The organism is Pseudomonas sp. FP1762 (assembly GCF_030687105.1).
Taxonomy (GTDB): domain Bacteria; phylum Pseudomonadota; class Gammaproteobacteria; order Pseudomonadales; family Pseudomonadaceae; genus Aquipseudomonas; species Aquipseudomonas siliginis.
This window is the reverse complement of record NZ_CP117458.1, coordinates 3,257,794-3,315,464: the sequence shown is the minus strand read 5'-3', so window position 1 is coordinate 3,315,464 and position 57,671 is coordinate 3,257,794. Positions and strand designations below refer to the sequence as shown.

The following is a 57,671-nucleotide window of genomic DNA, read 5'->3' as shown; positions in this document are numbered from 1 at the left end:
CCGAGCAAACCGTGGGCGCGGGGCAGGGCATCGCGCAACTGCATGAGGCCATCGGCGTCGAGGCTTTCGATCAGCGTCACGTCAAACTGCTCTTGCAGGCGCGCCATCAGCGCGGGCGAAAGTTTCTTGTACAGCACGACCTGTTTTTTCATGGCAAAAGTCCTTTCAGGAATGCGCCGGCACACGCGGTGTGGCGGCGGCTTTGGCGACGACGCGATCACTGGCGCCGGGCTTGAGGAAAATCGTCAGTACCACCGACAGCAGCAGCGCGCCGCTCATCAGCAGATAGGAAGCGCCGGGCGAACCGGTGGAGCTGTTCAGATAGCCGACCAGATACGAGCCGCCAAAAGAACCGAGCGCGCCCATGCTGTTGATCAGCGCCATGGCGCCACCGGCAACGTTGGCCGGCAGGATCTCCGGGACGATGGCGAAGAACGGCCCGTATGGCGCGTACATGCAGGCGCCGGCAATGACCAGCAGCGTGTACGACCACCAGAAGTGTTCGGCGCCCAAGGCATAAGAGCCGTAGAACGCGATGGAGGCGATCAGCAGCGGCGGCCAGACGAAGCGTTTGCGCTTCTGCAATTTGTCCGAACCCCACGACACCGCGAGCATGCCGATCACGGCCGCCAGATACGGCAGCGCCGACAGCCAGCCAGCCTCGATCATGTCCATCTGCGCGCCGGCCTTGAGGATCGATGGCAGCCACAAAACGAAACCGTAGACGCCGATGCTCCAGCAGAAAAACTGCAGCGCCAGGATTATCACCTTCGGCGAGCGGAACGCCTCGGCGTAGTTCTTCACCGCTTTGATCCCGACCTGCTCAGCGGCCAGCGCGCTTTCCAGATCGTGTTTTTCCTGCTCATTGAGCCACTTGGCCTGGGCCGGGCGGTCGTCGGCCAGACGCCACCAGATAAACGCCCACAGCACCGCCGGCAGACCTTCAATGATGAACATCCAGCGCCAGCTGAAATGCTGCACCAGATAGCCCGACACCACCGACATCCACAGCATCGTCACCGGGTTACCGAGGATCAGAAAGGTGTTGGCCCGCGAACGTTCGGCACGGGTGAACCAATGGCACAGATACACCAGCATCGCCGGCATCACCGCCGCTTCGACCACGCCGAGCATGAAGCGAATGACGATCAGCCAATAGGCGTTGGACACCACGCCGGTCAACGTGGCCAGACCACCCCAGAGGATCAGGCTGACGAAAATCAGCTTCTTGACGCTGTGCTTTTGCGCGTAGATCGCGCCGGGAACCTGGAAGAAAAAGTAACCGAGAAAGAACAGCGCACCGAGCAGCGAGGACAGACCCGGTGTAATCATCAGGTCTTCGGCCATGCCCGACGCGGCGGCAAAACCGTAGTTGGCGCGATCAAGATAGGCCAAGCTGTATGTGATGAACACAATCGGCATGATGTACCACCAGCGGCGGGTGGCGAGGGTTGCAGTTTTCATCGGTGTGACTCCTGAGCTTGTTGTTTTTGTCGCAGCAGGTTCATTGATTTGCGGTGATCAGGCGGGCCTCTTCGCGAGCAGGCTCGCTCCCACAGAGGATTGCATTCCAAATGTGGGAGCGAGCCTGCTCGCGAAGGCGGATTCAAATTCAACCGATAACTCTTGGCGAGTCGGCAACCCCTCCATGTCGCCACGACTCTGCACCGCGCGACTGCCAATCCAGTTCGCCCGCTGCACGGCCTCGGCAAAACTCTGGTGCTCGAGCAGGGCGCTGATCATGCCGACCGCAAAGCCATCTCCGGCACCCACGGTATCGACCACGTTGCTCACCGGCACGCCGGCAACGAAGCCCTGATCCAGCTGCGTGCGGTAGTAAGCACCCGCAGGCCCGAGCTTGATCGCCACGGCCTCGGCGCCCTGATCCAGATAGAACGCAGCAATGTCGGCCGGGTCGTCGAAACCGGTGAGCAAGCGACCTTCACTCAACCCCGGCAGGACCCAGTGGGCAAGGGCGGCGAGGCGGTTGATCTGGCGGATCATCTCGCCCTCGCTGGCCCACAGGCTCGGGCGCAGATTCGGGTCGAATGACACGCTGCGCCCGGCGTTGCGCATCCGGGTCATCAGCTCGAAGGACATTTCCCGGCTGGAGCCTGACAGCGCCGGCGGAATACCGGTGGCGTGCAAATGGCGGGCGCTCAGCAGGTTGTCGCTGATGGAGTTCGGCGACAAATGACTGGCCGCCGAACCGCGCCGGAAATATTCGACCTGCGGGTCGCTGCCATCGTCGTTGCGCGATTTGAACTGGAAACCCGTTGGCTGGTTTTTATCGACTTCGACGTGGCTGCAATCCAGACCTTCCTTGATCAGCGTCTCGACCACAAAGCGTCCGAGTGAATCGTTACCCACCCGGCTCAGCCACGCGACGTTGAAACCCAGGCGCGACAAGCCGATCGCGACGTTGCTGTCGGCCCCGGCAATCCGTTTGTGAAACTGCTCGACCTTGGCCAGATCGCCGGTCTGCTCGGCGACGAGCATTGCCATGGTTTCACCGAAAGAAAGAATATCGATCTCAGACATGAGCTGGCTCCAGGCGCGATTGACCGAGGCGGGCGAGGGCGGCGACGTGTTCGCGGGTCAGTTGCACCAGGTCATCGCCTTGCAGCGGGTATTCGGCGGCGCGCATAACGCCTTGGTCCATGTGCCGCAGCAGTTGTTCCCACAGATGCAGATCGCTGATGGCCGGCGGTACGGCGATCAGTTTGCCGTCGGCGCGGCGCGCAACGGCTTTGCAATGCACATAACCGACGTGACGGCCGAGCGCGCGTGCGGCGCTGGCGGCGGACTGGTCCTGCCAGTGCCAGTTGCCAATGTCGAAGGTCATCTTGATCGGCAGGTTGTACTGCTCGACGGCGGCAAAGAAACGCTGGAACGGCTCGATACGTCCGCCGTGCAAGGTCTGGTCGTTCTCCACCAGCAGTTGCACCGGGCTTTGCTTGAGTCGCTCGGCCAGTGCCTGCAAGTCAGAGTTGTCGGTGAAATAACCGAGGGACACTTTCAGCCATTTCGAGCCAAATGCCTGGGCCTGCTGCAGCGCGGTAATCAGTTCGGGATTTGGCTGCGCTTGCCCTGCGAGCCAGAGTTCGGTGGGTGAGGAATAAATGCTTTGCAGGCCCTGCGCCTGGGTAGCCTGAGCCAGTTGCGCCGGGTCTTCACGGGTCAGCAGCTCTTCACGCCACTCGATGCGATTCGCCCCGGCTGCCGCGAGGATGTCGATAAAACAATCCTGCCCACGCTGGCGCACGAGCTCGGCGCCGTAGCTGGACAGACTGATGGAAACGGCTGGTTTATTCATTGTTATTGACCTCTGAAACCGGTTTCATTTTTGTTCAAAAAAAATCAGGTGATTCTGTAGTGTTTTTGCAGGCCCTTTGGCGAGCAGGCTCGTCCCCACATTTGCAACACGGTCACCTGTGGGAGCGAGCCCGCTCGCGAAAGCGCCAGATCAGACGCCGGCAATCCCTCGGGTCGAACCCCGCTCAATCAGCACCGGCGCAAAATCCACAATTCGCGCCACCTCATCATCCCCGCGCAAGCGCTTGAGCAGACACTCAAACGCCCGCGCGCCTATCTCTTGCGTCGGCTGTGCCAGCGCGGTAATCCCGCTGCCCACCAGCGGATACCAATCCAGATCATCCAGGGCAAGCAGCCCGACATCCTCGAACAAGCGCACACCGAGTGCGCGCAACGCGTGAGTCGCCGCCAACGCCGCCACGCCATTGGCGCAAAACAGTGCTTTCGGGCCATCACCGGGTGTGTTTAAAAAGGTTTGAAGTTGCGCGTTCAGATCATCACCGGTTTCCAGCACCGCCCCAGTCAGGGTCGAGCGCTGAGCAATCTGCGCCTGAAAACTGCTGACCCGTTCGATCCGCGAACTGGTGCCGTCAAATGGTTCGGTGACCAGCAATAAATCCCGATATCCGCGCTGCTCAAGGTGCGCGAGCGCCATCTCTACTGCTTGCGAGTTGTTCAACCCGACCATGTCGCTGTCGAGCCCGTCGACCTTGCGATCCACCAACACCATAGGCATCTCGCGGCGCAGCTCGTGCAATTCGTCACGGTGATGGCCCAGCGTGTTCACGATCAGCCCTTCGATGTTGTACGAGCGCAACAGCGCCAGATGCTGGCGTTCCTGCTCATCATCGCGATCGGTGTTGCACACCACCAGGCTGTAGCCGTGCGCACGGCAGGCGGTTTCCACCCCGTGCATCACGGCAATCGAATAGGGGTTACGGATATCGGCGACGAGCATGCCGATCAGCCGAGTGCGCCCGCGTTTCAGGCCGCGGGCCATTTGGTTGGGGCGGTAACCGAGTTCATCAATCGCCTGCTCGATGCGCCGGGCAATGGCATCGGAGAGCAGCGCGCGGTCGTCGCCAATGAAGCGCGAGACGCTGGCCTTGGATACACCAGCGCGTTCGGCAACATCAAGCATGGTCACGCGGCTGCGCTGGGCGGCGGAGAAGTCGTTCAATGGGTCAGACCTTATTTTTGAAATGTAGCGTTTTAACGGCATGGATACCGCTGAAACCGGTTTCAGAAGACACTATCTGACCGTGAGCCGTCAACCTTCAAATGCAGCGGAAGCAGTCACGGCAAAATGGATTTCCGACAAACGGTTGCTTTACCTGTCAGATCTGACAGTAGGCATCTTTCCAATACCAGCGCTTAATTTCTTTCAGGCCTAGATGACCAGCCAGTGAGAAATTCCATGCCGATCGAAACGCCGATTACCTCCAGCGATCCATTGAATCCCGGCGTGCTTCTGAGCCTGCCACGAGTGGAAGGCGTCGATCCGCTTGACCCGGCCGGAACATTGCCGCCGGACGCAAAACAGGTGGGCATCGTTTGTATTATTGACCGCTGGCCGAACTTTCCTGTTTCAGGCGTGAATAAAGATCGTGTTGAAATTTTCATTGTTGGTAACCCTGATTTCGTCGCCTTTGGCGAGTATGGGGCCGCGGACGATGCGCCGGAGTTTCGTATTCCAGTAGCTCCCGAGAAACTTCCGGATGTGGCTACGTTTGAGCTTTTCTACACAGTACGTTCGATCAACCCTACTACGTCACCTTCACGACGCCTGACTTTTGCGATAGTTAAGCCGCCGCAACTTTTGAAGGAGGTTACTTTTCCCGATGCGGATGCCTGGGGATATATCGGATGTTACAAGAACCATCCCGACGATCCGGAAGCCTTGTTTATCTGGGAAGGGGTACGTATCGAAATTCCTTTCGATGACTTGTTTCAGCTTGCGGATGTCCTCAGCCTGGATTGGCAGGCATGGGATTCTTTAAACGGGTCGGGAAACCCTTTGACACAGGTGTTTAACTTTACTGAGGTTGTGACAGATGTTGTGACCAAGGAGCCAGTGAAGATTGTAATCAAGCCCTTTGCTTCACATATAGAACCCATGGAGGAAAACGATTCGGCCTTAGTTAATTACCAACTATTGCGCGACGGTGTACCTATCTTTCGCTCGTTTACCGGGCTGGTGAAGGTAGACAGGAAAATTCCGGGAGAAAGCAAGTATTGCTCGGATGCAAGTTGGATGAAGTGATCAGGCCGCAACAGTAGCAGCGATATTACGACTGCAGTTGGCGACATTCGCCATTGTCGAAGATGCATGGATCAAAAAACATTTTCTACGCAATGGAGAAGGCACATGACAAGTATTCAAACTGCGGAGTCAGGCACACCCTTGGGCGTTCTGGTCGCACCTACCCCCGAATTGCCAGACGGGCGCGGCACGAACAAGGACATCATTCCGATAGCTGCGATACCTGTGGGCGCCGCGCTGACACTTATGGTCAAGACCAATGTGTGGTCGAATCCTAACAGCAGAGATCAGATCGCCCTTGACGTTACGCGAACCCAGCCTCCTGCCAATCCGCTGCCGACAGACTTCACGCGGTTAAACAGGGTAAACCTCGGCGACGTGGCCAGCCGTCCTGTAGATTTTCCGATCACAGTGCCTACCGAATTTCTGGGTGAGGATGCAACCCCGGTGGGGCCGACGCCGATCTGGGTGCGTAGCGTGCTGTATGAGCGGGGGCTCAACCCGCTGACCGGTCCGGTGATGAAGTTTTTTATCGACCGTACTGGTGCCTGGCAAGCGAAACCTGCACAAACAGGTACAAATCCAGGACAGGTTCCAGGCGCCAGAACAATTCCGCCAGCCACCTTTCCAAATGCCCCCGGGGATCTGGATGACACATGGGCGGGTCAGCCAGGTAACGAAGGGGGATTGCAGGTACAAATTGATACCGGCTACGCCAACGTTCAGCCGGATGACACGTTGACCCTGTACGTGGCAGGTACACGTACCAACCCTCCGCAGGTGCCCCCTTTTTTCAACGGACCGATGCCCACCGATGGCAAGCTGTCCATCCCGACCGCAGAGCTACGCAAGGTAACGAGCGGCCGGGCCTTCATCTGGTTCATCATTACTGACGCTGCTGGCAACCAGAGCGCATGGGGCGTGTATTTCAAAAACGTGCGTTTTCTGCCACTGCCCAAACTGGGCGTCATTACCGTCCCGGCAAACGAAGATGGTCTGATCGATTTAAAAGATGCGCGTGCAGGTGTGAAGGTAAAAGTCAGCCGGTTGGTAGATACAATCGGCACCGACGTAGTGAGCCTGACATACGGCGCTCAACCAGCCCAGGATCTGCCATTCAACGCACTCACGGAGCTGGAGTTCACCATTCCTTGGTCGAGTCTGAGCAAACAATACTTTGATAACCAGACGGGTACGAATTTTGAATTGGACGTGGTCGTCAAAGCTGACTTGATGCGTGGCGGCTTATCCATCGACGACGGATCAACAACTGTCAAAACAGATTTCTCGACGCATCCGCCTTATACCGTCGACCCGACGACCCCGCCCCCTGAAGTTAATCCCGAATTCCGGAAACTGATCGTCCGCGGACAGCCACCTGTCACGGATAACTTACTGGGCCCTCAGGATGTCGATCAGACAGCCAAGGCTCACATCGATGTCTCGCCTGTCACCGCCGGGACGTCGTTTCCCGATCCCGAACCGGGCGATCTGGTTACCCTGAAGTATCTTGGGGATCAAGGCGAAATTATCGTTAATTCCATTCAAATGACTCAGTCGAATATCAATAATGTCGTTCAGATAGATTTGCCATATACCGTTGTCGGTCCGGGTGGTATCGGGCTTAAAGAGGCTTGGTGGACATATGAAAACCCCGCCCGGAATAATACTCAAGACTCGGCAAAGGAGACGGTAACTGTCAATACTGTAGTCATCGTTCTCGATAAGCCAGAATTCCAACGCCCACCTACAGATGGCACCGAAGACCCATACATTATTTGCGAGAGCTTGACGGGGGATGATCACGTTGCGACGTTCAAGATCAAACCTAATGATCATTTCACCGATGGGATGAATATCACATTCAATTGGCAAGGCTGGCATGACGATAAATACACCATAGACGCACCGCCGGATACGGTTTTTTCCGATACTCGTGCGATCACTTCGCTCGAGTTAACGGAGGGGATGCTTTGGGAAGTGCCATACGCACCTTTTATTCGTAATCTTCCTCGTCCACCTGCTACCACGCCTGATCCGACCGACTTTTACGCAGGTTATGTCAAAATCTGGTATTCGACGCCAATTGTAACCACGTCAGAAGTTCAGGAAATGATTGTCTACCTGCTCAATGCTGACTTCTTGTACTGCGAATCGGAACCGGGCTGGGATCCTGCGCCTGCTCCATAAACGGCATTCGCGATCATTGCATTGCCGGAGAGCCAACCTCTTCAGGCAATGCAATTTAATTGGGGAAGCAAGAAATAGCTCGAAATGTCGCGAGTGGGCGATTAAGCCCACCTACTAAGAGGATTAGTCCTACAGAGAAAGTCCAGACTAGCAGGTATTCTCCGGCGTCGCCTACAAAGGTCGTCTGATGGAATATGTACGTCTGAACCGTCCTTCTTCCGTCCCGATAAACCTCAACGAGAAGTGTATATGACGTTTGAAAATAGCTTGGGACCGACAGTTTTGAAACTCACTGGCACGCTCTCTTGTGCAGCATTACTGATCGCAATATCCGAGACGGCCTTTTCCCGAAATCTCAATCCTGGTGAAGTCGAAACCGTATCCGTCGGTGCTACGCCAGAAGCCTGGTTCATCCCTGCCACTGCCACGCTTAACGTCAATGGCGGTGATACGCTGAACATCGTTGTCGGCGGTGGGACGTTAAACGCGATTTCCGCCAGCACTTCACAGATTGAAGCCTCAGCAGACGCCCGAGTGTCTCTGGACGCGGCAACGGTGACGGCTAGCAATTTCGACACTGCGCTGAGCTTGACCGACAGCTCGGCAGTGGTATCCGGCAGTACGCTGTCCAGCGATGGCAGAGCAATGTCGCTTGCGCGCGACCTGAATATACCCGTTGGCTCAACAGCGACCGTCACTGGCAGTACGTTGACAGGCGGTTTTTCGGGTGCAGCGGTGACATCCCTCAGTACGTTGAATCTGGTGGACAGCCGGGTTGAAGGGACCGACGCAGACGGTGTTGGCCTCGAACTTTACGGCGGCAACGCCAACATCAGTGCAGCCAGCGAGGTCATCGGAGAACTGGATGGGATCATCTTTGGCGAGGATACTGTCCTGAACCCGAGCGATGTCACCGCACAGAGTGTACTGAAGATTGATGGGTCAACCGTGCAGGGCCGCACCGGCGCAGCGATCAAAGTCGATTTTGCGACGCCGGACGATCAACCGGTATTGATCGAGATAGCTAACCGTTCGAATCTGATCGGCGGCAACGGTAATATCCTCGAGGTCATGGATGGCGCAGCAGCGCGCTTTCAAATCGACGACAGCCAGTTGACCGGCAATGTAGCGGTTGCTGACGGCGGGACCGCCGCGGTTTTCTTGCAAAACAATGCCAGCCTTGACGGCGATTTGACCAACGTCGATTCTGTTTCGCTCGATACCCGAAGCATACTCACCGGTAACATTCAGGGCTCCGGGACTGGCGTCGTGATGCTGGATAACGACTCGATCCTGCACGGTTCGGTTACCGGCGTCAGTGCTATGTCCATCGGGCGTGGCGCTGAATGGAACCTGGTTGGCAGCAATTCGTTATCGAATCTCGAAATGCAGGGCGGGAATGTGAGATTCGGCACGCCCGCCGAGTTCGTCCGCCTGGATGTTGCCAACCTGTCAGGCAACGGCCGGTTTTTTTTGGATGCTGACGTGTCCACCGGTGAAACGGACTTTCTCAATGTCACGGAATCAGCCAGTGGCCGTCACGAGCTGGTAGTTGGTGCAAGCGCCAGCGAACCTGTCACCGGTGCACCGCTTCAAGTGGCTAACATCGCTGGCGGGGATGCTGAGTTCGATCTGAGAAACGGTCAGGTTGATCGTGGTGCTTTGGCGTACAAACTGGTGCGAGAGGGCGAAGGTATTTTCCTGCGGCCTGATGGGACAACGCCGAGCACTGGTTCACAAACAGCATTGGCAATTGCCGGTACCGCTCCTACTGTTATCTATTCGGAAATGACCACTCTCAATACCCGCCTCGGCGACCGTCGCATGGCCGGCACTCAGCCCCGATCGCGATCGATTGCGTCACTGGACTCAGATAATCAGAACGCGACCAGCGGCCTGTGGATACGCACTCATGCCAATCAGTACAACGTCAAGAATGCCTACGGTGATGGTTATAAACAAAATCAGACTGGCGTCTCATTGGGGGTGGACACGCCACTACCGATAGGTGATGGCCAATGGTTGATCGGGGTTTTTGGTGGCTACAGCACCACTCGCCTTAACCTGGCCCGCGGCAGCGCCGGCACGATCAACAGCACCTATGGCGGGATGTATCTGTCCTGGTATGACGAAACGACCGGGTATTACGTGGATACCGTTGGCAAAATCAACCGTTTCAGTAATGACGTCAAAGTCACCTTGAGCGATGACACTCGAACAAAGGGTGACTTCGATAATCTCGGCATCAGTGGAACCGTCGAAGTAGGTAAGCATATAGTCTTTAACCGAGGTTACTTCATCGAGCCCTCTGCTCAGGTTGGTGTTGCGACGGTAAAAGGCAAGGACTACAAGTTGGACAACGGACTGCAGGTAGACAGCAACGAGACCCGCTCATTGCTCGGCAAGGTCGGAATGACCGTTGGTCGCGAGGTGGTGCTGAACAATGGCGGAAAATTGCAACCCAGGCTGCACGCGGCGTTAAGTCATGAATTCGTCAACAATAATCGTGTCAGCGTGAATGACACTGGATTCAACAACGATTTGTCCAGCACCAGCCTCGAACTGACCGGGGGCCTCAATTGGGTTCCGGCCAATAACAAATGGCAACTGTATGGCGAGATAGGGACCAGCAGGGGCAGCAAAGCTGACCAGGAGCTAGGAGGGAGTGTCGGGCTGAGCTTCAGTTTCTGATTGCATCAGCATTAAAAAAAGGAAGCCTCGCAGCTTCCTTTTTGTCGTAGTCAGTAAGCGTTTTTTCTCTTGCTCAGGTCTGCGTTAGCGACAAACTCCCCAGTGATCGGAAACTCTTCGTTGCCGCTCTCTCCACCATGGTCATATGTGCCGGACCAAGTGCCACTCAGGGTTTTTTCAATGTCGTCATATTTCAATGTCAGGCTCCCGCTCACAGAGACGTGCAGATCACCCGTCGCAGGATTGGAATAGTAGGTACTTCTGACATCATCGCTATCTTTGGAGAGTTCATAGGTCAACGATTGGGGTTTAAAAGGGAACACAAACTCAAGCGTACGCGTCACACCATCCTTAGTGTGTCCAGCTGTCAGAACGTAACGCAGGCCTTCCGGGTAGGGCTTCGGCCCGAAGGAAGGTACAGAGGTAGATCGAAACTCCATGAATTGAGGGATTTTGACAAACCTGTAGTTTGGGTTGGCATCGCCGTTGATAGTGGCTGACAAATAGGTCGGCGCTAAAACCGGAGAGATCGTCGTGTAGGCTCGGGCTGCATAGCTCATGAGTTTTATCTCCATACAATATGGTTGGGGACATCCAAAGACTGACCCGTCCTACTTCTGGATGTTGTATGGAAGCGTGAATACAGTACGCCTGTAAACTGTCAGTGTTGACAGTTTACAGGCGTACGTTTTTGTGAGCTTTGAACTGCCAGAACAAGCCGTGTTTTTCAGCCGAACAATCCTGCTGCAATGTTGATCGAGAACCCGAGGATCGCCGTATTGAACACAAAACCGATCAACGACTGCGCCAGCACAATCTTTCGAATATTCCGCGTTGCAACACCCACATCCGAAGTCTGCACAGCCACGCCGATGGTGAACGAGAAGTACAGAAAATCCCAGTAATTGGGGGTGGTCAGTCCTTCAGCAAAACGCAGCGCCGGCTCTTTGCCGTCCCAGGTGTAAAACAATCTGGCGTAGTGCACACAGAAGATCACACCTATCAGCAGCCATGAGCCGGTCACTGTCAGCGCTGTGAACCCGTAGTGCATGAGTTTGCGTGAGGTTTCCAGGTCTTTGCTGCCGGCCAGTTCAAGGGTGATGGTGGCGAGACTGGCCAACGCGGCAATGCACACCACAAACAGCACCAGCCCGGCGTTCTCGTCTTCGACTTCGGCGATGCGTCGCACGTCCGGGGCCTTGGCGCGTATGGTCAGCCAGAACATCAGGATCAGGTAAGTCCAGACACCGAGGTTCCAGCCAATGAGGATTTTGCTGACGATGGAATCGGCCGGGACCAACAGGCCGGTGGCGAGGCCGAGCAGAGCGGCGGCGGAGAGGCGAGGGTGGGTGCGGGCGAGGAAGGGCATGAAAGCTCGGTAGGCGAGGGAGGTTTCACCACCTTAGCCCAGCGATGACAGATGTGGCCACTGCGCATGATGTTGGCCAATCCTTGTGGGAGCGAGCCTGCTCGCGAAGACGTCAGCATATTCAACATTAGTGTTGGCAGACCGGACGCATTCGCGAGCAGGCTCGCTCCCACAGTTTGATCAGCGTTGTTTGGTGAATCGCTGTACGAGCTTCATGACCACGACGAAAAACACTGGCACGAAGATTACTGCCAGTGTCGCGGTGATCATCCCGCCAATCACACCTGTGCCGATCGCTTGCTGACTTGCCGAGCTCGCGCCAGTTGCAATCGCGAGCGGCACCACACCGAGAATGAACGCCAGCGATGTCATCACGATCGGCCGCAGACGCAAACGCGCGGCCTGCAACGTCGCATCGATCAGATCGTGACCTTCGTCATACAAGCTCTTGGCGAACTCGATGATCAGGATCGCGTTTTTCGCCGACAGACCAATGATGGTGATCAGTCCGACCTTGAAGAACACGTCGTTGGGCATGCCGCGCAGTGTCACGGCGAGTACCGCGCCGAGCACACCAAGCGGGACAACGAGCAATACAGAGGTCGGAATCGACCAGCTCTCGTACAGCGCCGCCAGACACAGGAATACCACCAGTAGCGACAGGCCCAGCAGAATCGGCGCCTGATTGCCGGACAGGCGTTCCTGCAACGACAAACCGGTCCACTCTTGACCCAGACCTTTCGGCCCCAGCGCAACCAGTCGTTCGATTTCCGCCATGGCCTCGCCGGTACTGTGCCCAGGTGACGGTTCACCAGATATCGCGATCGCTGGATAGCCGTTGTAACGAGTCAACTGCGCCGGGCCTTGAATCCAGTTGGCCTGAACGAAGGCCGACAGCGGCACCATGTTCCCGGCGTTGTTGCGCACATGCATTTTCAGCAAATCATCCACCTGACTGCGCTGATCACCTTCGGCTTGCACGACCACCCGCTGCATGCGGCCCTGATTGGGGAAGTCATTGATGTAGCTCGAACCCACGGCAGTGGACAGCACGTTGCCAATGTCGGCGAACGATACGCCCAAGGCATTCGCCTGCTTGCGGTCGACGATCAGCTGCACCTGCGGTGCTTCGGCCAGTGCGCTTTCACGGACGTTCATCAATACCGGACTTTTCTCGGCGGCGGCGAGCAGTTCCGTACGCGCCTGCATCAACGTCGCATGGCCCAGACCACCGCGATCCTGCAAGCGGAACTCGAAACCGCTGGACGTGCCAAGGCCATCCACCGGCGGCGGCAGCACCGAGAAGGCCATGGCGTCCTTGATCTGGCTCAGCGCCGCGTTGGCGCGATCGGCGATCGAGCTGGCAGCATCGTCACTGCCACGTTCCGACCAATCCTTGAGCGTCGAAAACGCCAGCGCTGCGTTCTGCCCGCTACCGGAGAAACTGAAACCCAGGATCACCACACTGTCACTGATTCCCGGCTCACCGGCGTTGTGCGCTTCGAGCTGTTCGGCCACTTGTACAGTACGGTTCTTCGTTGCGCCGGGTGGCAGCTGAATATCGGTGATGGTGTAGCCCTGATCCTCGGTCGGCAGAAACGAGGAGGGCAGGCGCGCAAAACAGATTCCGAGTCCAATCAGCAGGACCACGTAGATCATCAGGTAGCGACCCGTACGCTTGAGCGCATAGCCGACCCAACCCTGATAACGGTCGGTCAATTGCTCAAATCGGCGATTGAACCAGCCGAAAAATCCGGACTTCTCGTGATGCTCGCCTTTGCCGACAGGCTTGAGCAAGGTCGCGCACAATGCCGGGGTCAACGTCAGAGCAAGGAACGCCGAGAATAGAATCGAGGTGGCCATGGACAGCGAGAACTGTTGGTAGATCACCCCGACCGAACCCTGCATGAACGCCATCGGAATAAACACCGCGACCAGCACCAGAGTAATGCCGATGATCGCCCCGGTGATCTGCGTCATCGCCTTGCGCGTGGCTTCCTTGGGCGACAGGCCCTCGCTGGCCATGATGCGCTCGACGTTCTCCACCACGACGATGGCGTCATCCACCAGAATGCCGATGGCCAGCACCATGCCGAACATGGTCAGCACGTTGATCGAGAACCCCAGCGCCAGCATGGTCGCGAAAGTGCCCATCAACGCCACCGGCACCACCAGTGTCGGGATCAGCGTGTAGCGCACGTTTTGCAGGAACAGGAACATCACTGCAAATACCAGCAGCATCGCTTCGCCGAGGGTGTAGATCACTTTGGTAATCGAGACTTTGACGAATGGCGAAGTGTCGTAAGGAATCTTGTATTCCACGCCAGCCGGGAAGTAGCGCGCCAGTTCGTCCATTTTCGCCCGCACCAGTGTCGCGGTGTTCAGCGCGTTGGCGCCTGGAGAAAGCTGCACGCCAACGGCGGTGGACGGCTTGCCGTTCAGGCGTGTACCGAACTGATATTCCTGACTGCCGATCTCCACTCGCGCGACATCACCGATGCGCACCGTGGAGCCATCGCGATTGGCCTTGAGCACGATGTCGGCGAATTCCTGCGGAGTCAACAATTGGCCTTTGACCAGAATTGTCGCGGTGATTTCCTGCGTCGAAGGTGACGGCAGATCACCGATGCTACCTGCCGAAACCTGGGCGTTCTGCGCAACAATGGCGTCGTTGACATCGGCCGGCGTCAGGTTGAACGCGATGAGCTTCTGCGGATCGATCCAGATGCGCATAGCCCGCTCGGCACCATACAACTGCGCCTTGCCGACACCGTCCAGACGCTTTATCTCGTTCATCACGTTGCGCGCCAGATAATCGCTGAGCGCCACGTCATCGAGCTTGCCGTCGCTGGAGGTCAAAGTGATCAGCAAGAGGAAACCGGAAGAGACCTTCTCCACCTGCAATCCCTGCTGATTGACCGCTTGCGGCAGGCGCGACTCGACCACCTTGAGGCGGTTTTGCACATCGACCTGCGCCAGCTCGGGATTGGTGCCCGGCTGAAAGGTTGCCTTGATCGTCGCGCTGCCCAGGCTGCTCTGCGATTCGAAATAGAGCAAGTGATCGGCGCCGTTGAGCTCTTCCTCGATCAGGCTGACCACGCTTTCATCGACGGTTTGCGCCGAGGCGCCAGGGTAGACGGCGTAAATCTCGATTTGCGGCGGGGCGACGTCGGGGTATTGCGCCACCGGCAACTGCGGAATGGCCAGCGCACCGGCCAACAGAATGAACAGGGCGACCACCCAGGCGAACACCGGGCGGTCGATAAAGAACTGCGGCATATAGAAGCGTCCTGCTTACTGACCAGTGGTCTGGGCAAGTGGAAGTGGGGTTTCGTCGATCTGCACCTTTTCCCCGGGACGGGCGTGTTGCAGGCCTTCGATGACAACACGGTCGCCGGGCTTCAGGCCGCCGGTGACGATCCAGCGATTGTTCTGCACCGCACCCAGTTGCACCGGTTGCTGCGCCACGCGCATCTGTTCATCGACAGTCAGCACCTGGGCAATGCCGGCACTGTCACGCTGCACCGCGCGTTGCGGTACGGTGATGCCGTTCTGGATGGTTGCCTGCTCAAGGCGTACGCGGATGAAGCTGCCCGGCAGCAAGTCGAGATCCGGATTGGGAAACTCGCTGCGCACAATGATCTGCCCGGTGCCGGGATCGACCGTGATGTCGCTGAACAGCAGCTTGCCGGGCAACGGATACACGCTACCGTCATCCTGAATCAGCGTGGCCTTCGCTTGATCCTGACCGACTTCCTGCAACTGCCCGGAGCGCAATGCCCGGCGCAGTTCATTGAGCTCGCGGGTCGACTGGGTGAGGTCGGCATGGATCGGGTTGAGTTGCTGAATCAACGCAAGCGGCGTGGTTTCGTTCTGCCCGACCAGCGCACCCTCGGTGACCAAGGCGCGACCGATACGGCCGGAAATCGGCGCGGTCACGGTGGCATAACCGAGGTTCAGTTTTGCCCGTTCCAGCGCTGCTTTGCTGGCCGCGACATCAGCGGCGGTCTGCCGGGCAGCGGCGCGGGCGTTGTCGTAGTCCTGACCGCTGATGGCCTGATCCTCGATCAACTGCGCATAGCGTTGTTCTTGCAATCTGGCCTGAAAGGCGTTGGCCTCGGCTTTGCGCAGCGCGGCTTCGGCACTGTCCAGATCCGCCTTGAAGGGTGCCGGGTCGATGCGGAACAGCACATCGCCTTTTTTCACGTCACTGCCTTCGCGGTAGGTGCGTTGCAACACTACGCCGGCCACTCGCGCACGCACTTCGGCAATCCGTGGCGCGGCGATGCGGCCGCTCAGTTCGCTGCTGATCGACAATGGCTGGGTTTTGATGGTCTCGATGCGCACCGTAGCCGGCGGCGTCTGCTCTTCGGCGTTCGAGGATGAGTCACAGGCGCTCAGCGTCAGCGCCAATGCGATCAGGCCGAGCCCGGCCAGCAGTTTTCCAGACATGTACAACCCCCAATATTGAAGGCCGCATCCTACGGCCAGACGGGGAGGTTAGCGGTGAAGCTTTGTAGCTGCTGTGTGAAATTGTGTAAGGGTTTTGCTCGGTGGTGCGCGAGGGCGTATATCCTGCAGGCCTTGAAATTTATTGCGACAGTTCGATCGCTTTCGCGAGCAGGCTCGCTCCCACAGGAGATCGCATTTCAATGTGCGAGCGAATGAGTCCCGACTGTCGCCACAGCATTCTCTGGAACACCCCATGCCCAACATTCTCCTGGTCGAAGACGACACCGCCCTCGCCGAACTGATTTCCAGCTACCTGGAGCGCAACGGTTATTCCGTCAGCGTCATCGGCCGTGGCGACCATGTGCGCGAGCGGGCGCGGATCAGTCCGCCGGATCTGGTGATCCTCGACCTCATGCTGCCGGGCCTCGACGGCTTGCAGGTGTGCCGTTTGCTGCGTGCCGATTCGGCGACACTGCCGATCCTCATGCTCACGGCCCGCGATGACAGTCATGATCAGGTACTGGGCCTGGAAATGGGCGCTGACGACTACGTCACCAAACCCTGCGAGCCACGAGTGCTGCTGGCGCGAGTGCGCACGTTGTTGCGGCGCAGCAGCCTCGGCGAACCGCTGGCGGTCAACGATCGGATCGTCATGGGCAATCTGTGCATCGATCTGTCCGAGCGCACCGTGACCTGGCGTGATCAAGCGGTTGAACTGTCCAGCGGCGAATACAATTTGCTGGTGGTGCTGGCCCGGCATGCCGGCGAAGTGCTGAGTCGCGATCAGATTCTTCAGCGGCTGCGCGGTATTGAATTCAATGGCACTGACCGCTCGGTGGACGTGGCGATTTCCAAGCTGCGGCGCAAATTCGATGATCACGCCGGCGAGGCGCGCAAGATCAAGACCGTGTGGGGCAAGGGCTATCTGTTCAGCCGCTCCGAGTGGGAATGCTGAGCTGATGTTTCGCATTCTGTTTCGCCTGTATCTGGTGACAATCGTCTCCTATAGTGCGGCGATCTATCTGGTGCCGGATCTGGTGGTCATGGCCTTTCGGGACCGCTTCGTCACCTACAACCTGGAGTTCTCCCGAGGTCTGCAATCGCTGATCACCAAGCAGTTTCATGCTGCGCCGCAAGAGCAATGGCCGGCGATTGCGGCGGCGATGGACAAGGAATTCCAGCCGCTGCACATCGTCCTGACGCCAATCGACGACCCGGTGTTCACGCCCATCGAGCAGGAACGTTTGCACCGTGGTGAGAACGTGGTGCGCATCGGCGATTGGGGCTGGCGAACGCTGGCGGTGACTCCGCTGAATGCGGACATAGCCGTGCGTATGGTCGTACCGCCGGATCCTGTCGACGTCGATCTGTTGTACTGGAGCATCAACGTGCTGATCGGCGCCATGTTGCTCGGCTGCCTGCTGCTCTGGTTGCGCCCGCACTGGCGCGATCTTGAACGTTTGAAAGGCACCGCCGAACGCTTCGGCAAAGGCCACTTGAGCGAGCGAACCAGAATTGCCCCTAGTTCGAACATCGGCAGTCTCGCCAATGTGTTCGACACTATGGCCGGCGATATTGAAAACCTGCTCAACCAGCAGCGCGATCTGCTTAACGCTGTTTCCCATGAGCTGCGTACGCCGTTGACGCGTCTGGATTTCGGCCTGGCGCTGGCGTTGTCCGAAGACTTGCCAGCCGCCAGTCGCGAGCGTTTGCAGAGCCTGGTTGCGCATATTCGTGAACTGGATGAACTGGTGCTGGAGTTGCTTTCCTACAGCCGCTTGCAGAATCCGGCGCAATTGCCCGAGCGCATCGAGGTGTCGCTGGACGAGTTCATCGACAGCATTCTCGGCAGCGTCGATGAGGAACTGGAGTCGCCAGACATCGTGATTGACGTTCTGCTGCACGGTCAACTCGAACGCTTCGCGCTGGATCCGCGCCTGACCGCCCGGGCTATCCAGAACCTGTTGCGCAATGCCATGCGCTATTGCGAAAAGCGCATTCAGATCGGTGTGCAGGTCATTGCCGGAGGGTGTGAGATATGGGTCGACGATGATGGTATCGGCATTCCCGACGATGAGCGCGAGCGGATTTTCGAACCGTTCTACAGGCTCGACCGCAGCCGTGATCGCGCGACGGGTGGGTTCGGCCTCGGTTTGGCGATAAGCCGCCGAGCGCTGGAAGCGCAGGGCGGCACACTTACCGTTGAGAGTTCGCCGCTGGGTGGGGCGCGATTCAGGCTGTGGTTGCCGGCCACGGCCTGAACCGTATGACGAATTTCAGGGCTGCGTTGTGCCGCTGGTCTGCAACACACATTGCTGGGTTTTACTGTCCCACACCTGGCCTTTCGGACATTCGGGCTTTTTCACGGCGTCGCTTTCATCGACAGCGAATACAGCAGGGCTGGACAGGGCGGCGACCAGCAGCGGGACGGCGAATAGCGCTTGGCGGATATTCATGGTCAATCTCCACTTTCATCGGCTTGGAGCGGAAGTTGTTGTGCTCTTTTGCAGTGACTGTTCAGTCATTAGGAAGATTCAAAGTTCTGCAGCGGGCCATTGACTTGTCATCCGCTGGCAGGCTAATTTCCAGCCCATGACTTTCACCGTATCGCGCTGCCAGCCAAGCATTATTACCGCCATTCCTCATTTGGCGGGCTAGCTCACGGCTGCAGCACCCAACCCGCCCTAGAGGCGGGTTTTTACTTTCTGTCTCCGGGGTTCTGAAAAATGTCAGGAGACGACCATGCCGCACAGCCCCGACCAGCAAGCCCTGCTTGAGCATTACGTGAAAAAGATCCTGGCCGCACCGGTGTACGACATTGCGGTGCGTACGCCGTTGCAGCTTGCGCCGGCGTTGTCGGAAACATTGGGCAATCGGGTCCTGCTCAAGCGCGAAGATCTGCAACCGACGTTCTCTTTCAAGATCCGTGGTGCTTACAACAAACTCGTGCAACTGAGCGATGAGCAGCGAGCGCGGGGAGTGATCACTGCATCGGCGGGTAATCACGCGCAGGGTGTAGCGCTGGCGGCACGGGAATTGGGCATTGCCGCGACGATCGTCATGCCGTCTACCACCCCTGAGCTCAAGGTGCTCGGCGTGCGCAGTCGCGGTGCCGACGCATTGCTGCATGGCGAGAGTTTCCCCTTTGCTCTGGCCCATGCGTTGCATTTGGCCGAACAGACCGGATGCACGTTCGTTTCACCATTCGATGATCCTGACGTGATCGCCGGACAAGGCACGGTGGCAATGGAAATCCTGCGCCAGCATCAAGGCGCGCTGGACGCCATCTTCATTCCGGTCGGGGGCGGAGGTTTGATCGCCGGTATCGCGGCCTACGTCAAATACCTGCGCCCGGAAGTGCGGATCATCGGCGTCGAATCCGAACATTCGGCGTGCCTGCAAGCGGCTTTAAATGCGGACGAGCGGGTGGTTCTACCTAGCGTCGGCACCTTCGCCGACGGCGTAGCGGTTGCGCAGATTGGCGCGTATGGCTTTGAGGTTTGCCGCTTCTGCGTAGATGAAGTGATCACGGTCAGCAATGACGAACTCTGCGCCGCGATCAAGAATATCTACGACGATACCCGTTCGATCACTGAACCTTCGGGTGCGCTGGCTGTTGCGGGGATCAAGCAGTACGTGGCGCGCAGTGGGGTTCGCGATCAGACATTCGTCGCCATCGACTCCGGGGCCAACATCAACTTCGACAGCCTGCGCCATGTCGCCGAACGCGCCGCTGCTTGCGGCGTGCCGGCGTGATGTCGATCAGGGCAGCAGCGGGCGCAGAAACGTGCGCTCGTAACTGACGATGAATTTCTTCTCGACCAGATCGGCAACCAGTGCGGTGCTTTCCGGGTCTGTCATTGCAATATGTCGATAGCTTTCGTAATCGGCCAGCGATGGGAAACTGAACAGGCAATAAGCAATGTTGCTCGCGCCCTCCGAGGGGAGGAAGTAGCCGTGGTGGGTGCCGCCCAAGCGCTCAACGATGTCGAGCCACGCTTTGGCATAGGCTTCGAAAGCGGGTAACTGGTAAGGATCGATCACATATCTGACGTGGCAAGTAATCAAGGGCTGGGCTCCGGTTATTCCTGCAGGGCGGTGCCGACTTTGTCCGACGCCGACCAGATGCGATAGCGCACTTCGACGTCCGAAGGCGCGTACACCACGACTGGCAGCTTGCTGTTGTAGCGCAACATGAAGCCATCACCGACGACCGGAACGAACGCGCGCTTTTTCTTGCTGCCAGGCGGGCAGGCCATCATCGTGCTCATCGGGCCGATGACCTTTTCCAGGCGATAGAACGGATAGCCCCAGCCTTGCAGATTCTTTTCATCGAGCACACCGCCCAGACGCTGGCGATTGCAATCCACTTCGAGGGTTTTGCCGGCGAGAATTTCAACCTGGAAATTCTCTTCCTGCTCTTGCTTGGGCAGATGGATGACTTGTCGGGTAAACCCGGCTTCGGCTTTGGGATACGGCGCGATGTCTTCGAGCTTGGCGGCGTGGGCTAGAGTGGAAAGGTTGGCGATCAACAGGCCGGTGATCGCGCAAACGCTTAAGGAATTCATGGAGGCCTCCGTGCGGGTTGAATTGCAATGGGAGACATTCTTGCCGTCATGGTCGTCGAAAGCAAATTCGCCTGAAGATTGCAGATTGCAGTGGACGGGTGGTCGATTCATGCAATTTGCAAATAGCAGGATACTGGCCACATTTCCAAGTGCTTGATTTTGAAGGGAGCAAAACGAACCGATCAAAGGCACGTTTTATGCGTTCTTTTGGTGAGGCGCACAGGATTTGGGCGCCTACACTCCAATGGGCATTTCGCAGTACCACCACTTGCCGCACCAGGGAAACAGCGGGGGCACACCCGTGAAGGCGCAGCAGAGGGTCAGCGTGAATACTTGATTGGCAATCGCACAGAAAGGAGAGGGTTCGCCATGTTTTTATCTGCCTTGGAATTACGCAACATCATTGAAAGCAGCTTCTTGCCGAAACGCTGCCAGTGCACGCTGTCACCCGACTTGTCGATGTCCGTCAAAGTATTTGGCGACCATCGAACCGACCAAGCCGATCTCTACGTCAGTGGAATCGACGCCAGCCGCCTGAACAGCTGCCGTGAAATCAACAACCTGGTCGCTGGCCTGCGCTCCGACCTCGCGCAACAAACCACGACACATCAAACCAGCGCTCGCTCTCGAGCCGTTTAACCAACCGTTTTACCCAGTTTGACCGTCACGCGCCGGGCCTGCACGAAACCTAGGCCCAGCGCGAACTCGACCAGCACCGCGAGCAAAATCCCGGGGCCGGCATGGCCATTGAGCCATTCGCCAAAACCCAACGCCGCCAAACCGAAACAGCCGACGATGAAACCATTGCTCAGTGCACTGCGTGCCGCTGACGGCGGAGCATTGCGCAGCAAATAAAACATCACCCCCAACGCCGCAAACAGCACCGCGCTGCGCCTTGCGACTACGCCAGTGCCTTCCGAATAGCCAATGCTCCAGATCGCCAGCGACACCTCCGGAAAAAATCCCCAGACCAGCGCCAGCAGAAAACACAGGATTGAAGTGAAGCTCGACAACGTGCGGAACGACAACTGCATGGCCAATCCTTGCGGCAGTAGGGAAGGCCCTGAGCATAACCGCCGAAGCCACCCCAAGCCTATGGCCAACCGGAAAATCAGAAGCGTCTGTCAGTTCTGTTGACTGCAAGCGTCAGATAATTTCCTGTAACTGATTTGTGCGGGCTTGCCGGTGTTGTCTATGTATTTCATGTCGGCGGTGATGACTTTGCATTCCAGGGTCGGCGGCTCGGTTAGCGAAAGCACCTTCGCCACGTGTAGTGGCATGCCGTATTGGTAGGGTGTTTGATTCGATGTGGCGGAGGTGTCGTTGGCTTGGGCCAGTGCGGCGTATGAGCAGCAGGCGAGGGTGGCGGTGAGCAGGAAGGGACGAATGTTCATGAGAGGACTCCAGCGTTGCGGGTAGGCGCCCGGCACGAAGCCGGGCGAGCCTGCCGCAGTCGGTTTCAGCGCGATGCCTGAGCGGAACAGTACTGTAGAGTCTTTGATTCGAGGATCAAGGGGGGTAATTGGACTAATTAAGCTGAATAGATCGGGGATCAAGCGGTAAGCACATTTAACCAAAGATATTTGCATTGAAGCGATTGCCGATCAGCCATAACCAGGAGCGATGATCCTGATTATGGCTCTCAAGTAGTTCGCGTCCTAACTCATTATTGATTAAAGTGAATTAACGACTCAGTTTTTCGGGAAAAAAGGACAGCGGAGGATGTGTAGCAGCCCATTTCTTTGTTTGCTCGTGCGCTTCGGAAATTTGTGCGGGTGTCAACTTGGCTGCAATGAGAGGGAGTTTGTATTCAACGTTTTCTTGCATTCCACCCCCGCCGTTCAGAATACTTAAGGATGAAACTAGTGAATAGCCTTTAACGGGGTCATATGGAAATCCATATGTGTCGGGCTCATGAGCAAGATATGAGCCATATCCATACACTGATTCCGCATAACCTGCTATCGCTGCTTGCTCATTCCAGTGTCTAAAACCTTCAAGATCTCCGCTCTCGAAAAGAAGAGCCGCATACTCCATCATGGAACGCGGATTTCCTGCTTCAGCGGACAGTTTGAACCATTTTTTTACTTCTTCTGTTCGTTTCCAAGGTAAGAAAAATCCATCACCTTGCTTATAAGATACCGCCAGCCAGTACTGGGCCTGATCGTCACCCGCAATAGCTGCTTTTTCAAGCCACTGATCGTCTAGGGTAATTTCATACATAATGTACATTGCTTCAGCGTTACCGTTTTTTGCTTTCTCTATAGCCTGTTTCTTGGCTTCGTTCAGCCACTCGATCGGATCTTTCTGAGGCGGTTTGCAGTCGCGAGTGATATCGCATAGATCTTTTTCACTCCGTCCTAGCTGAATCATGGCGTATAGGTTGCCTTGATTAGCCGACGCCTCATACCAAGCCCTAGCTTCGGAGCTCATGTAGTGATTTTTTTTTCTAAGCACTTCCGCTAACAAATATTGAGCTTCACTATCTCCTGCCTCCGATGCGATCAATAAAAAAGGCTTGGCAGACTCGGTCTTCAATTGATTATAAAGGACAATGCCATGGTTTTTGGCCTGCTCTTGGCGTGGGGCGAGTTCTGCCAGAGAGGAGCTAGCAGAAGTGAGGAATATAACTACTGAGAATAGTGAGCGCAGCCACATATGCTTGTCTCTTTAATTCATTAATGGATGGTCGGAATAAATTTAGCCACACCTGCTGGTACGTATGTTCGTCCTTGATATTGGCTGCGCTGGCAAGATCCGTCACGTTTTGCACCTAACAATTTGACATGATCTTTATAGCGCGTTCGCATTTCCTCCCCTGAGGGAACAGTAAGGCGAAGGACTGCCTCAGTCATGAAATTATCAAGCGCCAAACGGTTTTCGCAATATTTCTCCTCAGCATTAGCTGGCTTCATTCCAAACTTATTCATGCACATGCAAATTTGCTCAAATTGATACTGAGCTTGTTCGATTGAATTTTGCTTGGTTGCACTTTTTACAATCCAGCCGAGAATGCGCTCAATGGCCTGCTGCTGAACTAGATGCGCTTGATCACTGTCATATTTGCGCTCTTTTTTATCAGGTTTATCTGAGTTATTCGAATAATTTACAGAGAAATCATCAGGTGGGCTAATGAGTGTCATCAATAATGGTCCGAGCGCGCCTGGAATCGCATTGATGCACCACTCCTCAAGCTCCTCCACTGGATCGTAAAACATAATCGTATCAGCAATAGATCCGCCTTTACCTGTCGCAGTCAAGCTCTCATAAAGCGTCATCACCGCATCAGCGCCCATAAGATAAATCATCCGAATATCAAAACCGCCAATGGCCAGCGTATTTAATTTTGAAAGGTACGCATAGGTTTCGTCTTCAATGACAAAGTAAGGGTTCTGTTTGTTTTTATATAGTTCTCTACGGAACATGTTAAGCAGCTCGGTGACGGCATCGTAGCCGACTTCGAACTTGAAGGAGCCACCGACGCCTGGGCCGGCGATCAACGCTGCCTTGAGCACCAGAATCAGACGGCCCTCGTGCAGGGAAATACTCGCCTCAGCCCTCGCTCCGAGACCGGCAGCGGCGTTGAGTTCCACAGTCAAACGCGCAAGGCTGAACCATTCGCTGGCTTTCATTCCGGCAGCTTTTCCGGAAACGGGTGCTTTGGTTAGCAAGGCTACTTCGCCGGGTGGTGCCCAATTTAGCGCTCCGGTGACCATTATCCCGGTTTGCAGACCGGCGAATAGATTAAATGCGGCTTTCGCGCCATCCTGTATCTGTAGCGTTTCAGGAGCTTTTTTAATCTGTCCACTTTTTTCAGTTCTCGCGTAGCTGCGCTTATCGGGGTTGCGCACAACCGGTTCCGGAGGAGCTAAATGGAACCCAGCGTTGCTGACATCCAATGCAATTTCCGAAGAAAGCAACAATGATGCTCCTGCATAGCCCCAAGCCTTCGCGCCTAAATAGAGCGAAAAACGTCCAAGATTCATCTTTTGCTGCATGTCTTCTGCATTTCGGTACGTGATGACAATATCTTTCGCGCTGGCACGATCTGGCAAGTCGACTTTAAAAAGCTCGACCTCGCCTCTGGCAAGATCAACGGCAAAAGTAGCCTTGGCGGAGGCTTGGAATCCTTCGGCCAGAGTCCAGTCCGGCCCCTCTACTTTTGTCGATGAATGGATAGTTTCCGTGGTGGAGGGCATTAGGCATCGAACCAACTGGGCTTGCGGTGTGATGTCGAAAATGCGGAATGTCTTGCGTACGTTGTCCTTGAACAACACTTGCTGCAATCGGTCCCCCCATTCTTTACGGGTACCAGCGTTCTCCAGCGCAGTGACCTTGTACTTTTTGTTTTCAAGGTAGGCGTTGAATTTTTCGATTTCGAACCACCCTTCGGCTGAGAACCAATCGCTTTCCTGATCCTTGATTCTTAACGCGCCTTCACTTTTCAGCCACTGTCCAAACAAACTCAGTTCAGTGTCCGTCGTTGCTTTTCCATCGCTATTGCCCGGACGCTTCATCAGATCTTTGACCTTGGCGCCAACTTTCTTCCAGTCATCCTTAACGGTTTGTTTGAGTCGTGGCAGCGAATACATGCTGAGATAGGTCAGCGGTTTTTTCAGGCTGTCCGCCATGCTCATCTCGGCCAGCGGAAAGCCGTTTTTGATCAAGCGCTCTTCAGGTCTTGCCTGAAATTGCTCTGGCTCCCACAACAGATGACGGCGAACAATTGCCGTTTCCACATTGCTCTCAGCCTGAAGTCGTAGTTTTTCTTTCGAAGCCTGCAAGCGGTCCCAGTCGGCACGTTCATTAGTGACCAGGTTGGTGGGCGCTTTGGCTTGTCGGCCACTTGCCTCGATCCAGCCTTTGTACTTGGCGCTGAGACGTTCATTGGTCTCTTTTTGCTCTTTCTCGAGCGCCATATATTGCTTGAACAGGTCGACTCCACTTTCGACTGCTCCGCCCTCAGAAATCAGCGCGAACTCCGGCAATGCGATCCCATATTGTGCAACGTCGGTGATGGCCTCCAGATAAGCGCTGTAGGTCGCTTTCCTTTCCTTACGTTTGATTTCCTGGTCGCGTACATAGGTGCAGAGCATCAACTGATTGTTAGTGCCGCACATCGCGATCTCGTCGATTCGCTTTTTATCTTGAGCGAGCATCGGCGCGAGCTCTGCCGAGGTTAACGTGGTGAGATCCTTGTCCTCTAACAGCGCTTCTCGCGCTTTCAGATACTTTTGAACGGCTTCCCGGGCCGCGATGGCTTTGGGCGCATAAAGGTTGCCGCTTTCGTACGCGTAGCCTTTTTCCTTAGCGGCGGCGATGGCCATGCGCTTGAGCTTTTGCCATTCGCTATGCATGCCACGTACGCGGGTTGCAGCATCCCGGGCGGACATGAAATGGTTTCTTTTAAGCTGATCTTGCTCAAGGGCGGTAAGCTGAGTGGAAGAATCTTCTGGCGCCGTGGTTTTTAAGTTCTGCTGAGCGTCTAGAAGTGCTGCATCCAGATTGCTGATATTCGGATGTTGAGCTTCGATTTCTAGCATCCGTGCTTTCTCGTCACCCTCAAGAAAGTTTGCCAGTTTAGGCTCTAGGAAATACTCAAGGAGTCCCGACTCGTAGAGCCCTTTTTTCCGTTCTTCTGGAGATTTGCTTGAGCTGACCTTCTGTTCCAAGTCACTGGAAGCTTCTTTCAGGGCGGAGTTTGTCCGCTCTGGTAGTAACCAGAAGGATTCATTTTCCGTATCGTAAATTGCACTGCCATAAATGGTGGAGCAGGGCGTTTTCACTTTGTCGTGATCGCCTGGTGTGTCTTCCGGCGCTTCGGGCTGTTCACCAATATCCCGAGGCGGTTTTGCACAAGTTTCATCGGCAACTACCGGTTTTGCAGGTGCCGATTCGGTGTTAGGTGCTGCGCTGGTATTTTGTTCCATTTCGCTTCCATTCATTCTTAACGGACGGGTTCATCAAGCAACGCTGGTGGTGAGTTGCTGCAGCTGCTGTACTTTGATGAACGACTCTTCCCTGGATTGCAGGATGGCCATTGCCTGTGGCTGTGTTTCAAGCAGTGGACCATTTGTGATTGACCCCAGCTTCAGCAAGTGACGGCCTTCGTAAATATTGTGGGCAACCAGCACATTGAGGTTTGCCACAAGGTTGGGCAGATGCTCATCGCTCGGCTCGCCGTAATCTGCGTGATGTTCATCTGCCCAATAAACCCAACCCAAATGCTCTTGAACGTTCGCCGCGGATGGCGGCAGGCTGAACACTGAAGTATCGCCCAGCCATTCGACTTCCGAGACGGCGCGCCAACTGAGCCATGGACCTTCATTGCGCCCAAAATGAACCGGCGCTGGGCTGTATACGTGCTGCCAAGGGCCGAACAGCTGATGGGAGTTGTCGCCAGCGGTATAGGCCAGCGCGGCCCACAGGCTTGGCTTGTGGTAGCTCAGCAGGCTTTGTCCGCCAGAGCCATCATTAGCGCGCAAGAGCCAGCGCGCATGGGCGAGCGCTTTGTCAGAATCAGCTGTGGTAATGGCAATGCCAGAGAAATTTTCCTCGCACAGCTTTGCTGCCTCAGCCGCAAGGCGACTGCCCCATGGCGCGGTGATCCAGAGCGGACCGTCAGCGGCGATCTCAGCGAAGGCGGTTTTGAGGAACAGGCCCTGTGCATCCACCACCGGTTCGCCAACACGATAAAGGCGGCTCATCGCGTCAGGCTGTCGAACCGGGTCAATAATGAAACACAGTGTTGATTCAGAGCTTTCTCTCGGTAAATCAACGAACCCATGGCGTGGAGCTTCGAGGAGGGCGCTGAGCGCTTTCACATGCATGTGCAATCCTTACGGCTGCAGGCGCCGTTGCTTTGCTTGCCGCACAACGGCGTTATTCCAGACTCATTCAGACGTTTGGGCAGCGGGACAGGGACTTTCCCCGCCTTATCCGCATCCACAACCTTCATCGGCCCCGGCAGCAACGGCGCCGCCGGCGTGCCCACCCCGGGCGAGCCGCCGGTATTGACCTTCACCTCAGCGCCGCTGATGGTCACGCCACCCGCATCGACCTTGACGAAGCTGCCGCCAGCCTTGGCGGTCAGTTCCATGGCGCCTTCGACCACGACTCTCTGGCCGGCGTAATAATGGATTTCGTTGCCGGCCTCAACAAACTGCCCAGTCCCAACCTTCACATGCTGCGTCACTCCCACCGTCAGGTGATCATCCGCGCGCATCTCACTGATGCGATTCAGATGGGTGATCCGGTGTTCTTCGACCTTGAACTCGCTCAACACGTTGGCTTCAACGGTGTCGTGGCGTTCGTTGCCGACGCGGATTTTCTGGTCGTGTTCGATGTTTTCGTCCCAGTCGCGCTGGGCGTGGATGTAGATCTGTTCGGCGCCTTTTTTGTCTTCGATGCGGAATTCGTTGTAGCCCTTGCCGCCCGGGGAGCTGAGGGTTTTGAAGGTGCTGCGGGTCTTGTTGGCCGGCAGGTCGTAAGGGACGACGTTTTCCTTGTGGTACAGGCAGCCGGTGACGAGGGGCTGGTCGGGGTCGCCTTCGAGGAAGGTGACGAGGACTTCCATGCCGATGCGCGGGATGGCAATGCCGCCGTAAGCTGCGCCGGCCCAGCCGCTGGCGACGCGCATCCAGCAGGTGGTTTTATCATCGGACTGGCCGTCGCGGTCCCAGTGGAACTGCACTTTGATGCGGCCGTACTGATCGCAGTGGATCTCCTCACCGGGCGGGCCGGTGACGACGGCGGTCTGGCTGCCGAGGACTTTCGGTTTCGGATGTTCGAGGGCAGGGCGGTAGTGCGCGTCCCACGGGGTGGCGAGGAAGCTGTTGCGGTAGCCCTGGTGGAAATCGCTTTTGTTGTCGGTGACGTCGCTGGTGACGTTTTCGCCGAGCACTTGCGGCTGTTTGCCTTCGTGGAAGACTTCCAGCAGCAGCCACAGATCGTTCCACTCGGCGCGCGGGTGTTCGGCGAGCGTGAGGAAATGGCCGCTGGTCAGCGTCGGTTCATCACCTTTGCCTTCGGCGAGTTTGTAGTCGCTGCGATGGCGCTCGAGGGCGCGGGTTGAGAGGAACTTGCCGCGCTCGCGAGTCGTGAAGCGGCCGGGGTAATCGTAGTCTTCCAGGTCCGGGGCGAATTCGGATTTGACCGCGCCTTCGGGCAGCAGCTTGGGTTTTTCGAAATCGTAGTCGCGGCGGCTGACGCGGGTGGTGCGGGTTTCCAGGCGCAGGTTGAAGCGCTTGATCACCGGCTTCTCGGCGGCCATGCCGGAGTCTTGCTGGTAGCTGACCGGCTTCAGTTTGCGGAACACCGTCTGGTCGTCGCCGAACACCAGTTTGTGGCCGCTGCTGCTGTGCTGGAAGTGGAAGTGGATGCCTTCCTCTTCGCACAGACGCTGGATGAAATGCAGGTCGGACTCATCGTATTGCACGCAATACTCGCGTTCCGGATACTCGGCGCCGAGCTGGAAGCTGTAGGCGTCAGAGAGAATGCCGCGATCTTCCAGCACCTGGGCGATGATTTTCGGCACCGTCAGTTGCTGGAAGATCTGCTGATCATGGTTGTGCTGCAGATACGCCAGTTGCGGCATCAGGCTGATGCTGTAGCGGGTCAGGGTCTTGCCGGAGTCGCCCTGCTCGATGCGATAGACCTGGCCGTGAATCTTGCCTTCGCCGGTAGCGCCGAAGGTCAGGCAGGCGCGCTTGTGCAGCAGCTCTTCGAGCTTCAGGTCGGGGCGGGCGCTGACCAGTTCGAGGTCGAAACGGAACGGTTCGTTGAGGGCTTCGCGACCGGTGAAGCTGAGGACTTGCAGGTCGGCGTTGGCGTCTTCGATCGAGAGGGTGATGTGGGTTGCATTGGCGTCCAGCATGCCTTGAATTCCGTCCGTTGAATAAGCAGGTGATGGATGTTGCAGGATTAGACGGCCTCATTCAAGGCGCAAATGGCGTAGGTGTGGGGCCTTGATGTCATAGGGAAAACCCTTAGGAGGGCGGTTTGGGTCAGTGAAATCGGGCCTTTCATAGACTTTGATGGTGTTTGAGAGATTGCCATCGCGGGCAAGCCCGCTCCCACAGGTTTCTCGGGTGTACACAAAATCGGCGTTCACTAAGGTCCTGTGGGAGCGAGCCTGCTCGCGAACGGCTTCTACAACCAATGCCAGAACCGGCTCCAGAACCCGCGATTGAGGTCTTCCTTGCACCCGGCATACTGCTGCGCATACAGATCCGAACGGTTCTGCACCTTGCGCGCGGTCGGCGGTAGCCAGGCTTTGCTCGCGTAGGTCTTGTTACGGAAGCCGCCCCAGCCTTCGTGGTAGTTCAGGTACTGGTTATAGGCGTCGTATTTGTACACGCCGTTGATCGAGGTGGTCTTGTCCATGTACCAGCCGACGAAGTCGATGGCGTCGTCGAAGTCTTCGCGATCGGCCCAGTTGCGGCCGGTGCTTTTCTGGTAGTCGGCCCAGACTTCATCCTTGGCCTGCGCATAACCGGAAGCGGTTGAGACGCGGCCCCAAGGAATCACCCAGAGCAGGTATTTGCGCGGCGTCTTGGCGTCGTAGCGGTAGCCGGATTCCTGATACATGATCGCGAACGGCACCTGGATCGGCACGCCCCAGCGTTTCTGCGTGACTTGCGCAGCGTCGTACCAATCGCTTTTCTCGCGGAAGATTGCGCAGATGTCTTCCGGGGAGCGGGGCGGCGAGGTGCCGCAACCGCTCAGCAGGGTGGCCAGGGTCAGGAGGGCGAGGATGTGCCTGTGATTCAAGAGCTGTTTTCCGTCGTGCGCAAAAAGGCCGACAGTCTACGCGCTCAGCTCAATTGATGACGATAGGGCAGATCCGGACCGGTTTTGCTGCAGGTCAGTGCGGCGGCTTGTACGGCGAACCTGAGCATGCCGTCGATTTGCTCTCGACTGAGCTGCTGCACGCCTTCTACCGAGTCCAGCGAATGCTCCGTCAGCCAGGTGATCAGCGCGGCCTGGAAGGTATCGCCAGCGCCAACGGTGTCGGCAATTTTCACCGGATTCGCCGGTACCGACCACGAGCCATGGGTGCGACTGAACACCGTTGCGCCGTCGCCACCGCGTGTCAGGAATACGATCTGGCAGCGATGCTCGAGCCAGCTTTCAATAACATGCTGCGGATCCTGCTCGGGATAGAGCAGGCTCAGATCCTCGTCGCTGACTTTGATCAGATCGGCCAGGCGCACCAGCGTGGCGATGCGCTCGCGCCATAGCTCGATGTTCGGCTCGGGATTGAGGCGCACGTTGGGGTCGAGGCTGATCAGGCGTTTGCCGCTTTCGCGTTGGACCAGTTTCAGCAACGTGTCGCCAATCGGCTGCACCACCAGCGAAAACGAGCCGATGTGCAGGCCGCGCACCTCGTCGCCAAGTGTCGGCAGATGCGCCTCGCTCAGTTGCCGGTCGGCACAGCCTTCGCCACGGAAGCTGTAGTGCGGTGAACCATTGGCGCCTACCGCGACCATCGCCAGGGTGGTCGGCGCGGCGAAATCCACCAGATAGTCCGGGCGCACGCCTTCGTCCTGCAGCACTTGCTGCAAACGTCGGCCGAGGTAGTCGGTGGACAGCCCACCGAAGAGCGCCGAGTCCACGCCCAAGCGGCGCAGTCCGACGGCGACGTTGAACGGCGAGCCGCCGGCAATTGCCTTGAAATTGACTTTCGAGGCCAGACCGCTGGCGTCGTTTTCGCTGAAAAAATCAAACAGGGCTTCGCCACACACCAGGTACATAGTTGTTTGCTCGTTATAGGGTTGCGACATGCTGTTGATAGCGTTCGTAGGCCTGCTGGAACGCCGCGACATTGGCGGCGATCGGCAGGGTTTCACTGCGCGCGTCGAGTTTGACGCAGCGTTCGCACAGATCGGCCAGGGACACATCATCGCCGTTCGAGCGCGACGCGCACCACGCTGCCTGAATCGCCGCGCCCAGTGCGGCGGCTTCGCTTTGTTCTGTGCAGATCACCGGGGCGTTCATGATGTCGGCGACGATCTGCCGCCACACCGCGCTCTTCGAGCCGCCGCCGATCAGGCAGATGCGCAGGCTTTGTAAACCATTCTGGCGGAGCAAATCCAGCCCGTAGCGCAAACCGAAGGTGGTGCCTTCGACGGCCGCGCGGCACAGATTGGCCTGGGTCAGATTGTCCATCGTCAGCCCGTGCAGGCTGCCGGTGGCGTGGGGCAGGGCGGGCACGCGTTCGCCGTTGAGGAACGGCAACATGCTCACGCCTTCGGCGCCGATCGGCGACTGCGCGACCAGTTCGTTGAAGGTCGGCAGATCGAGCCTGAACAGTTCGCGAATCGCACCGGTGGCGTTGGTCAAATTCATGGTGCAGATCAGCGGCAGCCAGCCGCCGCTGGAGGAACAGAACGTGGCAACCGAGGCGTCGGCGCTGACGTTCGGTGCGTCGGAGAACGCGTAGACCGTGCCGGACGAACCGAGGCTCATGGTGATCGCGCCGGGCTGAATATTGCCGGTACCAATGGCGCCCATCATGTTGTCGCCACCGCCGCTCGAGACCACCGCGTTGGGGTTGATGCCGAGTTGCTCGGCGATTGCCGGGAGGAGGGTGCCGACGGCGGCGTGCGCGTCGATCAGCTCCGGCAGCGCGGCTTGCAAACGGCCGCTGGCGTCGATGTCGCGCAGGATCTGCACATCCCATTGCCGCGTGCGCACGTCGAAGTAGCCGGTGCCGGAGGCGTCGCCGTATTCGCTGCAGGCGCGGCCAGTGAGCCAGTAATTGAGGTAGTCGTGGGGCAACAGAATGCGTGCAATGCGTGAGAACACGTCGGGATGCTGCTCTTTGGTCCAGAGCAGTTTCGACACCGTGTAGCCCGGCGCAATGACCACGCCGAGGCGTTCCAGCGAACCTTGCTCGCCGCCCAGTTGCGCGAGCAAGCGCTCGTTTTCCGGCGTGGTTTCGGTGTCGCACCAGAGCTTGGCCCGGCGCAGCACTGCGCCTTGCTCATCGAGCAGCACCAGGCCGTGTTGCTGGCCGGAGACGCCAACGCCGAGGATCGCTTGGCCGTCGACGTTTGCCGCTTGCAAGGCCTGGCGGGTGGCGCTGACGAATGCATCGAGCCATTGCTGAACGTCTTGTTCGCGGCGGCCGTTGGCGCCGCTGATCATCGTGTGCGGCGCCGCGCCCAGACCGAGCACCTGACCGCTGTCGGCGTCGAGGATGATCGCTTTGGTGCCTTGGGTGCCGCAGTCGATACCCAGGAAGAGCTTTGTTGTTGTCATGTATGGGCCTGTCAGATTGCGCTGAAGATCAAGAGCTACCCCCTCACCCCAGCCCTCTCCCCCACGGGGGCGAGGGGGAAAGGGAGCAGATTTTCATGCCTTTCACACTCTGTATTCGACTCGGAATTTCAGGTCGATGAATAACGGAAGAACCACGCGGTCGGTTCCCTCTCCCTCCGGGAGAGGGCTAGGGTGAGGGGCTTTTCAGCCGAGCACCCGTTCCAGAGTCCCCGAAACCCCAACCTCGCGCAAACTCTGGCAGCACCACTCGAATGCCGCAACAAACTCCGCCGACTTCGGTATCGCCGTGCCGAAAATCTCCTCCACGCCCAACAGGCGCTCGGTGATCAACTCATCGTCCGCCACCAATCCCTGGCAGAAAGCCGCTCGCGGATCCGGAATCGAATACGTATCGCCATTCTCATCCACGCCCTTCAAATACAGCCCCCACGCCGCCACGACCAGCGCTGCACGTTTGGTCTCGCGGCCATCGGCGATCAGCCGATTGATCGTCGGGACGGTGAACTTGGGAAACTTCGATGAGCCATCCGAACACACGCGCTCCAACTGATCGGCAATCGCCTGATTGGAAAACCGCGCGACCAGCGTGTCCTTGTATTCGCTCAGATCAATGCCCGGTACCGGGGCCAGCTGCGGCGTGACATCCTGATCCATATAAGCGCGCATGTAACGCACGAACAGCGGATCGTTCATGGTCTCGTGGACGAAGCGATAACCCTTGAGGAAACCCAGATAGGTGAGCGCCAGGTGACTGCCGTTGAGCAGTTTGATTTTCATCTCTTCGTACGGTGATACGTCGTCGGTGAACTGCACGCCGACCTTTTCCCATGCCGGGCGGCCGCTGACGAATTTGTCCTCCAGCACCCACTGCACAAACGGCTCGCAGACCACCGGCCAGGCATCGTCGACGCCGTGTTTGTCGGCCAGTTGCAGGCGATGCGCGGTGCTGGTCATCGGTGTGATGCGATCGACCATGGCGTTGGGGAAACTGACGTTCTGGTCGATCCAGTCGCGCAGATCCGGATCACGCAGGGCGGCGAAAGCCAGCAGCGCCTTGCGCGCGACGGCGCCGTTGTGCGGCAGGTTATCGCAGGACATCACAGTGAACGCCGGAACACCCGCCGCGCGGCGTTTGGCCAACGCTGCGCAGAGGAAACCGAACACGGTGCCCGGTGCTTCGGGATGGGCGAGGTCGTGTTGAATCTGCGGCAGATGCGCCATGAACTCGCCGTTGCTGTCGTCGATGCAGTAGCCGCCCTCGGTGATGGTCAGCGAGACGATGCGGATCTGTGGTTCGGCGAGTTTGTCGATCAGCGTCTGGGCGTCATCTTCGGCCAGCAGCATGTCGCGGATCGCGCCAATGACGCGCACTTCGGTGTCATCGCTGTCGCCCAGTTCAAACAGGGTGAACAGGTAATCCTGCTCGCGCAGATCATCGCGAGCACGGCGATCTTCCGGGCGCAGGCCGACGCCACAGATTGCCCAGTCCAGCGCTTCGCCAGTGTTCATCAAGGCATCGGTGTAATACGCCTGATGCGCACGATGGAAACCACCGACGCCGATGTGGGCGATGCCCTGACGCGTGTCAGCGAGGTCGTAGCCTGGCAGTTGCACCTGGGCGGCGAGGCGATTGAGGTTCTGTTGGTTGAGTTTCATCGGATAGTCTCGAAATCAGGCCGCAGCACGCAGCGGACGGGTCAGCGCCACACCTTCGGCATCGAACAGATGGCAGTGAGTCGGGTCCAGGCGCAGGCTCAATTGCTCGCCGTAACGGCTGGCCAGATCGCCGCGCACGCGCATGGTCAGGGCTTCGTCGGCGCTGGTGGTGACGTGGCAGAAGGTGTCGCTGCCAAGGCGTTCGCTGACGTCGGCAGTGACTTGCAACGTGCAGTCGCCGGGTTGCGCCAGCTCAAGATGTTCGGGGCGAATGCCCAACGTGACAGCGCTGCCGACACTGAGGCTGGCGGCGTTGAACGGCAGGGTGATGCGCGTGCCGGCGTCCAGCGAAACTTCGCAGCTGGCGCCGTCGATGCGGGCAATCTTGCCTTTGAGGAAACCCATTTTCGGCGTACCGAGGAAGCCTGCGACAAATAGATTGGCCGGGTTGTGATAGAGGTCCAGCGGCGAGCCGACCTGCTCGATCCTGCCGCCATTGAGCACCACGACTTTGTCGGCCATGGTCATCGCTTCGACCTGATCGTGGGTCACATAAATCATCGTCGCTTGCAGGTCTTTATGCAGGCGCAGCAGTTCCAGCCGCATCTGCACGCGCAACGCCGCGTCGAGGTTGGACAGCGGCTCATCGAAGAGGAAAATCTTCGGGTTGCGCACGATGGCGCGGCCGATCGCCACGCGCTGACGCTGACCGCCGGACAGCTGTTTCGGTTTGCGCTCGAGCATCGGCCCGAGTTCAAGAATACGTGCCGCTTCGCCAACCTTGCGCTCGACCTCGGCTTTCGGCACGCCGGCCAGATCGAGGGCGAACGACATGTTCTTTTTCACGGTCATGTGCGGGTACAGCGCGTAGGTCTGGAACACCATCGCCAGATCGCGCTTGGCCGGGCTGACTTCGGTGATATCGCGGCCATCAAGTTCGATAGTGCCGCCGCTGACCTCTTCCAGACCGGCGATCAAGCGCAGCAGGGTGGATTTGCCGCAGCCCGAGGGGCCGACGAAGACCACGAATTCCTTGTCGTTCACTTCAAGGTCGATGCCCTTGATGATGGAAAAGCCTTCGAAGCCTTTTTGCAGATTCTTGATTTTCAGGTTGGCCATGAGATGGGCCTCCGCAATTTATTATTGGGTTAAACCAGATCGGCTTTTCTGTGGGAGCGAGCCTGCTCGCGAAGGGGCCGTGTCAGTCGACATCAGGGTTGAATGACACTCCGCTTTCGCGAGCAGGCTCGCTCCCACAGGGGATAGGGTTGGATTCGGGATGTTCATTTCACGGCGCCGAACGAGAGACCGCGCACCAGTTGCTTCTGGCTGATCCAGCCAAAGATCAGAATCGGCGCACAGGCCAGGGTCGATACGGCCGACAACTTGGCCCAGAACAGCCCTTCGGGACTTGAATACGAGGCGATCAGCGCGGTCAGCGGTGCGGCATTCGATGAGGTCAGGTTCAGCGACCAGAACGCCTCGTTCCAGCACAGGATCAGCGACAGCAGCACGGTCGAGGCGAGGCCGCCCTTGGCGATTGGCAGCAGCACGCGGACCATCTCCTGCCACAGCGTCGCACCATCGAGGCGGGCGGCTTCGAGGATGTCCTTGGGGATGTCCTTGAAGTAGGTGTAAACCATCCAGACCACGATCGGCAGGTTGATCAGCGTATAGATCACGATCAGCGCGATGCGCGTGTCGAGCAGGCCGAAACTCTTGGCCAGCAGGTAGATCGGCATCAGCACGCCCACCGGCGGCAGCATTTTGGTCGAGAGCATCCACAGCAGCGTGCCTTTGGTGCGCTGGGTTTCGTAGAACGCCATCGAGTAGGCCGCCGGCACCGCGATCAACAGGCACAGGGCGGTGGCGCTGAAGGAGATCACCACCGAGTTCCAGGCGAAGCTGAAGTAATCGCTGCGCTCGTTGATGTGCAGGTAGTTCTCCAGCGTTGGCGTGAAGATGAACTGCGGCGGCGTGGCGAAAGCGTCGATTTCGCTCTTGAAACTGGTCATCACCATCCAGAAGATCGGGAAGAAAATCACGATCGCGATGGCCCAGGCCAGCGTGCCGAGCAGCAGGCTTTGCAGGCGGCGGGATTGTTGGAGGGTCATGGCAGGCCTCACGCTTTGTCAGTCAGGTTTTTGCCGATCATTCGCACCAGAATGATCGCGGCGATGTTGGCGATGACCACGGCAATCAAGCCGCCCGCCGAGGCCATGCCGACGTCGAACTGCACCAGCGCCTGGTTGTAGATCAGGTAGGCGAGGTTGGTCGAGGCGTAGCCGGGGCCACCGTTGGTGGTGGTGAAGATTTCGGCGAACACCGAGAGCAGGAAGATTGTTTCGATCATCACCACCACAGCAATCGGCCGCGCCAGATGCGGCAGGGTCAAGTGCCAGAAAATCGCGATCGGGCCGGCACCATCCAGGCGCGCGGCTTCTTTCTGTTCCTGATCCAGTGACTGCATGGCGGTCATCAGAATCAGGATCGCGAAGGGCAGCCATTGCCACGAAACAATGATGATGATCGACAGCAGCGGGTAGTGCGCCAGCCAGTCCACCGGTTGCGCACCGAACAGCTTCCAGATGTAGGCGAGGATCCCCGAGACCGGGTGGAAAATCAGGTTTTTCCAGATCAACGCGCCGACGGTGGGCATGATGAAAAACGGCGAGATCAGCATCACCCGCACCAGGCCGCGCCCAAGGAATTCGCTGGCCTCGAGCAACGCGCTGATCAGCACGCCGAAGACCACGCTGATCAGCAGCACACTGCCAACGAGCAACAACGTATTGGTCGCGCCGGGCATGAAACCCGAATCAGTGAGGAAATAGGTGAAGTTCTCCAGCCCGACGAATTCGTTTTCGCCGGGATAGAGCAAGTTGTAGCGGATCATCGAAAAGTACAGGGTCATGCCCAGCGGCACGATCATCCACAGCAGCAACAGCGCCACCGAAGGACTGACCAGAAACCAGCCGGGATTGCGCACCCGCAGCTTGCGCTGCGGTGGCGACAGGTCGATGTGGGCTTTGGCAGTTGAAGTATTCATGGCATTCACAACCGAGTCATACAGACCTATGGAGATCCCCATGTGGGAGCGAGCCTGCTCGCGAAAGCGCTGGGTCAGTGTCATGTGTGTTGGCTGACACGACGCCTTCGCGAGCAGGCTCGCTCCCACAAGAGGCAGGAGCAAGGCATTCAGCGGTTACTTGGGATAACCCGCGCGCTTCATCTCGCGTTCCGTGGTCTGCTGCGCCGCCGCCAGCGCCTGATCCACCGTGGTCTGGCCGATCAGCGCTGCCGAGAACAGCTTGCCGACCTGGGTGCCGACTGCCTGGAATTCAGGAATGGTCACCAGTTGAATGCCGATGTACGGCACCGGTTTCAGCGTCGGTTTGCTCGGGTCAGCGGCTTTCAGCGATTCCAGCGTCACTTTGGCAAACGGCGCGGCGTTCATGTACGCGTCGCTGTAGGTCGAAGCGCGGGTGCCCGGCGGCACGTTGGCGATGCCATCGGTCTTGGCAACCAGTTCGCCGTACTCTTTGGACGTGGCCCAGGCGCTGAAGGTTTTTGCTGCGTCCTTGGCCTTGGAGCTGGTCGGAATCGCCAGCGCCCACGAATACAGCCACGCCGAGCCTTTATCCGTGACTTGATGCGGAGCGAAGGTGAAACCGACGTGATCGGCGACCTTGCTCTGGGTCTTGTCGGTGACGAACGAACCAGCGACGCTGGCGTCGACCCAGATCGCGCATTTGCCGCTGTTGAACAGGGCGAGGTTTTCATTGAAACCGTTGCTGGATGCGCCCGGCGGGCCGGATTTCTTCATGGTGTTGACGTAGAAATTCAGCGCGTTTTTCCACTCCGGGCCGCTGAATTCCGGTTTCCATTGCTCATCGAACCAGCGCGCGCCATAAGCATTGGCGACCGTGGTGACCAGCGCCATGTTCTCGCCCCAACCAGCCTTGCCGCGCAAGCAGATACCGTACTGCTCTTTGTCTTTGTGGGTGAGCTTTTCGGCAAACCCGGCGATCTCTTCCCAGGTCGGCCGCTCCGGCATGGTCAGCCCGGCTTCCTTGAACAGGTCGGTGCGGTAATAGGTGATCGAACTCTCCGCGTAAAACGGCAGCGCATACAGCGAACCCTTCACCGACAGGCCTTCGCGCACCGACGGAAAGACATCGTCGAGGGCGTAACTGGCCGGCAGGTCCTTCATCGGCTCCAGCCAACCCTTGCCGCCCCAGAGTGCGGCTTCGTACATGCCGATGGTCAACACGTCGAACTGGCCGCCCTGAGTGGCGATGTCGGTGGTCAGGCGCTGACGCAGGACGTTTTCTTCCAGCACCACCCAATTGAGCTTGATGTCCGGATGCTCGCTCTCGAAGGTTTTCGAGAGTTTCTGCATGCGGATCATGTCGCTGTTGTTGACGGTGGCGATGGTCAGGGTCTGGGCGCCAAGGCTGACGCTGCTGAGGGTCATGCAGGTGAGAGCGAGCAGAGCTTTTGCAGTGGGTTGCATCGTGCACTCCTTTTCTGACACCCGACGGGGCAGAAGGACAGTTATTGTTTTTGTGTCTTCCGAATGCAGGAAGAATCTGCGCTGATTACAGCCTTCCACGGCGGAGCTGACAAATCATCCCTAGCACTTTTGTCGATACTTTTTTGCACTGGGGTTTGAGCGGGTGAACGCAGGGAAGGGGTTTTGCGCGAGGGGGCGTTAGCGAATGCGTACAGATTTCGCCAGCCGGGGCACGGTTTTTTTTGGGAGCGAGCCTGCTCGCGAAGATGGTGTGTCAGCCACAGGATTTTTCAATGACAGACCGCTTTCGCGAGCAGGCTCGCTCCCACAGGTGGCGTGTCGTCAGAGATGGTTCTGTTCTGTCAGCCGTTGCACCGCCAGCCGTCGATAGTGCGACGGCGTCATGCCCTTGAGTTGCTGGAAGCGTCGATTGAAGTTGGAAATATTGTTGAAGCCCGACTCGAAGCACACCTCGGTCACCGGTTTGTCACCATCGGCCAGCAGCTCACAGGATTTGCTGATGCGCAGGCGATTGACGAATTCGATGAAGTTGCGCCCGGTGGCCTGCTTGAATACCCGGCTGAAATAGGTCGGTGTCATACCCAGGTGTTCGGCCACTTCTTCCAGTGAGATGTCCCGCGCGTAGTGGCTGAAGATGTAGTCGACCGCGCGGTTGGTGCGGTCGATGTTGTGTTCGTCGGCCAGTTGCGGCGTGGTGGCGCCGGACAACAACTGGAAGTCATCACTGGCCGCGAGCAATTCCATCAGGATGAAAAAGTGCCCGAGGCGAGTGATGCCGGTGCTGTCGGCGATCCGCTGCATCAGTGTCATGGCCTGACGGATCGTGCGCTTGCAACGAAATTCGATGCCGTACTGCGCACGCTCAAGCAGTGGCGCCAGGGATTTCAGCTCAGCGAACACCTGGTGCCCGCTCTCGAACAATTCGTCGGTGAAGTTGACCAGCATGTCGCGCTTCTCCACCACTTCATCCTCGGCGACCTGGCTGATCCAGTTGTGCGGCAGGTTGGGACCGGTCAAAAACAAAGTCTCTGGATAGAAGTTGCCGATGTAATCGCCGATGAACACCTTGCCGGAGCTGGCCACGATCAGGTGCAGCTCGTACTCCTTGTGGAAATGCCAGCGCACCAGCGGGCAGGGGAAGCCGTGCTGGCGGTAGATGATGGACAAACCGTTATGGTCGTCCATCAACTCGTAGGAAGGGTCGGTCACGCGAGCGGTTCGGGTCATGACGGGGCACTTTTTTATTATCGCTGCGCGATCATGCCTCGTTTTTTGCCATTTGTGCCACTTCCGACCGGCCGTCCGTGGTGACCGCTCAACTGAGCTTGTCGCGCGCCTTTTGCAGGTTGGCCATTTGGCAGAAACGCACGATGTTGGAATTTTTGATGAAGTCGAAATTGATAATGTTGCACTTGCGCGCCCAATCGGATTTTTCCGGGTCGAACCACTCGTCAAGACTGTCGAGGATTCGCTGCGGCCCGCCGAGTGTGTAACTGGTTGCCGACAGCGACCATGGGCGAAGCGTACTGACAGGTGTGCTCAGTACGTTGTCTATATAGCCATAAAGATCCGAGGTGCTGACCTGTGATTTGCCGATCCACTTGTGATTGATTGGTCTGTAGAAACGAAAGTCTTCGCTTTCCCAGGTCATCGGCGCGGCCACCATAATGCGTTGCAATGGATTGATGGCTTTGAGTTGGCCAATTGTCAGATGCAGATTGTCGGTGGGAATGATCCGTTCCCCAAGGTGTTCCAGCAAAGCTGTTTTGAATTCCTCATGGTTGAATGGATCTGTAGCGCTGGAAAGTTCATGAAAGTCCAGAATGATAAACTCATTCGGGCTTCTTTCATAAAACCCCTTAACGTCCCTGATCAGGTCTTCAAGCGTTCGCGAAGAGTTGAATCCATTGTGGTGGAAACGGAATCTCGCCAGTTGTTTCGCCTTGCTGTTGTATACAAGGCGAACATCAAGTGCGCGAGCGCCGCGATTCAACTGCGAATAAAAGGAAACGTCCTGGCAGGCAAGCCAGTTTTTCCCGGGAATAAGGGCGTAAGACGCTTCCCAGTCACAACCGGCGTTATGCGCGCCGGGCAGGGTCATTTCAAATAACGAAAGATTATCGATTTGTGGTGAATAAGCCATCCATTGATGGGTTGGTATATCGTCGAAGTTTTCCATGTTGCACATCCTGCGAAGTGGTTAGTAAGTTGCGCGCAGGATGTTTATAAGCATGTTCGTGTTATTGCGAAAGTTGGCTTTTAATGCAAGTCATGTAATTGATGTAATCAGCGCTCTGTTGGACTCAGCTGGTTTTTGGCTTCGATCCATTGAGCCATGTATTGAGTGCTTTTGAGTGTGTGATGTCGCAACATGGCGCCGGTGAAGTTGTCGTTTCTAAGTTGTGCCAAGTGTTGTCGGCAATCATTTATCCGGTTGATCAGGCTCGGGCCATGTACGCTGCGCTGATAACGCTGCTGCAAAAGTGCCGAAGCCTGAATCTGCGCCTGCTGCCAGCGCGCCGGATTTTCGTACAGTTGCACCGCCTGTTCGGCAAAGGTGTTTGCGTCGAGGGCGACCGCTCCCGGCCACGGAGCTTCGCCGTGCATGGCTTCGGCGCCGATCGGTGTGGTCACACTCGGCGTGCCACAGAGCATGGCATCGAGCAGTTTGCCCTTGATTCCCGCGCCGAAGCGCAATGGCGCAAGGCAGACTCGTGCTGCCGACATCACTTCAAGTGCATCTTCGGCCCAGTCCATGATGTGAAAGCCTTGGGCCGGGTTGTGCAGTGCGGTGGCTTTGGGCGGTGTATAGGCGCCATAGATATGCAGTTGCGCGCGAGGCAAGCGCGCGCGGATCAGCGGCCAGAGGGTGGTCTTCATCCAGAGCACGGCATCCCAGTTCGGCGCGTGACGGAAGTTGCCAATGCTGAGGAAATGCTCCCGCTCTTCGAAACCTGGCGGGGCGGTGTCCGGAAGATCAATCATCAACGGACACCAATGCAGGATTTGCCGGGGCAGGCCGAATTGCTCCACCAGCAGGTCGATCTCGACTTCGGAAATCATCAGGTTCAAGTCGCAGCGATACAGCGCAGCGATTTCCCGTTTGGCCAGATCGGTGCCGGCCATCAGCTGGAATTCTTCGGGCAATGCCGGTGCAAACAGCCCGGTGAAATCAGTCTGCTCGTCGTTGCTTTTCAGCCGGTCCTTCAGGCGCTGATGACGCGCATGCCGCAGGCTTTGCAGGTCGGAAGTTTCCAGGAGGCGCAGGGCGTCCGGGCAGTGTTTCTCCACACGCCAGCCAAACTGTTCTTCCATCATGAACTGATCGAACAGCACGATATCTGGTGCCAACCCGCTGATGAACGTGTCGAAACTGCTGTTGTTGAGCTCGATCGATACTTCGCGAATGCCCAGCGCCGTCAGATCAGCCTTGTGTTCACCCGGGCCGGCCGGGCTGCTGAACGTGATGTCCCAGCCTTGATCGAGAAATGTCTCGAGGATCTGCATGACATGCCCGCTGGCCGCCGATGAGCGCGGTTCTGGCCAGACGTAGCCGATGACCAGAACTTTGGTGGTACGCGAATGGCTCACGACTGATCCTCTGACCCATGGAAGAAAAAAGGGCGCAATTAAACCACAGCGAAGTGATTGAAATGCACCCTGTCCACCGATCAGCCGTTTCAGCGCTTAACTGACCGGTTTGGCGAGATTGAGCAGCAGCGGCCCTTGCAGAAACTTGCCGGCAGCGGTGTTGCGCACGGCATTGTCGATAGTCTTCACATTGAAGCTCAATATGGCCGGACGCGTTTGCGCTTGATCGAGCAGCGATACCGCAAGCATGTATGACTCAGCGTTGGCCAGCGCCGGATGGTCCTGGACCAGTTTCGGCAGACTGGCTTTTACCTGGTTGAACTCGACGAATCCCGGTCGGTGCGCCAGAGCGTGGTGTGGATTGATCAGGTTGTCCGGATGCGCCTTGCGCGCGTCCCGAGCCAGCTCCAGCAGTCCGACCGCATCGAACTCCGCCTGATGCAACTCCGGGTAGACCTTGCCGTAGTACAGGTCGAGGGTGTCCGGGCCACCGTGGGACATTTCGTGAATCAGCACGTCGGCGACGCTGCCGTCGTCGTAGCGCGACAACTTGTAAAACTCATCGAGATTGTCCGGGTAGATCGACAGAAACCGGCCTGCGGACTCATCGATTTTTTCGCCGGTGCGCAGCGCTCTCTGCCAGCGCTTATAGGCCGGTGGCGAAAGCGAGGCGATCACGCCGGGTTGATGCGGGCGGAACGTCACATTGCTGAAGCTGATCGACTCGAGATCCTTGCGCATCGCGCTGAGATGTTTCGACACGTGCTGTGCCACTTCATCGGAATCGTTACCGAACACATGCTTGAGCACCGCGCGAATGTCGTCGTTGGAAGACAGTTGCGACAGCGCGTTGATGGAGTTGTCCAGCTTGGTCCGGGCGCGGGGAATGGCTTTTTTCAGATAACCGCGGGTGTAACTGAATGGCTTGAAGCGGCCGAACAGGCGCTTCAACGGGGCGAAGTTACCCAGGTCGAGCAGTTTCAGGCGCGGGCCCCAGGCACCGCCGGTGCGGATGCTCAGCGCGTGCCAGTCCTGGTTGCGTTCCAGCACTGCGATGTCGATCGCCTCGCCAAGCGCGTCGGCGCCTCGCCAGGTCGCCTGACGCACATCGCCGGTGTGGGAGAGCCTGAGCCAGTCCCGACTCTCGACGCCATGGATCAACCTTTTCAATTGCACGCTGGCAGTGTGCGCGGTGTCGAGCGCGGTTTCACCGGCAAAGACCACGCCGCGTTTGACCAGACGAAAACCTTTGCGGGCGAGGGCGGGCAAACCGTCGAGCGGGTTGATCAGCGACACGGCCGCTCGGGCCACGGCTTTGGCGACTTTCAGCAGTTTTAGGGTGGTCGACCCGGTCTTGGCGATGATGCTCGCTGCCGACGCGCCAAGACCGACCAGCAGGCCGATGACCGACAGGCCATCCAGAATGCAGCCACCAATGCCTTCGGCGACACGGTCGGTGCGTCCGGAACGAATGTCTTCAATGCACTGTTTGAACGGCACGATGACGTTGATTGCCAGGTTCTCGACGATCTCCCTGGTGTCGCGCCATTCTTCCAGGCCGTTGCGCACATCCAGTGCGGCATACAACTCTTCGCGGCGGGCGACAGGATGGTTGTCCAGTACGCATTGGGCGATCTCATCCAGTTGCGCAGAAAAGAACAGCGGAACCGCGCGCACATCAGTCTCTTGCAGTTGCAACTGCCAGAGCTTCTCCACCACTACTTTTGAAGTCATGCCCTGGCGTGGTTCGCTGCCTTCGCGGTAGGCGGCGTAATCGAGGGGCCACTCGCTGGCTTTGTTCTTGTCCTGAAAATCGTACTTGCTGCCAGTGTATGAAAGGGTCGGCCGTTGATGAATGAGACCGGTGTCTTGCAGCTTGAGCGCCAGATCCGGACGCTCGTAGCAGACGCCGCGCAGCGTGAACAGTTCGTAAGCGCGCAGCCGATCACCGTCGTCGCAGCAAAGAATTATCCCGTAACGCCCATTGGCCTCATCTCGCTGGATTTGCGTTTCTTGCTGCGGATTCAGTGGGTTGACCTCCTTCCTGACGGTGTAGAAGGTCATTTTGCCGCTGGTCAAGGCCTGACGATCATGCTCTGGCATCTGTGTGATCGCCATTTTGATCAGGGACGATAGACCCTCGCGCACGTTCCGGTAGTAACGATCAAACGCCTGATCAAACAGTTGCGACGGCGATTGCAGTTCGGCCAGGCGGGTGAAGGCATCGGCCGGGGGGTGGAAGTTGTCGCGGGTCTTGAATTTGTCCGAAAGTTGTCCGTCTTCAACCAGATCGCCGGAAAGATACAGATCGAGAATCGACAGGCGTAGGCGCAACAGGCCGTTGATCGCGTATTGGTTGTTGTCAGTGGCGCTGGCGAGGAAATTCCAGAACTCGGTAAGAATCCCCGCCGGATGCGCAGCCTTCAACCCTTCGAGCCAGCTACGTTCGCCGAAGCTGTCCAGGTACTTTATTTCGAAGGCCGGCTGTTCGAGATAGGCGCCGGCGGGCATCACTTGCTCCAGCGCACGCAAAGCGATTTTGCGCCGGTCCGGTGGCGCGGTGGACAAGCCTGTTTCAGACTGGGCCAGAGCCTCCATGTAACGCGAGAAATACGCGCTGGCCTTGATCACCGTGGTCTTGTCGTAGTCTTTGTCGCTGCGGTAAGGGATGACTCCGTTGAGTACCGCCCAGTCCACCACCGCCGGGATCGCCGCCGCTTCGTACAACTTGTCGAGCTCACCGGAAACCGGGGTCAGCTCGGAAAACGCCTTGAGTTGTGCAAACGTCATTGCACGCGAGCTGCCAGGTGCGGCGTGCTCGACCACGGCAGCGCTCTGGCGCGCAGTTACCCAGCCTGGCTTGTCCAGCGTGAGCCCGGGCGGGATCTGGTCGATCAGCAACTCCGGTGCTGCACCCGCGATCAATAGATGCGCTGCCAGTGGCGCGTTGTGCGCTTCGCTCAGGCCCAGATCAACCAGATGCTGTTCGAACAGGACGCGTACTTCGGCAGCGCTGAGTGTGGAATTCGCCGGTTGATAGAAGTCATAGCCGGCGACAAGAGGCTGATCGGAGCGCAATTGCATGTCGATGATCAGCGCAGCGATGACTAACTCATTGACCTGGCGTTCGCGCACGTCCGCGTTATTGGCTTCCAGATGCCAGCCAAGGCGTGCATGCAGGGTTTCTCCCAGGGCGCGAGCGGTTTTTCGCCTCAGGAAGTTGTGCAGGAACTTGTCCGCGTTGTCGCGTATGTCCTGTGCCGGAATCAGGTTGAAGTTGGCGAACGCCAGTACCTGCAACAGGCTTGCCGCACCTTGGGTCAGCTCATGCACTGTCTGGGTTATGATTTTGCGGTCCGCCATCGATAGATGAAACGGTGACGACTCATCGGCGTGGAGCAATTCGTGGTAGTCGCCCAAGGCGGGTGGCTCGGGCAGTTCGAAGGCCAGCCATTCAATCAGTGCCCGGGTTTCGGCAATGTTCGTCGGCACGTCATAACCGTTGAACTTCAACCATTGCACTATGCCAATCACTTGGCCGGAATAAACGACGCCGCCGATGTTCTTCGCCAAATCGGCGAGCATATCGAGTTCTTCGGAAAACACCGAAACTTCAGCATTATCCAGTGCAATACTGAAACGATGGGATTCGAACTCTGAGTCATAAACAACGAGAACTCCGGCGTTGGTATCCACTGCTAGGTTAATATCAGCTGAAAAAGAATGGTTGCGTAACAGCTGCGCAAACTCCGGGGTTGCAATTAAATTTTTCAAGGCATTGCGTGCTGGTTCACAGCGTTCGTCAAAACTGCTGCCGATGACCCGGGGTATGAAGCGATCTTGCACATTGAATACAGTGGCGACCGGCAGCGAGGCGCTTGCCGAGTAACTGTCGGCCGAGACTTCAAACTCAGTTGCCTTAAGGGCTTCGGCAAGTGACTGAACAATAAGCGCGCGTTCCTGTTTGTCGGAAGCGGAGCAATCGACGGCGGCAGGCACGTCGGAAGAAATGAACTGCATGGGCTCTATCCTGAATGAGTATCGAAAGTTCCCTGGCTGTATTTCGTTATTTATTAACGCGGCCAAAGATTATTCAGGATAGAGCTGGCAGGTTAAGCAATGGCAGTGTTAGTTAGTTGCTGATTATTTTCGGATGTGACAAGTTGCATCTGCGACGGACATTTATCACGTTTATTTCAGAATGCCTTTAACTTTGTCGCGCAATTGATCGATGGAGAAGGGCTTGCCGATGACATGCATGCCATCGGGTACTTCGAGACTCTCGGCATAACCGCTGGCGAACAGGATGGGCAGAGCAGGGCGCAGCTGACGGGCCTTTTGAGAGAGTTCGCGGCCATTCATGCCAGGCAAGCCGTAGTCGGTCATCATCAAATCGATGGCTTTGCCAGGATCCGCAAGGATTTCGAGTGCCGCGTTGCCGTCATCAGCCTCCAATACCGTGTATTCCAGCTCCTCCAGCACATCGACGATAAGCATGCGCACGATGGAGTCGTCTTCTACGACCAGGATAGTGGATGGAGTGGCAGACATGGCAGGACTCTCAGAAAAATGAAATCGGGGGATACCGGGCAAGCGAATTTTGCCGGACTCTTGCATGAGTAAGTGGCGCATAGCCACAAGTTCCCGAGCTGATACAAAAAAGAACAGGTCGTGTGGTGCGGCAAGGATAACCGTTGGCGTCGTCCAATGCGCAGGTGTGCGTAGGAAAATGCCATCATTTGTGTGAGAAAAATGGATCCATGGCGGGGTTTTGGGGCAAACTCTCGGGTTTTCAACAGTTCGACAAGGCTGCCCCATGTCCTCTCCGTCCTCGGTTGATGAACAACGGTTCCGCAAACTTCTGAGTCGCAACGTCAGCCTGCCGCTGGGCGTCGGCGTGCTCAGTGCGGTGTTTTTCGTCTCACTGATCACCTATTTGCTGTCCGTCATCCAGTGGGTCGAGCATACCGACCGGGTGATCAATAACGCCAATGAGGCGGTGAAACTCACTGTCGATCTCGAAACCGGCATGCGCGGCTATCTGCTTAGCGGTGACGAGCACTTTCTCGACCCGTACGAAGTTGCCAAGCCGCGTATCGACGTCGCTCTCAATACGTTGCTGGAGCTGACCGCCGATAATCCGGTGCAGACCGACCGCTTGCGTCGCCTGCAAGCGTTGCAGGTGGAATGGGCCAACTACGCGCAATCGATGATCGACCTGCAGCGCAGCAGCGGCGATTATCGCGGTGCGGTCAAGGCCGGGCGGGGCAAGCGACTGACCGACGAAATTCGCAAGCAGTTCGAAGACGTCATCGAAACCGAGCAAGTGCTGCGCGCCACGCGCAACGAGGATGTGCGTCGCACCACCATCTGGAGCATCACCCTTTATCTGATTTTCATCGTTGGTATCAGCGGTTTGCTGGCCTACATCGGCCGCCGTGACCTGGTCAATCTGTCGACCAATTACAGCGCCAACCTCGCGGCGCAACAGGCCAGCGCCGAACGCCTGGAGAAGCAGGCGTGGCTGCGCAACGGCCAGACACAATTGGCCGAGCAGGTGCTGGGGCAACTGACGCTGAACCTGCTGGGGCGCAACATTCTGCAATTCTGCGCGCAATACCTCGGCACAGCCGTCGCTGCGCTGTATGTGCGTGAAGAACATGGCGGCCTCAAGCGCGTGGCGACTTATGGTTTCTCCCGCGAGCAGGAAGAGCTGAACCAGACGATTTACAGCGGTGAAGGCATCGTCGGCCAAGTCGCAGAACAAGCACGCCTGATCCGTCTCGACGCGGTCCCTGGCGACTATTTCAAAGTCAGCTCCGGCCTCGGCGCAGGCCTGCCGCACAGCGTGCTGGTGGTGCCGACCAGCGATGATGATCGGGTCAACGGCGTAATCGAGCTGGGTTTTCTGCGTCCGCTGTCCGAGCGCGACATCGAGTTGCTGGAGCTGATTGCCGGCAACATCGGCACGTCGATCGAGGCGGCGCGCTACCGTCAGCGCTTGCAGGAAGTGCTCGCCGAAACCCAGCAGCTCAACGAAGAGCTGCAAGTGCAGCAGGAAGAGCTGAAGACTGCCAACGAAGAGCTGGAAGAACAGTCGCGGATTCTCAAGGAATCCCAGGCGCATCTGGAAACTCAGCAAGTGGAGCTGGAGCAGACCAACGAGCAGCTCGCCGAACAGCGCGATGCGATGGACAAGAAAAACACCGAGCTGAATCAGGCGCAGATTCAACTCGAAGAGCGTGCCGAAGAGCTGCAACGCTCGAGCAAGTACAAGTCCGAATTCCTCGCCAACATGTCCCACGAACTGCGCACGCCGCTCAACAGTTCGCTGATTCTGGCCAAGCTGCTGGCGGAAAACCCGCAGCAGAATCTGTCGGCGGAACAGGTCAAGTTTGCCGAATCGATCTATTCGGCCGGCAACGATCTGCTCAACCTGATCAACGACATTCTCGACATTTCCAAGGTCGAGGCCGGCAAACTTGAAGTGATTGCCGAAAACACCCGCGTCGATCGTCTGGTCGACGGCTTGCGCTCGATGTTCGAACCGCTTGCTGCCGACAAGCACCTTGCGTTCACCGTCGAGGTCCAGCCGGACGCACCGGGCTTGCTGTTCACTGATCGTCAGCGTCTGGAGCAGGTGATCAAGAATCTGCTCTCCAACGCGATCAAGTTCACCGAGCAGGGCGCCGTCAGCCTGAGCATCACCGCGCAGCCGAATGATCACATCGCTTTCAGCGTCAAGGATTCCGGGATTGGTATCGCAGCCGATCAGCAGGAAAGTATTTTCGAAGCGTTCCGTCAGGCGGATGGCACCACCAACCGCAAATACGGCGGCACCGGCCTTGGCTTGTCGATCTCGCGGGATCTGGCGACATTGCTGGGCGGTTCGATCAGCGTCGACAGCGTACCGGGGCAGGGCAGTACGTTTACGCTGGTGTTGCCGCGTCAGTATCACGAATTCGGTGAAACGCCGGCCGCGCCGCTGACCTTCCACCCGGCACCTGTGACGCCTGCGCCAGTTGCTGTTGCGGCTCCGCTGGCATCGGCGATTCCGGCAGTCATCCCGCGCTTTGCCGACGATCGCGACAAGGCACCGTTCGCCACCCGCTGCATTCTGGTGGTGGAGGACGAACCGAACTTCGCCCGTATCCTCTATGACCTGGCCCATGAGTTGGGCTACATGTGTCTGGTCGCCCACGGCGCTGACGAAGGTTACGACCTGGCGCGCGAATTCGTGCCGGATGCGATCCTGCTCGACATGCGCCTGCCGGATCATTCCGGTCTGACCGTGCTGCAACGCTTGAAAGAACGCGCCGAAACCCGGCACATTCCGGTGCACGTGATTTCCGTGGAAGACCGCGTCGAAGCCGCCATGCACATGGGCGCGATCGGCTACGCAGTGAAGCCGACCACCCGCGAAGAGCTCAAGGATGTGTTCGCCCGTCTCGAGGCCAAGCTGACGCAGAAGGTCAAACGCGTGCTGCTGGTCGAAGACGACGATCTGCAACGCGAAAGCATCGCGCGGCTGATTGGCGACGAAGACATCGAAATCACTGCCGTCGGCCTGGCCCAGGACGCCCTGGAATTGCTGCGCACGACCATCTACGACTGCATGGTCATCGATCTCAAGCTGCCGGACATGCTCGGCAACGATCTGCTCAAGCGCATGTCCACCGAGGACATCTGCTCGTTCCCGCCGGTCATCGTTTACACCGGACGCAATCTGACCCGCGATGAAGAGGCCGAACTGCGCAAGTATTCACGCTCGATCATCATCAAGGGCGCACGCTCGCCGGAGCGGTTGCTCGACGAGGTCACACTCTTTCTGCACAAAGTCGAATCGCAGCTGTCCCATGAACGGCAGAAGATGCTCAAGACCGCGCGCAGCCGCGACAAGGTCTTTGAAGGTCGCAAAGTGCTGCTGGTGGACGACGATGTGCGCAACATCTTCGCCCTGACCAGCGCGCTGGAACACAAAGGCGCAGTCGTGGTGATCGGCCGTAATGGCCGCGAAGCGATTGAGAAACTTCATGAAGTCGAGGACATCGACCTGGTGCTGATGGACGTGATGATGCCGGAAATGGATGGCTTCGAAGCCACCATGGAAATCCGCAAGGATCCGCGCTGGCGCAAGCTGCCGATCATCGCGGTGACGGCCAAGGCCATGAAGGACGATCAGGAGCGCTGCCTGCAAGCGGGCGCCAACGACTACCTGGCCAAGCCCATCGACCTTGATCGTCTGTTCTCGCTGATACGTGTGTGGTTACCGAAAATGGAACGCATCTAGTGGAACGCAGCAGTCCGGCCGAGCGCAACAGCGAAATCGAATTACGCTTGTTGATCGAGGCGATTTACCTGAAATACAGCTACGACTTTCGCGACTACTCCGGCGCTTCGATCAAGCGCCGGGTGCAGCACGCGCTGAGTCAGTTCGAGTGCGCGACCATCTCGGCCCTGCAAGAAAAAGTCCTGCACGACCCGACCGCGTTCATGCAGCTGCTGCAACTGCTGACGATCCCGGTCAGCGAGATGTTCCGCGATCCGTCGCACTTCCTGGCGATCCGCAACGAAGTGGTGCCGCTGCTGCGTACCTATCCGTCGCTGAAAATCTGGATTGCCGGCTGCAGCACGGGCGAGGAGGTCTATTCGATGGCGATTCTGCTGCGCGAGGAAGGCCTGCTCGACCGCACGATCATCTACGCCACCGACATCAACCCGCGCTCGCTGGAGAAGGCCAAGCAAGGGATTTTCTCCATGGAAAACGTCCGCGCCTACACTGCCAACTATCAGCAGGCCGGCGGTCAGCGTTCGTTTGCCGATTACTACACGGCAGCCTACGGCTACGCGATTTTCGACAAGAGCCTGTGCGAGAACGTGACATTCGCCGACCACAGCCTGGCCACCGACAGCGTGTTCTCCGAAACCCAGTTGATTTCCTGCCGCAACGTGCTGATCTATTTCAACAAGAAGTTGCAGGACCGGGCGTTCGGGCTGTTCCATGAATCGTTGTCGCATCGCGGCTTTCTGGTGCTGGGCAGCAAGGAAACCCTGGATTTTTCCAACTATTCGAACCAGTTCGAGGCGTTGGTCAAACAAGAACGGATCTACCGCAAATCATGAACGACACCCCGAGCCTGCCTCGCATCGAGGCCGTCGTGATCGGCGCCTCCGCAGGCGGTGTCGAGGCGTTGCTGACCCTGCTCGGGCCATTGCGCAAAGGCTATGTGCTGCCGATCATCATCGTTCTGCATCTGCCGGAAGAGCGCCGCAGTCATCTGGCCGAAGTGTTCTCCCGCCGCGTGGCGATGCCGGTCAAGGAAGCTGAAGACAAGCAGGACATTGAAGCCGGCACGGTGTATTTCGCCACGCCCGGTTATCACTTGTCGGTCGAAGCGGATCGCAGCCTGTCGCTGAGCCTGGAGGATCGCGTGCATCATTCGCGGCCGTCTATTGATTACCTGTTTGAATCGGCCGCTGACGTTTACGGCGAGACACTCGCCGCCGTGCTGCTGACCGGCGCCAATCACGATGGCGCGCGCGGGTTGGCCTGCGTCAAGCGCTGCGGCGGCCTGACCATTGTTCAAGACCCCGATGATGCACAAGTCGCCACCATGCCCCAGGCTGCACTGAACGTTCTGCAGCCGGATCATGTCCTACCCATTCACGGCATCGGCCGTCTGCTAGTCGAGCTGGAACGAATCGCATGCTGAGTAATATCCAAGCCAAACTGTTGATCGTTGACGATCTGCCAGAAAACCTGCTGGCGCTGGAAGCGCTGATCAAGCGCGAGGATCGCACGGTCTACAAGGCTCTGTCGGCGGACGAGGCACTGTCGCTGTTGCTGCAACACGAATTCGCCATGGCCATTCTCGACGTGCAGATGCCCGGCATGAACGGCTTCGAATTGGCCGAGTTGATGCGCGGCACCGAGAAGACCAAGAACATTCCGATCATTTTCGTCAGCGCCGCTGGCCGTGAACTCAACTACGCGTTCAAGGGCTACGAAAGCGGTGCGGTGGACTTCCTGCACAAGCCGTTGGACATTCATGCGGTGAAGAGCAAGGTCAACGTTTTCGTTGATCTGTATCGCCAGAGCAAGGCCATGAAACAGCAGGTCGAGGCGCTCGAGCAGGCCCGACGCGAGCAGGAAGCGCTGCTGCAACAGCTGCAAAGCACGCAGCTTGAGCTGGAACAGGCGGTGCGCATGCGCGATGACTTCATGTCCATCGTCGCCCACGAGGTGCGTACACCGCTCAATGGCCTGATTCTTGAAACCCAGCTGCGCAAGATGCACCTGTCCCGGGACAACGCCGCGGCGTTCACCCTCGACAAAATGCAGGCAATGGTCGACCGCGATGAGCGGCAGATCAAAAGCCTGATTCGCCTGATTGAAGACATGCTCGATGTCTCGCGAATCCGCACCGGCAAACTGTCGATCCGCCCGAGTCGTTTCGATCTGGTGCAACTGGTCAGCAATCTGCTGCAGAATTTTGCCTCGCAAATGGAAGCGGCAGAAACCAGCGTTTCCTTCGAGGCATCGGCGCCGGTAGAAGGTTGCTGGGACGAGTTCCGCATCGAGCAAGTGGTGTCCAATCTGCTGACCAATGCCTTGCGTTACGGTGGTCGCAGCCCGATTCAGGTGCGCGTCTATCGCGAAGATGACGAGGCCCGGGTCGAGGTACAAGACCACGGCATCGGCATCAGCGCCGAGAACCAGAAGCGTATTTTTCAGCAGTTCGAACGGGTGTCCGCCAAGACGGTGGTGGCCGGGCTCGGGCTGGGTCTGTTCATTTCCGAGCAGATCGTCGCCGCCCATGGCGGCTCCATCGTCGTCGAGAGTGAAATCAACGAGGGCGCCCTGTTTCGCGTTTGTCTGCCAATCCAGGAAAACGGCATATCCGACGCAACCTCTGAGTGACCACACGGTCGTATCAGCAGCTATTGACCGAACAAAGGCTTCCCATGAGCGTAGATGCGCAAGATGTAGTACTCGTCGTCGAAGACGAACCGGTTATCTTGATGGTCCTGACAGATTACCTGTCAGGGCAGGGCTATCGCGTGTTGCAAGCGGAAAATGGCGAGCAGGCTTTCGAGATCCTCGCCAGCAAACCTCATCTCGACATACTGATTACCGATTTCCGCCTGCCGGGCGGTATCTCCGGCGTGCAGATTGCCGAGCCAGCGGTGAAATTGCGACCGGACCTCAAAGTGATTTTCATCAGCGGCTACCCGCAGGAAATCCGTGAGACCGGCAGCCCGATTACCAACAGCGCACCGATTCTGGAAAAACCGTTTGATCTGGATGTGTTGCAGGAAAAGATTCAGGAATTGCTGGCCTGATATGTAGGAGCTGCCGTCGGCAGCTCCTATCGATTCAGCTATTGATCATCTCCCGCACCTTGGCGGTGAGCAGATCAAAGGTGAATGGCTTGGTGATCATCTGCATTCCCGAGTCGAGGAATCCACCGCGCACCGCCGCGTGCTCGGCATAACCGGTGATGAACAACACTTTCAGACCTGGGCGATATTGCCGACCAACCTCCGCCAGTTGACGACCGTTCATCCCCGGCAGACCGACGTCGCTGATCAGCAAATCGATGCGTTGCGTCGAATTGAGAATCGGCATGGCGCCGTCGGCATCACCGGCCTCTACGAACGCGTAACCCAGCTCACTGAGCACGGCGCTGACCAATACGCGCACCGCCGGGTCGTCTTCAACGATGAGTACGGTTTCGCCATCCATCGCATACGGAGCCTGCTGCGAATCCGATACGGGAATTTCTACTTCCTCACCCCGGAAACGCGGCAGATAGAGTTTTACCGTGGTGCCTTCATCGATTTCACTGTCGATCGACACATGCCCGCGCGACTGCTTGCTGAAACCATAGATCATCGACAGTCCGAGGCCGGTGCCCTGGCCGATCGGCTTGGTGGTGAAAAACGGATCGAACGCACGGCTGACCACGCTCTGCGGCATGCCGCTGCCATTGTCAGTGACGCTGAGCATCACGTAATCGCCTGGCTCCAGATTGCTGTACGCAGCCGTGAATTCGCGATGCAGCACCTGATTGCTGGTTTCCACCACCAGCTTGCCACCCTCGGGCATCGCATCGCGGGCATTGATCACCAGGTTGAGCAGGGCGCTTTCCAGTTGATTGGGATCGGCCTCGGCAACCCAGAGATTGTCGTCCAGGCGCATTTCCAGATGAATGCTTTCATTGAGGCTGCGTTGCAGCAGCTCGCCCATCGACAGCACCAGCGTGTTCATTTGCACGGCTTTCGGGTCGAGTGACTGACGGCGCGAGAACGCCAGCAGACGGTGAGTCAGGCCGGCGGCGCGGTTCGCTGACGTCACACCTAGATCGATCAGGCTGTCGAGGTCTTCCGTGCGGCCTCGGGCCAGACGTCGACGCAGCAATTCGAGACTGCCGATGATGCCAGTGAGCATGTTGTTGAAGTCGTGAGCGATGCCGCCAGTGAGTTGGCCGACCGCTTCCATTTTCTGCGATTGGCGCAGAGCTTCTTCGTTGTGGCGAAGTTGTGCGGTGCGTTCTTCGACTTGCTGTTCGAGGGTTTCCAGAGTCGATTGCAGGCGTCGTTCGCTTTCACTCAGGTCGATCAGCCGATCGCGCGCTTCATATTGTCGTCGTCGCCCACGGAGCGCGGCGGAGACCAGGCTGACCAGCGTCGCGGGATGGAAGGGGCGCTCGAGAAACGTCACGTTGCCCAGCAGGGTGCTGAGGCGCGACGGCGGCCCTTGTTCATCACCGCCATGATGAGTCAGCAGTACGATGGGCATGTCCGACCACGCGGGCTGCTGGTCAAGGTAGGCGATTAGCCCTTCCAGTTCAGGTCCGCGCAGCGCTTCAGCAGCAATCACCAGCAGTCCGGCACCGACCTCCAGCTCGGTGCATAAAGCGCCGAGATTCGGCGCCACCATGCCGCCGTAGCCGGCTTCGTTGAGGATCATCAACGCGATCTGGCTGTCGCGACCCATGGGCGCCAGCACCAGCACCCGCTCGGCCAACGGCGTGTTGACCGTCACAAGCTTTCATCCTCAAGCAATGGATTGCTCGCTCCCATGTAGGTCGGCACGCCACGCAGCACGCCCTGGAAGGATTCCAGCGGTTGGCCGATGGTCATGCCATGCGAGGAAATCCGGTATTCACGGATGGTCGACTCGTGGTTGCCGGTACGTTTCTTGATAATCGAGATCGCCCGGCGGACTTTGCCGAGGGCTTCGAAGTAGCGCAACAGAATCACCGTGTCGGCCAGGTAAGTGATATCGACCGGCGCCTGCATATCGCCCACCAGACCGTGCTGGGCGACCGTCATGAAAGTCGCCGCGCCTTTGCGGTTCAGGTACAGCAACAGCTCGTGCATGTGCAGCACCAGCGCGTTTTCTTCCGGCATCGCCGCTTGATAGCCGTTGATGCTGTCGATTACCACGGTTTTGATACCCAGCTCATCGACGCAACGCCGCACGCGATGGGACAACTCACCGGGAGACAATTCGGCGGCGTCTACTTGTTCGATCAGCAGATTACCGGTGGCCTGCAAGGCTTTGAGGTCGATACCGAGATGACGCATGCGTTCGAACAGCAGGCCCAGCTCTTCATCGAAAATGAACAGCGCGGCTTTTTCGCCTCGAGCCACCGCTGCGGCGGCGAAGATCATCGAGATCAGCGATTTACCGGTACCGGCCGGGCCGAGAATCAGCGTGCTGGAGCCGGTTTCGATGCCGCCGCCGAGCAGGGCGTCCATTTGCGGGATGCCGCTGGACAGCTGCAGACGTGGGTAGTCGCCGCGATGCTCCGCCGCTACCAAGCGTGGAAAAACATGGACGCCGTCGCCCATGATGGTGAAGTCGTGGAAACCGCCACGGTATTTCTGCCCGCGATACTTGACCACTCGAACGCGCCGACGCTCAGCGCCGTAGCTCGGTGTCAGCTCTTCAAGACGAATCACGCCGTGGGCGACACTGTGCACGGTCTTGTCGAGGGACTCGGTGGTCAGGTCGTCGAGCAGCAGGACGGTGGCGTCGTAGCGCACGAAGTAATGCTTGATCGCCAGAATCTGCCGACGATAGCGCAACGAGCTCTGCGCCAACAGACGGATCTCCGAGAGACTGTCGAGCACAACGCGAGTCGGTTTGAAACGTTCGACCACTTCGAAAATCTGCCTGGTCGCCTCACCCAGTTCAAGGTCCGAGGAATACAGCAGACTTTGCTGGTGTTCGGCATTGAGTAGGCTTTCCGGCGGTGTCAGCTCGAAGATCTTGATGTTTTCGTTCAGCTCCCAACCGTGGGAGAGCGCACCTTGACGCAGTTCTTTCTCGGTTTCCGAGAGAGTGATGTACAGGCAGCGTTCCCCGGCCAGCGCACCGGCGCGCAGGAAATGCAACGCCACGGTGGTTTTGCCGGTCCCGGGTTCCCCCTCGAGCAAAAACACATGGCCGCGAGACAAGCCACCGGCAAGGATGTCATCCAGACCTACAATGCCGACGGCGGCCTTTGCACTGATCAACTCGTTTGATGTAGTCAAAAAACGCCCTCTTATGACTAGGGTAATCCGGCGGCTGGCTAGAGTGAGCCACCTGAGTAACTTGACCTCACGGCGTGTTCACGGTTCCGCTTTTTCTTGGACGGGCGGCCAATTGAGTCCGCCCTGACTGGATTAAAGACCTTGTTGCAAGGCCGGGTCGTCCGGATTCAGCTGCTCCAGTTGCGCCAACAGGATCTGCACATTCTG

45 protein-coding genes and 1 pseudogene (2 of these 46 only partly in view) are annotated in these 57,671 nt (G+C 57.8%); 12 read left to right on the top strand and 34 right to left on the bottom strand.

Annotation, left to right across the window (positions count from 1 at the left end):
• The 5 genes from PSH90_RS14685 to PSH90_RS14665 all read right to left on the bottom strand — a co-directional run.
• Positions 1 to 152, bottom strand: the 5' portion of a protein-coding gene (locus tag PSH90_RS14685) for a D-glycerate dehydrogenase (protein WP_252886298.1). The gene continues 811 nt to the left of window position 1, outside the view; the window shows 152 of its 963 coding nt (coding positions 1-152); its start codon is at positions 150 to 152; its stop codon lies off the left edge, out of view.
• A 13-nt stretch (positions 153 to 165) separates the two neighbouring features.
• Positions 166 to 1,464: an MFS transporter gene (locus PSH90_RS14680; RefSeq protein ID WP_186569106.1), complete on the bottom strand. Its 1,299-nt coding sequence runs from the start codon at positions 1,462 to 1,464 to the stop codon at positions 166 to 168.
• Positions 1,465 to 1,521: 57 nt separating this feature from the next.
• Positions 1,522 to 2,541 carry a sugar kinase gene (locus PSH90_RS14675; protein ID WP_056789679.1) on the bottom strand — a complete coding sequence of 340 codons (1,020 nt, stop codon included), beginning with the start codon at positions 2,539 to 2,541 and terminating at the stop codon, positions 1,522 to 1,524.
• A complete protein-coding gene (locus tag PSH90_RS14670) occupies positions 2,534 to 3,316 on the bottom strand; it encodes a sugar phosphate isomerase/epimerase (RefSeq protein ID WP_150740936.1) in 783 nt (260 codons plus the stop codon). Before PSH90_RS14670 ends, PSH90_RS14675 begins: the two co-directional genes overlap by 8 nt.
• A 150-nt stretch (positions 3,317 to 3,466) precedes the next feature.
• On the bottom strand, positions 3,467 to 4,495 hold the full coding sequence (locus PSH90_RS14665; RefSeq protein WP_290128308.1) for a LacI family DNA-binding transcriptional regulator: 1,029 nt from the start codon (positions 4,493 to 4,495) through the stop codon (positions 3,467 to 3,469).
• 237 nt (positions 4,496 to 4,732) lie between these two features.
• Here PSH90_RS14665 and PSH90_RS14660 point away from each other — a divergent pair, with 237 nt between their 5' ends.
• From PSH90_RS14660 to PSH90_RS14650, 3 genes are all read left to right on the top strand, one after another.
• A complete protein-coding gene (locus PSH90_RS14660; protein ID WP_305380871.1) occupies positions 4,733 to 5,578 on the top strand; it encodes a hypothetical protein in 846 nt (281 codons plus the stop codon).
• Between the two features lie 105 nt (positions 5,579 to 5,683).
• The gene (locus PSH90_RS14655) at positions 5,684 to 7,768 is read left to right on the top strand and encodes a hypothetical protein (RefSeq protein WP_056789691.1); all 2,085 of its coding nucleotides are present in this window, start codon (positions 5,684 to 5,686) and stop codon (positions 7,766 to 7,768) included.
• A 249-nt stretch (positions 7,769 to 8,017) separates the two neighbouring features.
• On the top strand, positions 8,018 to 10,459 hold the full coding sequence (locus PSH90_RS14650; RefSeq protein WP_252886296.1) for an autotransporter outer membrane beta-barrel domain-containing protein: 2,442 nt from the start codon (positions 8,018 to 8,020) through the stop codon (positions 10,457 to 10,459).
• Positions 10,460 to 10,509: 50 nt separating this feature from the next.
• Here the strand turns inward: PSH90_RS14650 and PSH90_RS14645 are convergent, their stop codons facing one another.
• The 4 genes from PSH90_RS14645 to PSH90_RS14630 form a co-directional block, all read right to left on the bottom strand.
• Positions 10,510 to 11,019, bottom strand: a complete 510-nt coding sequence (locus PSH90_RS14645; protein WP_252886295.1) for a hypothetical protein — start codon at positions 11,017 to 11,019, stop codon at positions 10,510 to 10,512.
• A 167-nt stretch (positions 11,020 to 11,186) separates the two neighbouring features.
• A complete protein-coding gene (locus PSH90_RS14640) occupies positions 11,187 to 11,828 on the bottom strand; it encodes a DUF1345 domain-containing protein (protein WP_252886294.1) in 642 nt (213 codons plus the stop codon).
• 180 nt (positions 11,829 to 12,008) lie between these two features.
• Positions 12,009 to 15,107: an efflux RND transporter permease subunit gene (locus PSH90_RS14635; protein ID WP_252886293.1), complete on the bottom strand. Its 3,099-nt coding sequence runs from the start codon at positions 15,105 to 15,107 to the stop codon at positions 12,009 to 12,011.
• Between the two features lie 15 nt (positions 15,108 to 15,122).
• Positions 15,123 to 16,280 carry an efflux RND transporter periplasmic adaptor subunit gene (locus tag PSH90_RS14630; RefSeq protein ID WP_252867688.1) on the bottom strand — a complete coding sequence of 386 codons (1,158 nt, stop codon included), beginning with the start codon at positions 16,278 to 16,280 and terminating at the stop codon, positions 15,123 to 15,125.
• A 253-nt stretch (positions 16,281 to 16,533) separates the two neighbouring features.
• On the opposite strand from PSH90_RS14630, the gene PSH90_RS14625 reads away from it, so the two are divergent.
• Both PSH90_RS14625 and PSH90_RS14620 read left to right on the top strand, forming a co-directional pair.
• Complete coding sequence (locus tag PSH90_RS14625) at positions 16,534 to 17,235, top strand: response regulator transcription factor (protein ID WP_016774890.1); 702 nt, start codon at positions 16,534 to 16,536, stop codon at positions 17,233 to 17,235.
• Between the two features lie 4 nt (positions 17,236 to 17,239).
• Positions 17,240 to 18,541, top strand: coding sequence for an ATP-binding protein (locus PSH90_RS14620; protein WP_252886292.1), 1,302 nt, complete (start codon positions 17,240 to 17,242; stop codon positions 18,539 to 18,541).
• Between the two features lie 15 nt (positions 18,542 to 18,556).
• Here the strand turns inward: PSH90_RS14620 and PSH90_RS14615 are convergent, their stop codons facing one another.
• Positions 18,557 to 18,736: a hypothetical protein gene (locus PSH90_RS14615; protein ID WP_016774888.1), complete on the bottom strand. Its 180-nt coding sequence runs from the start codon at positions 18,734 to 18,736 to the stop codon at positions 18,557 to 18,559.
• A 286-nt stretch (positions 18,737 to 19,022) separates the two neighbouring features.
• Here PSH90_RS14615 and ilvA point away from each other — a divergent pair.
• Positions 19,023 to 20,012 (top strand): annotated as a pseudogene (ilvA, locus tag PSH90_RS14610) (threonine ammonia-lyase, biosynthetic); the annotation flags it as partial.
• Positions 20,013 to 20,042: 30 nt separating this feature from the next.
• On the opposite strand, the gene PSH90_RS14605 reads toward ilvA, so the two are convergent.
• Together PSH90_RS14605 and eco are read right to left on the bottom strand one after the other, a co-directional pair.
• Positions 20,043 to 20,348 carry an NIPSNAP family protein gene (locus PSH90_RS14605; RefSeq protein ID WP_056789713.1) on the bottom strand — a complete coding sequence of 102 codons (306 nt, stop codon included), beginning with the start codon at positions 20,346 to 20,348 and terminating at the stop codon, positions 20,043 to 20,045.
• A 14-nt stretch (positions 20,349 to 20,362) separates the two neighbouring features.
• A complete protein-coding gene (gene eco, locus PSH90_RS14600) occupies positions 20,363 to 20,848 on the bottom strand; it encodes a serine protease inhibitor ecotin (protein WP_252882121.1) in 486 nt (161 codons plus the stop codon).
• A 369-nt stretch (positions 20,849 to 21,217) separates the two neighbouring features.
• Here eco and PSH90_RS14595 point away from each other — a divergent pair, with 369 nt between their 5' ends.
• Complete coding sequence (locus tag PSH90_RS14595) at positions 21,218 to 21,487, top strand: DUF1652 domain-containing protein (RefSeq protein ID WP_016774885.1); 270 nt, start codon at positions 21,218 to 21,220, stop codon at positions 21,485 to 21,487.
• Here the strand turns inward: PSH90_RS14595 and PSH90_RS14590 are convergent.
• The 19 genes from PSH90_RS14590 to PSH90_RS14500 all read right to left on the bottom strand — a co-directional run bounded on the left by PSH90_RS14590 (position 21,484) and on the right by PSH90_RS14500 (position 47,468).
• Complete coding sequence (locus PSH90_RS14590) at positions 21,484 to 21,882, bottom strand: hypothetical protein (RefSeq protein WP_305380870.1); 399 nt, start codon at positions 21,880 to 21,882, stop codon at positions 21,484 to 21,486. The genes PSH90_RS14595 and PSH90_RS14590 overlap by 4 nt on opposite strands.
• A gap of 90 nt (positions 21,883 to 21,972) precedes the next feature.
• Entirely contained in the window at positions 21,973 to 22,242 is a 270-nt protein-coding gene (locus tag PSH90_RS14585; protein ID WP_125926529.1) for a DUF2790 domain-containing protein, read from the bottom strand.
• Positions 22,243 to 22,531: 289 nt separating this feature from the next.
• Positions 22,532 to 23,506 carry a tetratricopeptide repeat protein gene (locus PSH90_RS14580; protein ID WP_041480226.1) on the bottom strand — a complete coding sequence of 325 codons (975 nt, stop codon included), beginning with the start codon at positions 23,504 to 23,506 and terminating at the stop codon, positions 22,532 to 22,534.
• A 20-nt stretch (positions 23,507 to 23,526) separates the two neighbouring features.
• Complete coding sequence (locus PSH90_RS14575) at positions 23,527 to 26,778, bottom strand: hypothetical protein (protein WP_217848923.1); 3,252 nt, start codon at positions 26,776 to 26,778, stop codon at positions 23,527 to 23,529.
• Between the two features lie 33 nt (positions 26,779 to 26,811).
• Positions 26,812 to 27,678 (bottom strand): DUF4123 domain-containing protein, encoded by an 867-nt coding sequence (locus PSH90_RS14570; protein WP_150740928.1) that lies wholly within the window; start codon positions 27,676 to 27,678, stop codon positions 26,812 to 26,814.
• Positions 27,669 to 29,723: a type VI secretion system tip protein VgrG gene (locus tag PSH90_RS14565; protein WP_305380868.1), complete on the bottom strand. Its 2,055-nt coding sequence runs from the start codon at positions 29,721 to 29,723 to the stop codon at positions 27,669 to 27,671. Before PSH90_RS14565 ends, PSH90_RS14570 begins: the two co-directional genes overlap by 10 nt.
• 275 nt (positions 29,724 to 29,998) lie before the next feature.
• Positions 29,999 to 30,619: a hypothetical protein gene (locus PSH90_RS14560; RefSeq protein WP_016774877.1), complete on the bottom strand. Its 621-nt coding sequence runs from the start codon at positions 30,617 to 30,619 to the stop codon at positions 29,999 to 30,001.
• 44 nt (positions 30,620 to 30,663) lie between these two features.
• Positions 30,664 to 31,602, bottom strand: a complete 939-nt coding sequence (locus PSH90_RS14555; protein WP_095180115.1) for a carbohydrate kinase — start codon at positions 31,600 to 31,602, stop codon at positions 30,664 to 30,666.
• 13 nt (positions 31,603 to 31,615) lie between these two features.
• Complete coding sequence (xylB, locus tag PSH90_RS14550) at positions 31,616 to 33,112, bottom strand: xylulokinase (protein WP_305380867.1); 1,497 nt, start codon at positions 33,110 to 33,112, stop codon at positions 31,616 to 31,618.
• A 204-nt stretch (positions 33,113 to 33,316) separates the two neighbouring features.
• On the bottom strand, positions 33,317 to 34,789 hold the full coding sequence (locus PSH90_RS14545) for a mannitol dehydrogenase family protein (RefSeq protein ID WP_305380865.1): 1,473 nt from the start codon (positions 34,787 to 34,789) through the stop codon (positions 33,317 to 33,319).
• 15 nt (positions 34,790 to 34,804) lie between these two features.
• Complete coding sequence (locus PSH90_RS14540; RefSeq protein WP_150740923.1) at positions 34,805 to 35,908, bottom strand: ABC transporter ATP-binding protein; 1,104 nt, start codon at positions 35,906 to 35,908, stop codon at positions 34,805 to 34,807.
• A 164-nt stretch (positions 35,909 to 36,072) separates the two neighbouring features.
• A complete protein-coding gene (locus tag PSH90_RS14535; RefSeq protein WP_016774872.1) occupies positions 36,073 to 36,903 on the bottom strand; it encodes a carbohydrate ABC transporter permease in 831 nt (276 codons plus the stop codon).
• A gap of 8 nt (positions 36,904 to 36,911) precedes the next feature.
• Positions 36,912 to 37,838 (bottom strand): carbohydrate ABC transporter permease, encoded by a 927-nt coding sequence (locus PSH90_RS14530; protein WP_041480415.1) that lies wholly within the window; start codon positions 37,836 to 37,838, stop codon positions 36,912 to 36,914.
• Between the two features lie 156 nt (positions 37,839 to 37,994).
• On the bottom strand, positions 37,995 to 39,305 hold the full coding sequence (locus PSH90_RS14525) for a sugar ABC transporter substrate-binding protein (RefSeq protein ID WP_236169056.1): 1,311 nt from the start codon (positions 39,303 to 39,305) through the stop codon (positions 37,995 to 37,997).
• Between the two features lie 342 nt (positions 39,306 to 39,647).
• A complete protein-coding gene (locus PSH90_RS14520; protein ID WP_056789758.1) occupies positions 39,648 to 40,553 on the bottom strand; it encodes an AraC family transcriptional regulator in 906 nt (301 codons plus the stop codon).
• An 88-nt stretch (positions 40,554 to 40,641) separates the two neighbouring features.
• On the bottom strand, positions 40,642 to 41,505 hold the full coding sequence (locus PSH90_RS14515; protein ID WP_236169055.1) for a phospholipase: 864 nt from the start codon (positions 41,503 to 41,505) through the stop codon (positions 40,642 to 40,644).
• 107 nt (positions 41,506 to 41,612) lie between these two features.
• A complete protein-coding gene (locus tag PSH90_RS14510; RefSeq protein ID WP_305380863.1) occupies positions 41,613 to 42,917 on the bottom strand; it encodes a glycosyltransferase in 1,305 nt (434 codons plus the stop codon).
• Positions 42,918 to 43,013: 96 nt separating this feature from the next.
• Positions 43,014 to 46,502 (bottom strand): hypothetical protein, encoded by a 3,489-nt coding sequence (locus PSH90_RS14505; protein WP_305380862.1) that lies wholly within the window; start codon positions 46,500 to 46,502, stop codon positions 43,014 to 43,016.
• Positions 46,503 to 47,108: 606 nt separating this feature from the next.
• The gene (locus PSH90_RS14500; protein WP_095180108.1) at positions 47,109 to 47,468 is read right to left on the bottom strand and encodes a response regulator; all 360 of its coding nucleotides are present in this window, start codon (positions 47,466 to 47,468) and stop codon (positions 47,109 to 47,111) included.
• Positions 47,469 to 47,733: 265 nt separating this feature from the next.
• On the opposite strand from PSH90_RS14500, the gene PSH90_RS14495 reads away from it, so the two are divergent.
• Genes PSH90_RS14495 through PSH90_RS14475 form a run of 5 tightly spaced genes read left to right on the top strand, consistent with a single transcriptional unit; the run spans position 47,734 to position 54,260 of the window.
• Complete coding sequence (locus PSH90_RS14495) at positions 47,734 to 51,207, top strand: response regulator (protein WP_305380861.1); 3,474 nt, start codon at positions 47,734 to 47,736, stop codon at positions 51,205 to 51,207.
• A complete protein-coding gene (locus tag PSH90_RS14490; protein ID WP_041480257.1) occupies positions 51,207 to 52,040 on the top strand; it encodes a protein-glutamate O-methyltransferase CheR in 834 nt (277 codons plus the stop codon). Before PSH90_RS14495 ends, PSH90_RS14490 begins: the two co-directional genes overlap by 1 nt.
• Positions 52,037 to 52,630, top strand: a complete 594-nt coding sequence (locus PSH90_RS14485; RefSeq protein ID WP_076562741.1) for a chemotaxis protein CheB — start codon at positions 52,037 to 52,039, stop codon at positions 52,628 to 52,630. Before PSH90_RS14490 ends, PSH90_RS14485 begins: the two co-directional genes overlap by 4 nt.
• Positions 52,624 to 53,838 carry a hybrid sensor histidine kinase/response regulator gene (locus PSH90_RS14480; protein WP_305380859.1) on the top strand — a complete coding sequence of 405 codons (1,215 nt, stop codon included), beginning with the start codon at positions 52,624 to 52,626 and terminating at the stop codon, positions 53,836 to 53,838. Before PSH90_RS14485 ends, PSH90_RS14480 begins: the two co-directional genes overlap by 7 nt.
• Positions 53,839 to 53,882: 44 nt before the next feature.
• Positions 53,883 to 54,260 (top strand): response regulator, encoded by a 378-nt coding sequence (locus PSH90_RS14475; protein ID WP_305380858.1) that lies wholly within the window; start codon positions 53,883 to 53,885, stop codon positions 54,258 to 54,260.
• A gap of 34 nt (positions 54,261 to 54,294) precedes the next feature.
• On the opposite strand, the gene PSH90_RS14470 is transcribed toward PSH90_RS14475, so the two are convergent.
• From PSH90_RS14470 to PSH90_RS14460, 3 genes are all read right to left on the bottom strand, one after another.
• Complete coding sequence (locus tag PSH90_RS14470) at positions 54,295 to 55,965, bottom strand: ATP-binding protein (RefSeq protein WP_150635167.1); 1,671 nt, start codon at positions 55,963 to 55,965, stop codon at positions 54,295 to 54,297.
• Positions 55,962 to 57,464, bottom strand: coding sequence for an ATPase domain-containing protein (locus tag PSH90_RS14465; RefSeq protein WP_056789781.1), 1,503 nt, complete (start codon positions 57,462 to 57,464; stop codon positions 55,962 to 55,964). The genes PSH90_RS14470 and PSH90_RS14465 overlap by 4 nt, the downstream gene beginning before the upstream one ends.
• A 132-nt stretch (positions 57,465 to 57,596) precedes the next feature.
• A protein-coding gene (locus PSH90_RS14460; RefSeq protein WP_305380857.1) for a tetratricopeptide repeat protein crosses the window boundary here: on the bottom strand, positions 57,597 to 57,671 show its 3' end. The gene runs 981 nt beyond the window's last position; only the last 75 of its 1,056 coding nucleotides appear in the window; its start codon lies off the right edge, out of view; the stop codon is at positions 57,597 to 57,599.

What these genes read in the sequence shown, in the direction of transcription:
- PSH90_RS14580 (WP_041480226.1), bottom strand. Translation starts at nt 23,506, where the DNA reads ATGTGGCTGCGCTCACTATTCTCAGTAGTTATATTCCTCACTTCTGCT.
- PSH90_RS14535 (WP_016774872.1), bottom strand. Translation starts at nt 36,903, where the DNA reads ATGACCCTCCAACAATCCCGCCGCCTGCAAAGCCTGCTGCTCGGCACG.
- PSH90_RS14575 (WP_217848923.1), bottom strand. Translation starts at nt 26,778, where the DNA reads ATGGAACAAAATACCAGCGCAGCACCTAACACCGAATCGGCACCTGCA.
- PSH90_RS14555 (WP_095180115.1), bottom strand. Translation starts at nt 31,602, where the DNA reads ATGTACCTGGTGTGTGGCGAAGCCCTGTTTGATTTTTTCAGCGAAAAC.
- PSH90_RS14525 (WP_236169056.1), bottom strand. Translation starts at nt 39,305, where the DNA reads ATGCAACCCACTGCAAAAGCTCTGCTCGCTCTCACCTGCATGACCCTC.
- PSH90_RS14505 (WP_305380862.1), bottom strand. Translation starts at nt 46,502, where the DNA reads ATGCTCGCCGATTTGGCGAAGAACATCGGCGGCGTCGTTTATTCCGGC.
- PSH90_RS14680 (WP_186569106.1), bottom strand. Translation starts at nt 1,464, where the DNA reads ATGAAAACTGCAACCCTCGCCACCCGCCGCTGGTGGTACATCATGCCG.
- PSH90_RS14485 (WP_076562741.1), top strand. Translation starts at nt 52,037, where the DNA reads ATGAACGACACCCCGAGCCTGCCTCGCATCGAGGCCGTCGTGATCGGC.
- eco (WP_252882121.1), bottom strand. Translation starts at nt 20,848, where the DNA reads ATGAATTCCTTAAGCGTTTGCGCGATCACCGGCCTGTTGATCGCCAAC.
- PSH90_RS14660 (WP_305380871.1), top strand. Translation starts at nt 4,733, where the DNA reads ATGCCGATCGAAACGCCGATTACCTCCAGCGATCCATTGAATCCCGGC.
- PSH90_RS14615 (WP_016774888.1), bottom strand. Translation starts at nt 18,736, where the DNA reads ATGAATATCCGCCAAGCGCTATTCGCCGTCCCGCTGCTGGTCGCCGCC.
- PSH90_RS14520 (WP_056789758.1), bottom strand. Translation starts at nt 40,553, where the DNA reads ATGACCCGAACCGCTCGCGTGACCGACCCTTCCTACGAGTTGATGGAC.
- PSH90_RS14640 (WP_252886294.1), bottom strand. Translation starts at nt 11,828, where the DNA reads ATGCCCTTCCTCGCCCGCACCCACCCTCGCCTCTCCGCCGCCGCTCTG.
- PSH90_RS14625 (WP_016774890.1), top strand. Translation starts at nt 16,534, where the DNA reads ATGCCCAACATTCTCCTGGTCGAAGACGACACCGCCCTCGCCGAACTG.
- PSH90_RS14500 (WP_095180108.1), bottom strand. Translation starts at nt 47,468, where the DNA reads ATGTCTGCCACTCCATCCACTATCCTGGTCGTAGAAGACGACTCCATC.
- PSH90_RS14475 (WP_305380858.1), top strand. Translation starts at nt 53,883, where the DNA reads ATGAGCGTAGATGCGCAAGATGTAGTACTCGTCGTCGAAGACGAACCG.
- xylB (WP_305380867.1), bottom strand. Translation starts at nt 33,112, where the DNA reads ATGACAACAACAAAGCTCTTCCTGGGTATCGACTGCGGCACCCAAGGC.
- PSH90_RS14540 (WP_150740923.1), bottom strand. Translation starts at nt 35,908, where the DNA reads ATGGCCAACCTGAAAATCAAGAATCTGCAAAAAGGCTTCGAAGGCTTT.
- PSH90_RS14635 (WP_252886293.1), bottom strand. Translation starts at nt 15,107, where the DNA reads ATGCCGCAGTTCTTTATCGACCGCCCGGTGTTCGCCTGGGTGGTCGCC.
- PSH90_RS14620 (WP_252886292.1), top strand. Translation starts at nt 17,240, where the DNA reads ATGTTTCGCATTCTGTTTCGCCTGTATCTGGTGACAATCGTCTCCTAT.
- PSH90_RS14630 (WP_252867688.1), bottom strand. Translation starts at nt 16,280, where the DNA reads ATGTCTGGAAAACTGCTGGCCGGGCTCGGCCTGATCGCATTGGCGCTG.
- PSH90_RS14590 (WP_305380870.1), bottom strand. Translation starts at nt 21,882, where the DNA reads ATGCAGTTGTCGTTCCGCACGTTGTCGAGCTTCACTTCAATCCTGTGT.
- PSH90_RS14585 (WP_125926529.1), bottom strand. Translation starts at nt 22,242, where the DNA reads ATGAACATTCGTCCCTTCCTGCTCACCGCCACCCTCGCCTGCTGCTCA.
- PSH90_RS14480 (WP_305380859.1), top strand. Translation starts at nt 52,624, where the DNA reads ATGCTGAGTAATATCCAAGCCAAACTGTTGATCGTTGACGATCTGCCA.
- PSH90_RS14495 (WP_305380861.1), top strand. Translation starts at nt 47,734, where the DNA reads ATGTCCTCTCCGTCCTCGGTTGATGAACAACGGTTCCGCAAACTTCTG.
- PSH90_RS14655 (WP_056789691.1), top strand. Translation starts at nt 5,684, where the DNA reads ATGACAAGTATTCAAACTGCGGAGTCAGGCACACCCTTGGGCGTTCTG.
- PSH90_RS14515 (WP_236169055.1), bottom strand. Translation starts at nt 41,505, where the DNA reads ATGGAAAACTTCGACGATATACCAACCCATCAATGGATGGCTTATTCA.
- PSH90_RS14645 (WP_252886295.1), bottom strand. Translation starts at nt 11,019, where the DNA reads ATGAGCTATGCAGCCCGAGCCTACACGACGATCTCTCCGGTTTTAGCG.
- PSH90_RS14670 (WP_150740936.1), bottom strand. Translation starts at nt 3,316, where the DNA reads ATGAATAAACCAGCCGTTTCCATCAGTCTGTCCAGCTACGGCGCCGAG.
- PSH90_RS14570 (WP_150740928.1), bottom strand. Translation starts at nt 27,678, where the DNA reads ATGCATGTGAAAGCGCTCAGCGCCCTCCTCGAAGCTCCACGCCATGGG.
- PSH90_RS14565 (WP_305380868.1), bottom strand. Translation starts at nt 29,723, where the DNA reads ATGCTGGACGCCAATGCAACCCACATCACCCTCTCGATCGAAGACGCC.
- PSH90_RS14675 (WP_056789679.1), bottom strand. Translation starts at nt 2,541, where the DNA reads ATGTCTGAGATCGATATTCTTTCTTTCGGTGAAACCATGGCAATGCTC.
- PSH90_RS14595 (WP_016774885.1), top strand. Translation starts at nt 21,218, where the DNA reads ATGTTTTTATCTGCCTTGGAATTACGCAACATCATTGAAAGCAGCTTC.
- PSH90_RS14650 (WP_252886296.1), top strand. Translation starts at nt 8,018, where the DNA reads ATGACGTTTGAAAATAGCTTGGGACCGACAGTTTTGAAACTCACTGGC.
- PSH90_RS14530 (WP_041480415.1), bottom strand. Translation starts at nt 37,838, where the DNA reads ATGAATACTTCAACTGCCAAAGCCCACATCGACCTGTCGCCACCGCAG.
- PSH90_RS14545 (WP_305380865.1), bottom strand. Translation starts at nt 34,789, where the DNA reads ATGAAACTCAACCAACAGAACCTCAATCGCCTCGCCGCCCAGGTGCAA.